Genomic DNA, 53187 nt, shown 5'->3' with positions numbered 1-53187 from the left:
CGGAGCCGGCGGCTGACCCACACCCGCACCGTTCGACCCACCCGGAACACCAGGCGGACCAGGAGGCGCCGGAGGCCCACCCGCGACCACGGCCGGGCCGGCCAGCATGGTCGCGGCATGGTCGAGCCCACGGCCGAGCGAAGCCGGAGCACCGGGCGGACCGGGCGGAGCCGGCGGCTGACCCACACCCGCACCGTTCGACCCACCCGGAACACCAGGCGGACCAGGAGGCGCCGGAGGCCCACCCGCGACCACGGCCGGACCCGCCAGCATCGTCGCGGCATGGTCGAGCCCACCGCCGAGCGAAGCCGGAGCACCCGGCGGACCGGGCGGGACCGGCGGCTGACCCGGCGCGGGAACGGCCGGAGCGGCCGGAGGCGCGGGAGGCGCGGACGGCGTGAGGGGGGCCCGGTCGGTGGGCTCCTGGGCCAGCGCCTCGGCGGAGGCGGGCAGGGGCCCGGGCGCGGGGGCCGGCGCGGGCGCACCGGGAGGTGCGGGCGGCAGCGGCGGCATCGCCGACGGCGTGGCGGGGGCCCGGCCGGTGGGCTCCTGGGCCAGCGCCTCGGGGGTCCCGGGGCCGGGCAGCGGCGGTGCGCCCGCCCCGAGGTCGATCGCGGGCGCGATCGCCGTCCTCGGGAGCTGGCTGCCGCCGGCCATCAGCGTGGTCTTGGCCTCCGCGGAGACACCGGCGGGCGGCGCGAGCTCCTCCAGGTCCGATCCGGACAGCGGCGGGGCGAACACGGTCGCCGGAAGCGGCACCGAGCCCTCGTCCGCCCCGGGGTTCACGTCCGTCCCGGCCCACGGGGTCGCTCCGGCGGGCACGCCGTCGTTGGCCGTCGGCTCGTACGGCACCTCGCGCCGCAGCGGCACCGGCTCCGGCCCGGCCGGAGTCGCGGATTCCGCGGCCGCGCCCGCGGCCGACCCCACGCCCGAGCCCGAGCCCGAAGAAGCCGGTCCGCCCGGGATCCCCGCCCGGTCCGCGGCCTCCTGCAGCCACTCCGGCGGGCTCAGCATGAACGACGTCTGCTCCGAGTCGATCCGCGGCGACGGCACGGAGGCCTCCGCCGCCGGAGCGGCCGCAGCCCCGTACTCCTCCTCGTACCGGCGGATGACCTCGCCCACCGGCAGCCCCGGCCACAGCGTCACCTCACCGCTGTCCCGGGCGATGACCAGCCGCTGCCGGCCGCCCGCGGACACGGGTCCGCCGGGACGGTCCTCCGCCCACACCACGAAGCCGAGCCCGAACTCCCGCACCCGCACCTCGCGGTGCTGGTAGGGGGGCACGTCCCCGTTGATCCACTCCTCGGCACGCTCCTGCGCCTGCGCAAACGTCACCATCGCGCTGTCATCCCTCCACCGGTGCCGCACCCGGCACCGGAACCGGCCCCTCCACGGGAACCGAGCGTGCGAATCCGCCGTCCACCATCAGACCGGCGACGGTCTCCAACTCCGGTGGATTTCCGGCCAGTCGTTCGAGAAAGGCATCGAAATCTGCACCGCACGGCAGCAACAGCCGCTCCACGCGCTCCTGGACGGGCCAGCCGTCCCGGTCGCGCCCGTCGTCGTACGGGGAGAACCACACCGAACCGAGGCCCTCGCCCTTCACCTTCAGCGCGAGCAGGCCGCCCTGCGCGAACGCGACGCACAGGTAGTCCTTCGTCAGGTGGTCGCGAAGACACTTGTTGACGTACACCAGGTCGTTGATCGCCGCCTCCTCACGCACGGTGAAGAACGGCTGGTCCACCAGCACGCCCAGCTCCACGTCCAGGCCGACGCCGACCGGCGCGCAGCCGCCCGCCGCCTTCAGGAACGAGCGGTACGCCTCCGGCAGCCGGTAGCCCAGGTCCTCCTCGATCCCCTGGACCTGCTGCTCCGACACCGAGACCACCGACTTCGGCAGCCCCATGTGCACCGGGCGCAGCTCCTGCAGCGGCCGCGTCCCCCGCTTCTCGTGGTCGACGGGCGCCGTCGCCAGCCCGGCGTGGTGCCGCAGCAGCGCCTTCACCTCGACGGGGACCAGCTCCATCCGCCGCGTCCCGGCCACGTGGTGCCAGGTCCAGCCGTGCGGGGTCGCCACCGGCCCGATGGTGTCCCACAGCGGGTGGCCCGCCGCGCGCATCGCCGCGTTCGCGGACACGTAGTCCGTCAGCCTCAGCTCGTCCACGCCGAAACCCTCGGGCGGCTCGGCGATCTCCACCGCCGCGCGCGCGTACGCGGAGAAGTCGGGATGTCCCTGCGCGCCCATCCGCACGCCGTGGGGATGCCGAGCGGCCCGGACCGGGTCCGGGAAATGCACGACCTGCCCCGAGTACGCGGCGTTGGGTGGCGCGGCGTGCTGGCCGAGCCGACCTGTCGTCATGGCAGTAGCCCCCTGCTGGATCTGGCTGGTTCACCACAGCCTATGTGCTCCGGCAAGGGGGGCAGCCGCCCCCGAGCCACGCACCCACCCGACGGCCGGGAACATCCGAATTGATACGAATATTCGACCCCCGTTCCACACCACGGAGGACATTTGGCAGGCTGTCCCCACGGCACGGGGGCGTGCGCGACAGCGGCCATCACCGCAGCCACGGGAGGGAAGACGCGACATGCAGAACACGGCAACACGCACAACGGCAGCCGATACCGGCCCGGAAGCCGCCGGACCCGCCTCAGACCCGCGCCTGCGCTGGAGCGCCGCCGGCGGCCGTTCCGCCGTGCCCGTACCCCGCTTCCGCCGCGACGGCATCCTGCCCACCGTCGCCGCCGCCCTCTCCGTACGCGGCGAGACCCTCACCGGCACCGCGGGCAAGGGCGACCAGCCGCCCGCGCTGCACCCGCTCGTCCAGGACTTCCTCGACACCCTCACCAGCAGCCAGCGCGAACGCTTCACCGGCCGCTGTCCCGAGGCGATACTCCTCTCCCGGCACCTGACCGCCACCGAGCAGGCCCGCAGCAAGCGGGCCTCCCGCAAGCCGCTCACCGCCGGCGAGGCCCGCCGCTCGCTGAAGAACGCCAAGATCACCGCCCGCCGGATCCGCGAGGACGGCGACCCGCTGCACGGCAGCTACGCGCCTCCCTGCCGCTCCTGCGAGGCACTCCTCGCCCACTTCGGCGTACGACCCGTCGACCTCACACCCGCCTCCGAGAGGGCCTGACCCCCGCCACCATGACCACCTCCTCCGCCTCCTACGACCGTTCCTCGGCCACCCGCTTCCCGGCCGTCGTGGACACCGCCCTGCGCACCGCCGGCTGGGAGCCGGGCCGCTGGGACATCAAGCAGGCCGAGTACTGGGCCGACGCGCTCCGGGACCACACCACGCCCGCCGGGCACCGGCACACCGTCTTCCCCGCCGCGGTCGAGGCCTGGGCCGAGTTCGGCGGCCTCTCGGTCACCGCGCCCGGGCCCGGCCGCCAGATAGCCCCGGTCCCGGTGCGCCTGGACCCGCTCACCGGGCTGCACCTCGCCCGCACCTTCGCCGACCTCGGCCGCGCCCTGTCCACCCAGCTCTGCCCGCTGGGCGTCGACTCCGACGGCGCCTCCCACCTGGCCATCGACCGGGAGGGCCGGGTCTACGCCGTCGACCACACCGGCGACTGGTACCTCGGCTCCGGCATGGACGAGGCCCTCACCCTCCTGCTGACCGGCCTCCAGCCGGCCCGCCTCACCGCCGCCTCCTGACCCGCCCGCCCCCGGCGCACCGCACCCCGCCCGCCCCCGGCGCACCGCACCCCGTGCGCCGGGACCGGGCCCGATGCGGGCGCGGCCCGGCGGGCGGCCCCGATGCGGGCCCCGTGCGGTCGTCCCTGCGCGGTCACCCCTGCGCGGTCACCCCTGCGCGGCGGCGCCCGGCAGCACCGCCGACACCCGGAAACCGCCGGCATCCGTCGGGCCGGACACGAACACCCCGCCCAGCCCGAGCACCCGCTCCCGCATCCCGACCAGCCCGTTGCCGCCGCTGGGCAGCTCGGGCCGGGCGACGTCCGCCGCACCGGGCCCGTTCTCCACCTGCATCGCCACCTCGCCGTCCCGGTGGGCGAGGCGCACCACGACCTTCGCGCCCGGCGCGTGCTTGTGACAGTTGGTGAGCGCCTCCTGCACCACCCGGTACGCCGTCTGCTCCACCTCGGCCGGATACGCACCCCCCGCGCCGCGGACGTCGAGGTCCACGGCCATTCCGGCCGCCCGGGACTGCCCGACCAGTGCCTCCAGCTCCGCGAGCGTCGGCCCGTCCTCCGGGCCCTGCGCCGCCCCGGCCGCCACCGTCACCGCCACCGCCGGGGCGGCCGGGGCCGCATCGGCGGCCGCCCCGGCCGTCCCGGCCGCGGGCGGCTGCGCCGCCGGCACCGGTGCGCGCAGCACCCCGAGCATCTCCCGCAGTTCGGTGAGCGCCTGCCGGCCCATGTCCCCCACCAGCGCCGCGTTCCGCGCCGCCTTCACCGGGTCCTTGGCCGCCACGGCCTGGAGCGCCGCCGCGTGCACCACCATCAGCGACACCCGGTGCGCGACCACGTCGTGCATCTCGCGGGCGATGCGGGTGCGCTCCTCGCGGCGGGCCCACTCGGCGCGCTCCTCCGCCCGCTCCGCCAGCAGCAGCAGTTCCCGTTCGAGCGAGTCGGCCCGCTCGTGCAGGGATTCCATCAGCCGGCGCCTGGCCCCCATGTAGAGGCCGAGCAGGACCGGCACCACGTTGAGCGCCACTGCCAGGACCCCGGAGAGCACGAGCACGACCCCGTGCGTGGCCCCGACGTCCCCGCTGGTGCGCACGTACAGGACGACGAAGGTCGCCACCAGCGCCAGCACGGTCAGCGTCGCGGTGATGCGGCGCGGCACCTCGCTGACGGCGAGCGTGTACAGCCCGACGACGCCGAGCACCATGCCCATCGCCGCCGGTGCCACGGCGATCCCCACCAGCACCACGGCGACCGGCCAGCGCCGCCGCAGCAGCACCACCGACCCGGCCAGGACGCCGAACAGCGCCCCCGCGGCCGCCGGGATCCCGATTTCGTGTGCGAAGGCCACTCCCTGGGCCGCGCATTCCGCGGCCGACACCGCCGCGATCCCCCCGTCGAGCACCGCGGACCGCGGCCGCTCCCACCACAGGGGCCCGGCACGCCCGGCCCCGCCCTGCAATTCCCCCGTACTGGTCATGCCGCCCAGCGTACGCAGCGGCCCCGATGCGCCCTTGACCGGAATTCGCCCACCGGTTTCGACCGGGGAATTGCTTGATCGTCCGCTTGTGCGCCGGCTGCCACTAGTACCGTCGCGTCGAAGGCACTTGGTGCGGCATAGTGGGGTCCGTCGGTTCAACCGAAGGGCCAAATGTCCAATTTGGTCAGTTTCGCTATCCCCTGTGGTGTAATGGCAGCACTGAGGTTTTTGGTACCTTATGTCCGGGTTCGAATCCTGGCAGGGGAGCGCGTACGGGTTCGGGCCCTGACCGGAAGGTCAGGGCCCGCCCTCGTTCACGGCCCCTGACCCCCCGGTATCCTTCGGGAGTCCACCACCCGAAGCCGAAGGGCACACCCGTGAGCGCCAACCGCCCGGCAGCCGTCGTCGTCCTCGCAGCGGGTGAGGGCACCCGCATGAAGTCGGCCACTCCCAAGGTCCTGCACGAGATCTGCGGGCGGTCGCTCGTGGGGCACGTCGTCGCCGCCTCGCGCGAGCTCGACCCCGAGCACCTCGTGGTCGTCGTCGGCCACGCCCGTGAGCAGGTCACCGCGCACCTCTCCGACATCGACGCCGGCGTCCGCACGGCCGTCCAGTACGAGCAGAACGGCACCGGGCACGCCGTCCGCATGGCGCTCCAGGAGCTCGGCGGTCCGATCGACGGCACCGTGGTCGTCGTCTGCGGCGACACCCCCCTGCTGACCGGCGAGACCCTGTCGGCCCTGGTCGCGACCCACGGTGCCGACGGCAACGCCGTCACCGTCCTGACCGCCGAGGTCCCGGACTCCACCGGCTACGGCCGCATCGTCCGCGACGCGGAGACCGGCGCGGTCACCGCGATCGTCGAGCACAAGGACGCCACCGAGGAGCAGCGCGCGATCCGGGAGATCAACTCCGGTGTGTTCGCGTTCGACGGCGCCCTGCTGGCCGACGCCCTGGGCAAGGTGCGGACGGACAACAGCCAGGGCGAGGAGTACCTCACCGACGTGCTCGGCATCCTGCGGGAGGCCGGCCACCGCGTGGGCGCGTCCGTGGGCGGCGACCACCGCCAGATCCTCGGGATCAACAACCGGGTGCAGCTGGCCGAGGCGCGGGCGCTGCTGAACGCGCGACTGCTGGAGCGGGCGATGCTCGCTGGCGTGACGGTCGTGGACCCGGCGAGCACGTTCGTGGACGTCACGGTGACCTTCGGGCAGGACGCGCTCGTGCACCCGGGCACGCAGCTGCTCGGCTCGACGCACATCGCCGAGGGCGCCGAGGTCGGCCCGAACACCCGCCTGAAGGACACGCAGGTGGGCCCGAAGGCGCGGGTGGACAACACGGTGGCGGACTCCGCGGTGATCGGCGAGTCCGCGTCGGTGGGTCCGTACGCGTACCTGCGCCCGGGCACGAACCTCGGTCTGAAGGCGAAGGCCGGTACGTACGTCGAGATGAAGAACGCGACGATCGGCGAGGGCACGAAGGTCCCGCACCTGTCGTACGTGGGTGACGCGACGATCGGCGAGTACACGAACATCGGCGCGGCGAGCGTGTTCGTGAACTACGACGGCGAGCACAAGCACCACACCACGGTCGGCTCGCATTGCAAGACGGGCTCGGACAACATGTTTGTGGCGCCCGTCACGATCGGGGACGGCGCCTACACGGCGGCCGGATCCGTGATCACCAAGGATGTGCCGGCCGGCGCACTGGCCGTTGCCCGTGGCCAGCAGCGGAATATCGAGGGCTGGGTGGCCCGCAAGCGTCCGGGCAGTGCTGCTGCGTCGGCGGCGCAGTCGTCGGCCCAGGAGGGGTCCGCGGAGGGCTGAGAAAGCCCTTCCGGGTGAACTGTCCGGAAACAAGTACGCCCGAGACGGCGTACCGTGATAGGTGCACGCAATTCGGCTGGCTCACCGTGTGCGGGACGGACGCACGCGGGGGCGAGCAGCTTTCAACACGTCTGAGGAGACTGTGCTGTGACCGGGATCAAGACGACCGGCGAGAAGAAGCTGATGCTCTTCTCCGGCCGCGCCCACCCCGAGCTGGCCGAGGAGGTTGCGCACCAGCTGGGCGTCCAGCTCGTGCCGACCAAGGCTTTCGACTTCGCCAACGGTGAGATCTACGTCCGCTTCCAGGAGTCGGCGCGCGGTGCGGACTGCTTCCTGATCCAGAGCCACACGGCTCCGATCAACAAGTGGATCATGGAGCAGCTGATCATGCTGGACGCGCTGAAGCGCGCGTCGGCCCGCTCCATCACGGTGATCATCCCGTCGTACGGGTACGCCCGCCAGGACAAGAAGCACAAGGGCCGCGAGCCGATCTCGGCCCGCCTGGTCGCCGACCTGCTGAAGACCGCGGGCGCGGACCGCATCCTGACGGTCGACCTGCACACGGACCAGATCCAGGGCTTCTTCGACGGCCCGGTGGACCACCTGTCGGCCCTGCCGGTCCTCGCGGACTACGTGGGTGCCAAGGTGGACCGCACCAAGCTGACGATCGTCTCCCCGGACGCCGGCCGCGTGCGGGTCGCCGACCGCTGGTGCGACCGCCTGGACGCGCCGCTGGCGATCGTGCACAAGCGCCGTGACAAGGACGTCGCCAACCAGGTGACCGTCCACGAGGTGGTCGGCGAGGTCCGCGGCCGCGTCTGCGTCCTCGTCGACGACATGATCGACACCGGTGGCACCATCTGCGCCGCCGCCGAGGCGCTCTTCGCGCACGGCGCGGAGGACGTCATCGTGACGGCCACGCACGGCATCCTGTCCGGCCCGGCGGCTGACCGCCTGAAGAACTCCAAGGTGAGCGAGTTCGTGTTCACGAACACGCTGCCGGACCCGTCCGACCTGGAGCTCGACAAGATCACGGTGCTGTCGATCGCCCCGACGATCGCGCGCGCCGTGCGCGAGGTGTTCGAGGACGGCTCGGTGACGAGCCTCTTCGAGGAGCAGCAGTAAGGACCGGACGGCGGGCCCCGCTCCGGGGCCCGCGGTAGATCCTTTTGGGCGCGGCCTCCCCGCCGGGTAGACTCGATGAGTTGCTCGGCGAGGGAGGCCGCGCCTTTTTCGTGAAGGTGCCGGTGCTCCGTTATCGACGCGCTCTTCGTAGCAGGCCGTTTCGTGGCCGGGTGACCGTTGTCCGTTTTCCGTCACCCACGAGGAGTGAACATGTCCGAGGTCAAGCTCTCCGCTGAGATCCGCACCGAGTTCGGCAAGGGTGCCGCCCGTGCGACCCGCCGCAACAAGCAGATCCCCGCGGTCATCTACGGCCACGGCGAGGCCCCGAAGCACGTCGCCGTCGAGGGTCACGCCCTCACCATGGCGCTGAAGACCCCGAACGTCCTGATCTCCCTGGACATCGCGGGCGACGGCACCGAGCTGGTCATCCCCAAGGCCGTCCAGAAGGACCCGCTCAAGCGCACCATCGACCACGTCGACTTCCTCGCCGTCAAGAAGGGCGAGAAGGTCACCGTCGAGGTTCCGGTCCAGGCCGAGGGTGAGCTGGCCGCCGGCGGCAACCTGCTGGAGCACGTCCTCGCCACCGTTTCGGTCGAGGCCGAGGCCACCCACCTGCCCGAGGCCCTGACGGTCTCCGTCGAGGGCCTGGAGGCCGGTGCCTCCGTCCACGCCAAGGACATCGCGCTGCCGTCGGGCGTCGCCCTGGTGACCGAGGCCGACGCCGTCGTCCTGCAGGTCGTCGCGGCCCAGGTCGAGGAGCCCGCCGCGGCCGAGGCCGAGGGCGCCGAGGCCTGAGCCTCGCCCTTCCCTTTCAGCTGATGCTGAACGACCGCCGTTCTGTTCCACTGGAGCAGGGCGGCGGTCGTCCACGTTAAGGAGCTTTGTGATGTCGGACGACGCGGCGCCCTGGCTGATCGTCGGCCTGGGGAACCCCGGGGCGGAGTACGCGGGCAACCGCCACAACATCGGGTTCATGGTGGTCGACCTGCTGGCCGACCGGATCCGGGGGAAGTTCAAGGCGCACAAGGCGCGGGCGCAGGTGGTCGAGGGCCGGATCGGGCCGCCGGGACCGGCGAACCGCCGCGTGGTGCTGGCGAAGCCGATGTCCTTCATGAACCTGTCGGGCGGTCCGGTGACGGCACTGCGGGACTTCTACAAGGTGCCGCTGGACCGGATCGTGGCCGTCCACGACGAGTTGGACATCGACTACGCGACGCTGCGCCTGAAGCTGGGCGGCGGGGACAACGGGCACAACGGCCTGAAGTCGATGACGAAGTCGATGGGCGCGGACTACCACCGGGTGCGGTGCGGCATCGGTCGCCCGCCGGGCCGGATGCAGGTGGCCGACTTCGTGCTGAAGGACTTCTCCTCCACGGAGCGCAAGGAGCTCGACTGGTTCGTGGACCGGTCGGCGGACGCCGTGGAGTGCCTGATCACGGAGGGTCTGGAGCGGGCGCAGTCCGCGTACAACTCCTGACGGCTACAGGTCGTCGAGCCCTTCGAAGTCGATTTCGGCGGCGAAGGGCCGATCGACGCGGAACGGCTTGGTGTGGATCCCCTGGCACACGTAGGCGCGGGTGTGGGGGTCCAACTCGTAGACGTATACGACTGGTTCGACGGTCTGGTCGCCCTCGATCTTGACGATCCAGTAGTTCGGGATGCCGGCGGCAGCGTACTTGTTCAGCTTGGTCTGCGTGTCCCGGGCTTCTGACTCGGGCGAGACCACCTCGACGGCAAGCAGGACGTCGGCCGCATAGAAGTGGGTCTGCATGGGGCTCGTGCAGGCTTCTCGCCGCACAACCGAGATGTCGGGCTCGGGCCCGTTGCGTTTGTCGATAACCACGGTCATCTCACGCGCAACCGTCGTGTGCCGCGGGGTGGCCGTGCGCAGTCGGGTGACGAGGAAGTCGATCAGCCGGGAGTGGATGAACCGCTGCGGACTCACGAAGACCAGGCTCCCGTCGATCAGCTCAGTGTGGCGCGGGAGGTCCGGCAACGTCAGCAGATCGTCCACGGTGTACCCGTCCAGCGGGGGCCGCGACCAGTCGTGGACGGACTCAGCGGTCATGGTTGCTCCCATGGACGGAAGTGTGGCCCTGGACCACAACCGTAGCGGCCGGTATCCGCGTGCGTCATCACATCGTGTGACGGCGGCGGATACCGGCCGTTCGTTCGACCGTACGGGTCAGCCGGTGTTGCGGAGCCCCGCCGCCACGCCGTTGACGCTGAGGAGCAGCGCGCGGGAGAGGACCGGGTCGGCTTCCTCGCCGCGGGCGGCCGCGGCGCGCTGGCGGGCCAGCAGGGAGACCTGGAGGTAGGAGATCGGGTCCAGGTAGGCGTCGCGGACGGCGAAGGTCTGCTGGAGTACGGGCTGCGAGTCGAGGAGGCGTTCGCCCCCGGTGATGCGCAGGACCTCACGGACCGTGAGCTCGTGCTCGGCGCGGATGCGGTCGAAGACGTGCTTCAGCTCGTCGGGGACGAGGGTGTCGACGTAGTGGCGGGCGATCCGCAGGTCCGTCTTGGCGAGGGTCATCTCGACGTTGGACAGGAAGTTGCGGAAGAAGTGCCAGCGTTCGCCCATCTCGGTGAGGACGCCTTCCTGGCCGGCCTCGCGGATCGCCTTGAGGCCGGAGCCGACGCCGTACCAGCCGGGGACGATCTGGCGGGACTGGGTCCAGCCGAACACCCACGGGATGGCGCGCAGGCCGTCGAGGCCGGCGCCGGAGTCCGGGCGGCGGGAGGGCCGGGAGCCGAGGTGGAGGTCGGCGAGCTGGTCGACCGGGGTGGACGCGAAGAAGTAGGCGGGCAGGTCCGGGTCCTCGACGAGCGCCCGGTACGCGGAGTGGGCCGCGTCGGAGGCGATGTCCATGGCCGCGTCCCAGCGGGCGAGGTCGTCGTCGGACTGGCGGGGCGCCGTGTGCAGGGCGGAGGCCTGCAGGGTGGCGGCGACGGTCAGTTCGAGGTTCTCGCGGGCGAGGGACGGCACGAGGTACTTGTCGGAGATGACCTCGCCCTGCTCGGTCACCTTGATCTCGCCCTCCAGGGTGCCCCACGGCTGGGCGAGGATCGCGTCGTGCGAGGGGCCGCCGCCGCGGCCGACGGTGCCGCCGCGGCCGTGGAAGAGGCGCAGCCGCACGCCGTAGCGGTGGGCGACGTCGCGGAGCCGGCGCTGGGCGCGGTGGATCTCCCACTGGCTGGTGGTGATGCCGCCGAACTTGGAGGAGTCGGAGTAGCCGAGCATGACCTCCTGGACGTCGCCGCGGAGGGAGACCAGGCGCCGGTAGGAGGGGTCGGCGAGCATCTCGTCGAGGATGACGTCGGCGGCGCGCAGCTCGTCGGTGGTCTCCAGCAGCGGCACGATGCCGATCTTGGCCCAGCCGGCGTGCAGGTCGACGAGCCCGGCCTCGCGGGCGAGGACGGCGGCGGCGAACACGTCGTCGGCGCCCTGGCACATGGAGATGATGTACGACTCGATGACCTCGGGGCCGAACTTCTCGAACGCCTCCTTGATCGCGAGGAAGACGCCGAGGGTCTTGTGGCCGGCCGCGTCGAGCGGGGCCGGGCTCGGGGCGAGGGGGCGGCGGGAGCGGAGCTCCTTGGCGAGGAGCCGCTGCCGGTACTCGCGGGGCATGTCGGCGTAGCGCCAGGACTCCTCGCCGAGGCGGTCGAAGAGCTGGCCGAGGGCGTGGTGGTGGGCGTCGGCGTGCTCGCGGACGTCCATGGTGGCGAGCTGGAGGCCGAACGCGGCGAGCGTGCGGATGGTGCGGTCCATCCGGCCGTCGGCGAAGAGGCCGCCGCGGTGCTCGCGCAGGGAGGTCTGGATGAGGGTGAGGTCGGTGAGCAGGTCGGCGGTGCCGAGGTAGTCGCGGCCCTCCTCGTGCGGGGTGCCCTTGGCGAGGCGCTCGCGGGTGCCCAGCAGCTTCTGCCGGATGCAGGTGACCTTGAGGCGGTACGGCTCCTCGGCGTTCAGCCGCTTGTAGCGCGGGCTGATCTCGGGGAGGCGTTCGAGGTCGGCCTGGAGGGAGGAGAGGAGCTCCTCGGTCGCTCCGGTGTAGCGGATGGAGTTGGACAGCAGGCTGCGCAGGAAGTCGACGAGTTCGAGGGCGTCGGTGATGCCGTGCTCGTGCTGGAGGATCAGCACCTCGCGGGTGACGTCCGGGGTGACGTTGGGGTTGCCGTCGCGGTCGCCGCCGATCCAGGTGCCGAAGGTGAGGGGGCGGGTGCCCGGCGGGAGTTCGATGCCGACGCGCTGGAGTTCGGCGGCGAGGTCCTCCAGGACGTCGCCGACGGCTCCGGCGTGCAGCTCGTCGAGGTAGTAGATGGCGTTGCGGGCCTCGTCGGCGGGCTCGGGGCGGACGACGCGCAGTTCGTCGGTCTGCCAGACGAGGTCGATGTTCTCGGCGAGGCGGAGGTCCTGGCGGCGGCGGTCGCCCGAGCCCGCGGCGGTCTCCTCCAGGAGGGCGGCGATGCGGCGCAGCTTGTTCAGGACGCTGCGGCGGGCGGCCTCGGTGGGGTGTGCGGTGAAGACCGGGCGCACGTTGAGGTTCCGTACGGTCTCGCGCAGGTGCTCGGGGTCGGCGTCCTTGAGCATGTCCGCGGTGCGGGCCAGCAGGCCGCCCTCGGCGGCGCGGTGGGCGCGCAGCTCGCGGCCGCGGTGCACCTGCTCGGTGACGTTGGCGAGGTGGAAGTAGGTGGAGAAGGCGCGCACCAGCTTGGCGGCGGTCTCCAGGTCGGTGTCGCCGAGGAGGGCGGCGGCCGCCTCGCCGTCGGTGCGGGTGAGGGCGCGCACGCGCTCGACGAGGTCGAGGAGGTCCCGGCCCTCCTGGCGGACGATGGTCTCGCCGAGGAGGTCGCCGAGGCGGCGGATGTCCGCGCGCAGCTCTGCGTCGACGGCGGCGACGGCGGACGGGGCCCGGCCCGGGGTGTGGGCGGTGGAGGCCTGGTCGGCACTGCTCACAGGTGCGGCTCCTTGCAGTGGTCGAGCGCTACGGGGAGGTGGGCTCCGGCGTGCGCGCGTGGTGGTACCGCCGCCCGGACGGGTAGGGGTCCCGTTGCGGGGGTGCCTTCTGCGGCGCAGCTCGGCTGCCCGTGCGGACCGCGCTGTCCGACGACACCAGGATAGGTGTCCGGGCCTCGTGCCTCGGTAAACGTCTCGACAGGCGGGCGCTCGGCACCGTGCGGCGGGGCGCGCGGGGGGTGAGTGCGCCTGTGGGCGCGCCGTGCCGAGGTGTCGCGCTCCTCTTGTCGGGGGGCCGCGCTTTGCCATACTTACGTTGCCGTAGGTTACGCATCCGTAGCCGGGGTGCCTGCCTCCTCCCTCTTCCTTCAGGGGACGCCCATGACCACCGGTCCCGACCTGATCGAGGGCGTCTCCGTGCCCTCGGACCCGCCCTCCGAACCGTCCTCCACCGCCTCTCCCGCTTCCGCTGCCCCGCTGCCGTCCGCGACCCGCGGCGGTGAGCACAAGCGGTCGGTGGAGCAGATCGCGCTGCTGCTGTTCATCACCGTGCCGTTCCTCGCGCTGCTCGCGGCGGTGCCGCTGGCCTGGGGGTGGGGGGTGAGTTGGCTGGACCTCGGCCTGATGGCGGCCATGTACTTCCTGACCTGCCACGGGATCACGGTCGGCTTCCACCGCCACTTCACGCACGGCTCGTTCAAGGCGAAGCGGCCGCTGCGGCTCGTGCTGGCGGTCATGGGGTCGATGGCGGTGGAGGGGCCGCTGGTGCGCTGGGTGGCCGATCACCGCAAGCACCACCGGTACTCCGACCAGGAGGGCGACCCGCATTCGCCGTGGCGGTTCGGGGAGAGCCTGCCGGCGCTGCTGAAGGGCCTGTGGTGGGCGCACGTCGGCTGGCTGTTCGACACCGAGCAGACCGACCAGCACAAGTACGCCCCCGATCTGATCAAGGACCCGGCGCTGCGGCGGATCTCGCGGGACTTCGTGTTCTGGACGGTGGTGTCGCTGGCGGTCCCGCCGCTGGTGGGCGGGCTGGTGACGCTGTCGTGGAGGGGCGCGTTCACGGCGTTCTTCTGGGGTTCCCTGGTCCGGGTGGCGCTGCTGCACCACGTGACGTGGTCGATCAACTCGATCTGCCACGCGGTGGGCAGGCGTCCGTTCCGGTCCCGGGACCGGTCGGGGAACGTGTGGTGGCTGGCGGTGCTGTCCTGCGGCGAGTCCTGGCACAACCTGCACCACGCGGACCCGACGTCGGCCCGGCACGGAGTGCTGCGCGGCCAGGTGGATTCCAGTGCGCGGCTGATCCGCTGGTTCGAGCGGGCGGGCTGGGCGTCGGACGTGCGCTGGCCGTCCGGGGCCCGGATCGACGCCCGACGCAGGGAAAACGCGTCGCACGCGGCATGATGGGGGGCGTGGCGATCGACGGCAGCACTTCCAGCAGCGACAAGCCCAGGCGTGGCCGCCGGGTTCGGATGACGGGCGCGGAGCGGCGCCAGCAACTGCTGGACATCGGCCGGGCCCTGTTCGCCGAGAAGGGTTTCGAGGGCACTTCGGTGGAGGAGATCGCGGCGAAGGCCGGGGTGTCCAAGCCCGTGGTGTACGAGCACTTCGGCGGCAAGGAGGGCCTGTACGCGGTCGTGGTGGACCGGGAGATGCGCCAGCTGCTGGACATGGTGACGGGCGCGCTGACGGCCGGGCATCCGCGGGAGCTGCTGGAGCAGGCGGCGTTCGCCCTGCTGGACTACATCGAGTCGTACACGGACGGGTTCCGGATCCTGGTGCGGGACTCGCCGGTGGCCCAGTCGACGGGTACGTTCGCATCGCTGATCAGCGACATCGCCACGCAGGTCGAGGACATCCTGGGCCTGGAGTTCAAGGCGCGCGGGTTCGATCCGAAGCTGGCCCCGCTGTACGCGCAGGCGCTGGTCGGGATGGTGGCGCTGACCGGACAGTGGTGGCTGGACGTGCGGCGGCCGAAGAAGGCGGAGGTCGCGGCGCACCTGGTGAACCTGGCCTGGCACGGGCTGGACGGGCTGGAGGCGAAGCCCCGGCTGGTCGGCCACCGCAAGAGCTGAGTACGGACGCGCGGGCTCCGGCGGGAGCCGCGCGGGACGGCCACGACGGCGCCCCGTCACCGCGGCTGCGGTGGCGGGGCGCCGTCCCGTTTTCCGGGGCGTCTCACCCTGCCGGGTGGGACGGTTCGAGGACGCCGGTGAGCACGGTCAGCACTCCTTGACGGCGACGGCGAAGATGCGGCGGAAGGGGAAGACGGTGCCGCGCGGGCCGGGCGGGTAGGCGGTGCGCAGCAGGTCGCGGTATTCGGCGAGGAAGGCGTCGACGGCCCGGGGGTCGTCTTCGAGGGCGGTCAGGACCGGGCGCAGGGCGGTGCCCTTGACCCAGTCGAGGACGGGGTCGGTGCCGGGCAGCAGCTGGAAGTAGGTGGTCTCCCAGGTGTCGGCGGAGCAGCCGAGCTCGGTGAGCCGGTCGAGGTATTCGGCGGCGTCGAGGACGTGGGTGTAGCGGGAGCCGTGGCCGGCGAGCCGGTCGCGCCAGCGCGGGCTGTCGCAGAGCCCGGCGAGGAGGGCGTGGCTGGGGGCGGCGTGGTTGCCGGGGACCTGGAAGGCGAAGGTGCCGCCGGGGCGCAGGCCGTTGATCCAGGCGGCGAAGGAGCCGGGGTGGTTGGGCACCCACTGGAGGGCGGCGTTGGAGACGATCAGGTCGTAGGTCTCGTCGGGGAGCCAGTCGGCGAGGTCGGCGTGGCGGAAGTCGAGGGTGCCGCCGCCGGGGGTGGGTCCGGCGTGTTCGTCGTCGGCGCGCCGGAGCATCTCCGCGGAGAGGTCGAAGCCGGTGGTGTGGGCCCGGGGCCAGCGGTCGACGAGAAGGGCCGTGACGTTGCCGGGGCCGCAGCCGAGGTCGGCGATGCGGGCGGGGTCGGCGGGGAGTTCCGGTACGCGGTGCAGGAGGTCGAGGAAGGGGCGCGCGCGGTGTCCTGCGTGCCGGAGGTACTGCTGCGGGTCCCAGGTGGGTACGGCGCGGGTGGCGGCGGTGGGAACGCGTGCCGTGCCGCGGACGTCGGAATGCATGTTCGAGCCTCCCTGCTGGCGGGGCGGTCGGAAACGGAAGCCGTTACGGCCCTCTCCATGCCCGCGGCCACCCCAAATATATCTTGACGTCAAGATTCACGCTTTCAAGATATACCCCTCCGAGACTCTTGCATTCAAGAGACTTCACATCGACAGACCCCTTACACTGATCGGCATGGAGGACGAGGTCGACCGGTTGGTCGCGGCATGGCGGCGGGAACGCCCTGACCTCGACGTGGAACCGCTGGAAGTGCTGAGCCGCGTGAGCAGGCTCGCCCGCCATCTCGACCGCGCCCGCAGGCTGGCCTTCTCCGAGCACGGCCTGGAGCCGTGGGAGTTCGACGTCCTGACCTCGCTGCGCCGCGCCGGCGCGCCCTACCAGCTGTCCCCCGGCCAGCTGCTGACGCAGACTCTGGTCACCTCCGGCACGATGACCAACCGCATCGACCGGCTCGCCAAGAAGGGGCTCGTCGAGCGGCTGCCCGACCCCAACGACCGGCGCGGGGTCCTGGTCCGGCTGACCGCCGAGGGCCGCGACCGGGCCGACGAGGCCCTGGCCGGGCTGCTGGCCCAGGAGCGGGCGATCCTCGCCCAGCTCTCCCAGGCCCAGCGTGCCGACCTCGCCGCCCTGCTACGCCAGTTGACCGCTCCGTTCGACAACATCCCCGGGTAGGTCCGCCGGTCGTACGCCGGCCCGCCGGGCCAGCGCCACGGCCGCGAGCGTGGAGTGCACCCCGAGCTTGCCCAGCACGTTCTGCATGTGCGTGCGGACGGTGTGCGGGGACAGGAAGAGTCGGGCCGCCACGTCCTTGCGGCCCAGCCCCGCCACCATGCAGCGCAGCACCTCGTGCTCGCGCGGCGTCAGGGACTCCACGAGCCGCTCGCTGTCGCTGCGGTGCTTGCGCGCGGCGGTCAACTCCCGCAGCACGCCGGTGAGCAGAGCGGGCGGCAGGTGCGTCTCCTCGCGCAGCACCCCCCGGATGACGGCCAGCAGCCGCGAGAGCGAGCAGTCCTTCGCGACCCAGCCCGACGCGCCCGCCTGGAGGGCGTACGCGGCCCGGCGCGGGTCGTCGCGCTCGGCGAGGACGACGGTGCGGACCGCGGGATGGACCGCCCGTACGCCGGCGACGAGCGCGATGCCGTCCGAGCCGGGCGGAGGGGCCCCGGACGCGTCCCGCTGGGCGGGCACCGCCCCGGCGGCGGCGCCGAGGTCGGCGTCCACCAGCAGCACGTCGAAGCGGCGCCCCTCCGCCACCGCGCGTTCCAGGCAGCGCAGGGCGGCAGGGCCGCTGCCGGCCGCGGACACGTCGACGTCGGGCTCGGCCGCCAGAGCAGCGGCCAGCGACTCGGCGAAGATGCGGTGGTCATCGACCACGAGAACACGGATGCGAACCACAAAACCCCCAAGGGTCGGGGACGGACGACTGCGGGTACGGCGCCCGGACCGGGTGATGGAAGCTGCCGCGGCCGCCGCCGAGACATCTCTGCATTACCCCGGACCGGACGCCGTACCCGGCGTGTCTCGACCCCTGAATCAACACCGGCCCCCACCGGCGTCACGCATCAGCGTAGAGCGGGGTGCGGCTCGCGGTTGGCCGAATAGCAGAACTTTTCCGAGCGGTTTTCTGGTGGGGACCCTCCCGAAGGGCCTTCGGCATGGCCTGAATTGAGCGGTTCGAAGGACCTGTAAGACCCTTTCCGGCCCGGTAGGTGCTCCGGGCAGATGCACGGGGGGCATTTCACCCGGCGTGTGCACGCCGAGCGCCCGCGCGCTGCGCCCGCCCGCGGCGCTCTCGGGCACGGCGCGCTCCCCCGGTGGCCGCCCGCCAACGCACCGCGCCCCCCGCACGGCGGCGTGCGGGGGGCGGTGGGACCGGTGCGGCCGGTGCGGCCGGTGCGGGCCGCTGCAGGCCGCTGCGGGTGGGGGATCAGCCGCGCAGGTCGCGGGTGAAGTTCCACGCGTCGGCGATGATGCCTTCGAGGTCGGGGCGGGACGGGGTCCAGCCGAGCTTCTCGTGGGCGGCCTTCGCGGAGGCGACGAGCACGGCCGGGTCGCCGGCCCGGCGCGGGGCGACGACCTCGGGGATGTCCTTGCCGGTGACCTTGCGGACGGCCTCGACGACCTCGCGGACCGAGAAGCCGTTGCCGTTGCCCAGGTTGCAGATCAGGTGCTCGCCCTCGGTGGCGGCGTCCAGGGCGGCCAGGTGGGCCTCGGCCAGGTCGGCGACGTGGATGTAGTCGCGCACGCAGGTGCCGTCCGGGGTCGGGTAGTCCTCGCCGAACACCGAGATCGACTCCCGCTCGCCGAGGGCGACCTGGAGGACCAGCGGGATCAGGTGGGTCTCGGGGTCGTGGCGCTCGCCGTACTGCCCGTAGGCGCCGGCCACGTTGAAGTAGCGCAGCGACACCGCCGCGACGCCGTGGGCCGCGCACTCGCCCGTGATCATGTGGTCGACGGCCAGCTTGGACGCGCCGTACGGGTTGGTGGGCCGGGTGGCGGACGCCTCCGTCAGCAGGCTCTCGGTGGGCTCGCCGTAGGTGGCGGCCGTGGAGGAGAACACCAGCTTGCGCACACCGGCCGAGCGCATGGCGCCCAGCAGGGCGAGGGTGCCGCCGACGTTGTTGTCCCAGTACTTGGCCGGGTTCACGACGGACTCGCCGACCTGCGAGAACGCCGCGAAGTGCAGGACCGCGTCGTAGGAGGGGTCGAGGTACCGCTCGGCGTCCTGGATGCGGCCCTCGATGAACTCGGCCCCGGCCGGGACGCCCTCGCGGAAGCCCGTGGAGAGGTCGTCGAGGACGGTGACCTCGTGTCCGGCCTCCAGCAGGTGCGCCGCGACGACGCTGCCCACGTATCCGGCGCCGCCGGTGACCATGTACTTAGAAGACGGCGTCTTGCTCACTGGTCTGCTACCTCTCGCAGGGGAACGCACGCGCGACGGTGCGCATGCCGGTCACTGGCTTACCGGATTACGGGCCTCCGGGGAAATCGGCGTCCGTCCGCGGGAGTGCCGCCCGGTCCAGCAGGCCGGTCCGGGCGGCCAGCGCGGCCGCCTCCAGCCGGGAGCCCACGCCCAGCTTCATCAGCACCCGCTGCACGTGCGTGCGCGCCGTGCTCGGCGCGATCTCCATGCCCGCGGCGATGAGCCGGGTGTCCTCGCCCTCGGCGACCCGGACCAGCACCTCCACCTCGCGCGGAGTGAGCAGCCGCAGCAGCCGGCTGCCCTCGTCGTCGGGCGCGGCCGCGGGGTTGAGGAGCTCCGCGAACGCCGCCTGGAGCAGTTGCGGGGAGACCGCGGCCTCCCCCGCCCGGGCCTTGGCCAGCGCCCGCTCGACGCCCTCGATCCGCTCGTCCTGGCGTACGTACCCGCAGGCGCCGGCGGCGAAGGCGGCGGCGATGCCGCGCGGACTCGGCACGGGGCCGAGGACCACGACCGCGGTCTGCGGCCGCTCCCGTCTGATGCGGACCACGGGCTCGAAGACCCCCGGCTCCGCGGGTGTGGCCGTGCCCAGCAGGCAGACCTCCGGAGCGCGGCTGATGACCAGGTCGGCGGCGCCGGCAGCCGGTGCGGCCGCGGCGAGCACCCGGTGTCCGCGCAGTTTCAGGGCCGAGGCGAGCGCCTCGGCCAGCAGCCTGTGTTCGTCGACCACCATGACCCGTACGCCCATTGGGCCCCCACCCTCTCCCCTTCTGCCCCGGCAAGCTACACGCTTGTTCGACGGCGCGCGGTGGATACGGCACGAAAGCCCCCGGAAGGCGGACCTTCCGGGGGCTTCGGCGGGCCGCGGACGCGGCCGGGGATCAGCTGGCGCTGAAGGAGACGAACAGGTACTCGGGATCCGACTTGTCGGAGAACGGCTTCTTCACGTTGGTGCGGGAGATGAAGAGCTTGCCGTTGTGGTAGCGGAACTCGGAGAACTCGGGCGAGAAGCCGGTCTCGGCGGTGCGGCTCGCCTTCTCCGCCGGGTTCTCCATCAGGAGGGTCTCCTTCATCGTCGTCCCGTTGATGGAGACGATCTGGCCGCCCTTGTCGTAGGGGGGCACCTTGTAGGCGATGATGTTCGACCCGTCCATGCGGAGCGGGAACATGGTGTACCGCTCGCCGGCGTCGGCGCGGTCACTGGTCTGCTTGCCGGTCTCCAGGTCGAAGGAGAGCAGCTCGTTGGTGCGGGCCAGGGAGGAGTCCTTGCCCTGGTGCTCGATGGAGGGCAGGTACACCTTGCCGTTGCCGACCACGATGTTGCTGCACTTCTCGATCTCGGTCGCCCGGCACTTGCCGCCGAAGTTGCCGGAGGCGAGCGAGATGCGCGCCTTCAGCTCGCCCTTGGGGTCGACGACGAACAGGTCGCTGATGCCCGTGGCGTTCTTGGCGGTGCCGCCGACGTCGGCGGCGACGACCAGCGGCTTGGTGGAGACGATCGACGCCCACTCGATGCCCTCGGAGAGCTTGTACGAGGCGGTGGGCGCACCGGTGGTCGGGTTCAGGCTCTGCGCGTACAGGGTCTGGCTGGGGTAGCGACCGCACTTGCGGATGACGGCGAGGCCCTCGCCGCCCGCGTAGCCGGCGTCGTAGCAGCCGTCGGGGTCGACCTTGGGCGTCCACAGCGACTTGCCGTCGGCGAGGTTCCAGGCGGCGCCGCCGCTGGTGCCGGCCGCGGCGACGGTCTGGCCGCTGATGGTGACCTCGTTCAGCGAGGCCGGCTGGTCACCGGTGGCGCTGCCCTTGGCGTTGCCGGACCACAGGAGCTTGCCGGTGTTCAGGTCGATGACGCCGACCTCGGTGCACGGCGGGTACTTGTTCTGCGGCGTGGCCGCGGCCGCCTTGTACAGCACGGCCGTCTTGTTGTCGCTGACGTGCTTGGTCGCGCCGCAGACCTCGCCCGGGAACGGCAGTTCCCACTTCTTGCCGCCGTCGACCACGTTGTACCCGACGACCTTGGACATGTCGGTCTTGACGTAGGTGGAGTCGGTGAGCCAGGAGCCGGGAACGGAGGTGATCTCCTCCGGCGCCGGGCTCGGCTGGTTGTACAGCGGCCGCGACTTGGTGCTGGCGGGCACCTTCTCCGAGCCGGGCGCGCCGGCCGGGGCGCTGCTCCCGCCGGACGTCGGGCTCGCCGCGGGTTCGTCGTCGTCGCCGCCGCTGCCGGAGGCGTACCAGAGGCCGCCGGCGACGATCAGGACGACGGCGAGCGCCGCCGCACCGATGATCGTCATCTGGGTGCGCTTCTCACCGCCGCCGCCCGCGCCGGAGGGGACCGGCTGCGGCGGGGCCGCCTGCATGGGCGCCGTGGGGGCGCTGTACGGGCTCGGGGCGGCCGGGCCCTGCTGCGGGTAGCCGTAGCCCTGCTGGGGGTAGCCGTACGCCGGCTGCCCGGGCGGCGCGGCCTGCGGCGGCACGGCCGGCCCGCCCGCGGGCATGGTCGGCGGCACGGCGGGCGGCGGGGCCTGCGGCGGCGCGCCGGCCGGCTGCCGCGGGTCCACCGGCGGCTGCGGCGGGGCGGCGGCCGGGGGCTGCTGCGGCGGGACGGGCGGCGCCGTGGGCGGCGGTGCGCCGAAGCCTCCGGGCGGGGGGTCCTGCGGCGCGCCGAAGCCGCCGGCGGGCGGCTGCTGAGGGGGCGGCGGGGTACTCATCGTGTGCTGTTGCCTCTCGTGGACTCGTTCACTTGCCGAAGACCATCAGGAGCTTCTCGTCCTTGTCCTGGGCGCGCAGGTGTACGACGGAGATGTAGAAGCGGCCACCCGCGTAGTCGATCTGCGGGGTGTAGAAGGAGCCCTCGATCGGAGCCGCGACGCCGGAGGGGTGGCGCAGCAGGGCGGTGGGCGCGCCCCCGGCGACCGGGATGGCCACGACCTCGCCGCCCTTGTCCTTCTCGGCGGACCGGTAGGCGATCAGCTGCCCGTTCTCGACCCTGATCGGGGTGAGGGTGCGGCCGTCGCCGGCCGGGGTGCGCCACTTCGCCTTGCCCGTGCCCAGGTCGAAGGCGACGATCTCGTTGCCCTTGCCGGACTCCGCGGCGGTCGGCAGGTAGAGGATCCCGCCGTCGACGGCGCTGGTGCGGCAGACCTCGAAGGACCCCAGCGGGGCGTGGTTGCACTCGTTGGCGAACTTGCCGTCGCCGGTCACGGTGGTGCGCTGTTTCCCGTCGGGGCCGAGGACCACGATGGCACGTTGGCCCTTCGCCTCGTTGGCGAGGTCGAGGACGACGGGGTCGAGGGAGTAGACGTTGGTGACCTTGTAGCCGTCGGGGAGCTGGTAGGTCCAGGTCTTCTTGCCGGTGACCGGGTCGGCGTCCGAGACCTCGGCCTTGCCGTCCTTCTCGTTGCAGCTGGCGATGGCGATCATCTTGTTGCCGTGGGCGGTGTACGCGCTGGGCTTGCAACCCTCTGCGGACCCGCTGCCGAACAGCTTGTCACCCGTACTGATCCTGAAGGCGCTGGCGGAGCCGCTGCGGCTGACGGCGACGGTGTCGCCGGCCATGCCCAGGGTGGGGCTGGTCATGATGTCGAAGAGACCCTCCGTGGGGATCTCCTTGGACCAGCCTTCCTTCCCCGTCTTCAGATCGACCATCCGCATCCGGTTGCACTGGGCGCTGTCGGACCCGCTCTCCTTGTACACGACGACGGTCTTGGCGTCGGCGGTGGTCTGGGGGGTGACGGAGCAGATCGGGGCGGGGAAGGGGAGCGTCCACTGCTCCTTGCCGTCGGCGGACGCGTAGGCGGTGAGGTTGTTCCACACCCGCTTGACGACGGTGTCGCCGACCACCCACTGGCCTTCGGTGTCGACGCCCATGCCGGGGCCGTCGATCTTGGGGGCCTTGAGCCAGAGGACCCTGTCCTCGCCCTGCTTGCGCCCGGCGTTGAGGTCCTCGGAGACCTGGGAGCCGTTGCCGTTGCCGTCGCCCTTGTCGGGGGTGGCGGAGGCCTGGGCGTCGGTGGGCGGGGAGCCCTGGGCGACGGGCGTGGCCGGATCCTTCTCCCCGCCGCCCGCGAGGAGGGCGTACCCGCCGACACCGAGGACGAGGACGCCGGCGACCGCGGCCGCGGCGATGGCGGTGGTCCGCCGGCGGCGGCCGGACGGGGTGCCGGGGGCCGGGGACGCGCCCGGCTGCGGGAAGGAGTACGCGGGCTGCCCCATCGGCGCGGTCGGGGGCTGCGGCTGGGCGTACGGGTTGGGGCCCTGCGGGGGCGTGCCGTACGAGGGCTGCGGGGGGCCGGGGAGGTGCCCGTAACCGTCCGGCGCCGGCGGCTGGTTCGGCGGCTGGGGCTGCTCGGTCATCAGCGCGTACCTTCGGCGTCGGGTGTGGGGGTGGGGGAGATGACCTTTCTACCACTGCCGCCGGGACGGCACGGGGCCGGTCGCACCCCTGTTCCCAAGGGCGGACCGGCCTGTGACAGGGTCGTTATCAGGCCAGTTCGGCCACCGCACCCACGGACCGTCAGGCCTCCTCGGCCAGCTCCAGCCAGCGCATCTCCAACTCGTCCCGCTCGGCCATGAGTTCGCGCAGCTCGGCGTCGAGCTTGGCCACCTTCGCGAAGTCCGTAGCGTTCTCGGCGATCTGGGCGTGCAGGTTGGTCTCGCGGTCCGCCATCTTGTTGAGCTGCCGCTCGATGCGCTGCAGTTCCTTCTTCGCAGCGCGGGAGTCGCCGGCGGACGTCGACTTCGGCGCGGCCGGGGCGGGCGCGGGGGCGGCCGCCTCGATCATCTTCTGGCGGCGCTCCAGGTACTCGTCGAGGCCGCGCGGCAGCATCCGCAGGGTCGCATCGCCCAGCAGCGCCATCACCGTGTCGGTGGTGCGCTCGATGAAGAACCGGTCGTGCGAGATCACGATCATCGAGCCGGGCCAGCCGTCGAGGAGGTCCTCCAGCTGCGTGAGGGTCTCGATGTCGAGGTCGTTGGTGGGCTCGTCGAGGAAGAGCACGTTCGGCTCGTCCATCAGCAGCCGCAGGATCTGCAGGCGACGGCGCTCACCGCCGGAGAGGTCGCCGACCGGCGTCCACTGCTTCTCCTTGGTGAAGCCGAACTGCTCGCACAGCTGACCGGCCGTCATCTCGCGGCCCTTGCCGAGGTCGACGCGGTCTCGGACGCGCTGGACGGCCTCCAGGACCCGCAGGGACGGGTCGAGTTCGCCGACCTCCTGGGAGAGGTACGCCAGCCTGACGGTCTTGCCGACGGTGACGCTGCCGGCCGCCGGCTGCACGTCGCCCTGGGTACGGGCCGCCTCGGCCAGGGCACGCAGCAGCGAGGTCTTGCCGGCGCCGTTCACGCCGACCAGGCCGATGCGGTCGCCGGGGCCGAGGTGCCAGGTGAGGTGCTTGAGCAGGGTCTTCGGCCCGGCCTGGACGGTGACGTCCTCCAGGTCGAACACGGTCTTGCCGAGACGGGCGTTGGCGAAGCGCATCAGCTCGGAGCTGTCGCGCGGCGGCGGCACGTCCGCGATGAGGGCGTTTGCGGCCTCGATGCGGAACCGCGGCTTGGAGGTGCGGGCGGGGGCGCCGCGGCGCAGCCAGGCCAGCTCCTTGCGCATCAGGTTCTGCCGCTTGACCTCCTCGGTCGCGGCGATCCGCTCCCGCTCGGCGCGGGCGAAGACGTAGTCGCTGTAGCCGCCCTCGTACTCGTAGACGCTGCCGCGCTGGACGTCCCACATGCGGGTGCAGACCTGGTCGAGGAACCAGCGGTCGTGGGTGACGCAGACGAGGGAGGAGCGGCGCGTCTGGAGGTGCTGGGCCAGCCAGGAGATGCCCTCGACGTCGAGGTGGTTCGTGGGCTCGTCGAGGACGATGAGGTCCTGGTCCTCGATGAGCAGCTTGGCGAGGGCGATGCGGCGGCGCTCGCCACCGGAGAGCGGGGCGATGACGGTGTCCAGGCCCTGGGCGAACCCGGGCAGGTCCAGGCCGCCGAACAGGCCGGTCAGCACGTCGCGGATCTTCGCGTTGCCGGCCCACTCGTGGTCGGCCATGTCCCCGATGATCTCGTGCCGGATCGTCGCCGCGGGGTCGAGCGAGTCGTGCTGGGTGAGGACGCCCATGCGCAGGCCGCCGCTCTGGGTGACCCGGCCGGTGTCGGGCTCCTCCAGCCTGGCCAGGATCCGGATCAGGGTGGTCTTGCCGTCGCCGTTGCGGCCCACGACACCGATCCGGTCCCCCTCGGACACGCCGAGGGAGATGCCGTCGAGCAGGGCACGGGTGCCGTACACCTTGCTCACTGCCTCGACATTGACCAGATTGACGGCCATCAGACGCGCTCCAGGTGGGGTACCCCCGGACGGGTCCGGGGGAGGGTGTGGATCAGCCCCTCAGCCTAACGCTCCGGGACGGGGCGGAGCGTTCCACCAGGTACCAGCCGCCGAGCGCCATGGCGATGGCGGCGGGAGCGGTGACGGGCAGGGCGACGAGGGTCGCGGTGTGGCCCTCGAACAGCCCGCCCAGGCCGGTCATGGACAGGCCGAGGATGCCGAGCAGGCACAGAGTGGTGCCGGCGGCGGCGCGCGGCGACGAGCCGGCCGCGGCGGGGGCGGACACCGGGGCGGGTGCGGGTGCGGGGGCGGGGGCTTCGAAGCGGCGGAAGGCGGCGACGAGCAGCCCGGTCAGCGCGGCGGCGAGCAGCAGCCGTACGGGCACCTGGGCCCACCAGGCGGCCGAGGCGGGCTCGGGCAGCCGCAGCCCGAGGGCGAGCTGGGCGGCGTACACGGCGAGCATGGCGGTGAGGTGCCACAGGAAGGCGGTCATGGCGATCCCGTTGGCGGCGACCACGCCCCGCCACACCCGGGGCCGGGCCAGCAGCCGCGCGGCGGGCGCCCCGAGCAGTTCGACGGCCCCGACGAGCCACAGCCCGTGGCAGAGCAGGGCGAGGGTGGGCGGCGCCATGTTGGACACCTTCTCGCCGGGCATCCCGACCATGGACAGCGGGTACGGCCCGTACGCGACGAGCAGCGCGGCCCCGGCGAGTCCGGCGGCGGCGAGGGCGGCGGGACGCAGGAGCCGGGCCCGGGACCGGTGGTGCGGCGCCCGGCCGGCGGGGGTGAGGCGGCCGTCGGCGCGCAGGAAGCCGAGCTGGTGCACGGCGAGCCAGACGAAGGCGAAGTTCAGGAACTCGACGTAGGGCACCCCGGCTCCGAACCGCAGCAGGTCGACCGCGGCCGCGGCCCCGGCGAGCGCGGCGAAGGCGCCCCAGCCCCACCGCCGGTGCAGCCGCAGCAGGGGCGGGGTGAGGGCGACCATGGCGAGGTAGATGCCGATGAACCACAGCGGCTGGGTGACCATCCGCAGGGCGGCCCCGGAGAGCCGCCCGTCCCCGCGGCCCGCGGCCTGGACGGCGAGCGCGGCGGCCGTCCAGACGAGGACGAAGACGAGGGTGGGCCGCAGCAGCCGCCGCAGCCTGGCCCGCAGGAACGCGGCGTAGACCCCGCCCCGCCCGCCGGACTTCCGTTCCAGCGAGCGGTACGCCAGGGCGTGCGAGAAGCCGCCGACGAAGAAGAACACGGGCATGACCTGCAGCACCCAGGTCAGGGCCTGGAGTCCGGGGACGAGGGCGAGCAGGTTCCCTATTCCGTCCCCGGTCACCGCGGCCATCAGCCAGTGCCCGAGCACGACGGTGGCGAGCGAGGCGACGCGCAGCAGATCGACGTACCGGTCCCGCGTCGCGGGGGTCGCCTCGGCCAGGTCCCGTGCACTGATGTCCATGCCGGTACGCTCCCGCGCGCCCGGGGCCCCGGACCAGAGCGCTGCTACTCATTTCCGCTCTGGGTACCGCAGCTCCCGGGCCGTGGACCCGGGCGGCCGGGTCAGGAGTTCTGGGTCAGGAGTTCTGGGTCAGGAGTTGAGGACGGCCGCGACGACGGGTCCGGCCGCGTCGCCGCCGTGGCCGCCGCCCTCGACCATGGCTGCCGCGGCGACGTCGCCGCTGAAGCCGGTGAACCAGCTGTCGGGGCTGCCCGCGCCGTCGACCTCGGCGGAGCCGGTCTTCGCGCCCTTGTCGGAGCCGCGTACGGTGCCCATCACCTCGGCGGCGGTGCCGCTGGAGGCGGTCAGCTTCATCATGCGCACCAGCTGCTGGGCCACGGCGGGCTTCATGCTGCGCTCGGCGCGGGCGATCGGGCGGCCGTCGACGTCGGGCGCGACGATCACCGGCTGGTGGAACCGGCCGCTGCGGGCGGTGGCCGTGAGCGAGGCGACGTTGAGGGGGTTCATGGTGATCTGGCCCTGCCCGATGTAGGCCGCGGCGGCGGACGCGCCGGTGGCTTCGGGGACCTTGCCGTCGGCCGAGCGGACGCCGGTCTTCCAGTCGAGTCCGATGCCGAAGACCTCCCTGGCCTCCTTCGACAGGGCCGCGTCGTCGCGGACGTCGTCGATCCGCTTGATGAAGGTGGTGTTGCAGGAGCGGGCGAAGCCGGTGGCGAAGGTGGCGTCGGCGGGCAGGTCGAAGTTCTTCAGGTTGTGGAAGGAGCGGCCGCCCCAGGAGGCCTCCTTGGTGCACTCCGCCGGCTGGTCCGCCCCCGCCTTGCCGCGGTCGATCAGCATCGCCGCCGTGACGATCTTCATGGTGGAGCCGGGGGCGCGGGCGCCTTCCATGGCCGCGTTGAAGCCGTCCCTGCGGTGGTTGGCGACGGCCAGGATGTCACCGTTGCTCGGCTTGACGGCGGCCACCGAGGCCTCGGGGTACCGGGCGACGGCCTTCTCGGCCGCGTCCTGCACCGTGGCGTCGAGGGTGGTCCGCAGCGTGCCCGGTTCGCCCTCGGCCAGGGTCAGCAGGGTGCGCTTCGGCGCGCCCTGCGCGGCCGGCTCGATCCACAGCTCGGCCCCGGCACGGCCGCCGGCCTTGCCGCCGTAGGTCTGCCGCAGCTGGTCGAGGACCGGGCGCAGCGAGGGGTACTTCTCGGCGGTGAGCTCCTCGCCGTTGCGGTCGACGGCCTTGACGGGCGGGGTGGCGGGGGCCCCGGCGCGCAGCTTCTCGTCCTTGCCGAGCTGCGGGTGGATGACCGTGGGCTGCCAGTCGACGAGGGGTTTGCCGCTGGTGACGCCGCGGACGACGGTCAGCGTGGACGCGTAGGCGAGCGGCTTGGTCGCGCCCTCGTAGGTGACCTCCGCGGCGACGGTGAAGGGGACGCTGGCGCCGGTCGCGGCGCCAGGCGTGATGACGGCCTTGGACACGTGGGCCCGGTCCCGGTAGTCGGCGACCGCGGTCTGGGCGGCCTGCTGGTTGTTGGTCAACCGGGCCGCGGCGGCCGCGTCCCCGGCGGCCCAGGCGTCGAGGAAGGCCTTGGCGGTGCCCGCGGCCTCCCGTTCGGTGATCGGGCCGCTGCCCTTCGCGGCCCGGGTCTCGGCGCCCTTGCCGTCTCCGCCGTGGCTGCCGGCGCCGTCCACCAGCGCGTAGACCCCGTATCCGGCTCCGCCCATCATCGCGAGGAACACCCCGCCGATGACGGCCCCCTTCGCCGCCCCGTTCACGTCGCGTCCTCCCCTTCGGTCCCCCGGGACCCTGAACGCGTTCAAAGCCCCCTTGGCACGGACCTTACGCGGCGTACGCGTGTCGTGCACATCTTGTTACGGGAGGGAGATATTCCGGCGGGCCGGCACCGACCCGGCACCGGCCCTCCGCGATCCCGCCCCGCCGGCCGGCCGGCTAGACCCAGGTGTCCAGCCACATGCGGCTGCGCCAGGAGTCCATCGGGATCGTCTCGCCCGTGTAGATCGGCCAGAAGTAGATGAAGTTCCAGATGATCAGCAGCACCAGCACGCCCGCCGCGATCGCGCCCAGCGCCCGCCTGCGTTCCGACGAGCCCGCCGGGCCCAGCAGTGCCCCGATCGTCATCGCCACCGCCAGGCACAGGTAGGGGACGAAGACCACCGCGTAGAAGAAGAAGATGGTCCGCTCCTGGTAGTTGAACCAGGGCAGCAGGCCCGCACCCAGCGCGCAGGCGATCGCGCCCGCCCGCCAGTCGCGGCGGAAGAACCACCGCCACAGCACGTACAGCAGCGCGAAGCAGCCCGCCCACCACAGCAGCGGCGTGCCCAGGGCCAGCACCTCGCGGGCGCACTTGCCCGCCTCGGTCGCCGGGCAGCCGTCCGTACCGGGGTCGGGGGACTCGTAGAAGTAGGAGACCGGGCGGCCCAGGACCAGCCAGCTCCACGGGTTCGACTCGTAGGTGTGCCCCGAGGTCAGGCCGACGTGGAACTGGTAGACCTCCGTCTCGTAGTGCCACAGGCTGCGCAGCCACTCCGGGAGGAACGACAGGGCGCTGCCCTGGTCCTGCTTGGCGGCCCAGTCGCGGAAGTAGCCGCCCTTGCCGTCGTCCGGGCTGAGGATCCAGCCCGTCCAGGAGGCCAGGTACACCGCGATCGCGACCGGGACCGTGGAGACGAACGCCGGCAGCGCGTCCCGGCGCAGCATCGCCGCGTACGGGGCCCCGGCCCCGGCGGTGCGGCGCGCGGCCGCGTCCCACAGCACCGTGAGCACGCCGAAGAAGGCGAGCACGATCAGGCCGTTCCACTTGGTGCCGAAGGCCAGGCCCAGGCAGACGCCCGCCAGGATCCGGTACGGGCGCCAGCCCAGCCGCAGCGTCTCGGCGACGGCCGCGTCCGGTCTGGTCCGGCCCTCGTCGTCCACCGGCAGCGCGGCCGCCAGCGCGGCCCGCGCCCGGTCCCGGTCGATGAGCAGCGCCCCGAAGGCGGCCAGCACGAAGAACATCAGCACCAGGTCGAGCAGGGCGGCGCGGCTCATCACCAGGTGCAGGCCGTCCACGGCGAGCAGCGTGCCCGCCAGGCAGCCGAGGAAGGTGGAGCGGAACAGCCGGCGCCCGATCCGGCACAGCATCAGCACCGACAGGGTGCCGAGCAGGGCGGTCATGAACCGCCAGCCGAAGGGGTCGAAGCCGAACATCCACTCGCCGAGCCCGATGACCCACTTGCCGACCGGCGGGTGCACCACGTAGCCGGGGTCCGCGGGCAGGGCGACCCCGTCGGGGTTGGCGAGGATCGACTTGTCGATGTCCTTGGGCCAGCTCGCCTCGTAGCCCTGCCGGATGGTGGCCCAGGCGTCCTTGGCGTAGTACGTCTCGTCGAATATCACCGCCTTCGGGCTGCCCAGGTTCACGAACCGCAGCACCCCGGCGACCAGCGCCACCAGCACCGGCCCGAGCCACGCCATGACGCGCTGCCAGGTCCCCGCCGCCGCGGCGGGGATCCCGAGCGCCGCCCACAACTGCGCGGAGGGCCGGGCGTACGGCGGCACCAAGCGGGCGCGGACGTCCGGCCGCGGCGCGCCGGCGGGCGGCGCGTAGCCGAAGCCGCGCAGGCGGCGCAGCCAGGTGGACGGCTCTTCTTCGCGCCCCGCGACCGGGGCGGGCGGGGCCCCCGCGGGGCTGGGCGGCGGCGTCGCGGTACTGGTCACCGGGTCATCGTAGGGAACGCGGCTGTGCGAACCCCAGTGCCGCAGACCGCCGGTGCCCGCGCCGGGCGGTGGGGGCGGGGGCGGCCGGCCCGGCTGAGAGGATGGACGGGTGACGACTGACCAGCCCCTCGGCTCCGAAACCCCCGCTCACCCCGCCGCCTCCCGGGCCTCGGGCGTTGCCTCCGATTCCGGTGCGGGCGTGCTCGTCCTCGCCGGCACCCCGATCGGCGACCTGGCCGACGCCCCGCCCCGGCTGGCGGCCGAGCTGGAGCGGGCCGACGTCGTCGCCGCCGAGGACACCCGGCGGCTGCGCCGGCTGACCCAGGGCCTCGGCGTGCACACCACGGGGCGCGTCGTGTCGTACTTCGAGGGCAACGAGTCGGCGCGCACCCCCGAGCTGGTGGAGGCGCTGCGGGACGGCAAGCGGGTGCTGCTGGTCACCGACGCGGGCATGCCCTCCGTCTCCGACCCCGGGTACCGGCTGGTCGCCGCCGCCGTGGAGCAGGACGTCCGGGTCACCGCCGTGCCGGGGCCGTCAGCCGTGCTCACCGCGCTCGCCCTGTCCGGGCTGCCCGTCGACCGGTTCTGCTTCGAGGGCTTCCTGCCCCGCAAGGCCGGCGAGCGCCTCGGCCGGCTGCGCGAGGTGGAGGGCGAGCGGCGCACCCTCGTCTACTTCGAGGCCCCGCACCGGCTCGACGACACCCTCGCCGCCATGGCCGAGGTGTTCGGCCCCGACCGGCGGGCCGCGGTCTGCCGCGAGCTGACCAAGACGTACGAGGAGGTGAAGCGGGGCGGTCTCGGCGAGCTCGCCGCCTGGGCCGCCGAGGGCGTGCGCGGGGAGATCACCGTCGTGGTGGAGGGCGCCCCCGCGGCCGGACCCGGCGACGTGGACGCCGAGGAGCTGGTGCGCCGGGTGCGGGTGCGCGAGGAGGCGGGGGAGCGGCGGAAAGAAGCCATCGCGGCGGTCGCGGCCGAGGCCGGAGTACCCAAGCGGGAGGTCTTCGACGCAGTGGTCGCGGCAAAGAATGCGGCCGGAAACAGGCCGCAGGATGGTAAAGAGCTAATCTGAAAAGCAAAGCTCAGGCCCCGTGCCGGGCGCTTTGGGCATGAGTCGCCCAAGGGCCGTCCAACACTGGACATGGCCTGATGCGCTCCTGCCCGAAGAGGCGTCCACTGGCAATGGCACAGTGGAAGCAAGAGGAGCTGGCATGAGTGAGATCGCAGACACCTCGATACCCGCCCCCGCACCGACCCCGGCACGCCCGCCCCTGGCCGCCGATGTGCGGATCGTGCACGAGGCCTACTCCTTCGCGTGCATGAGGTGCGGTTTCGGCTGGGAACAGGGCTACGAGATCGAGCACCACACCGACGGCCAGGGTCAGCCCTTCATCCTGTACACGGTGCAGGGCGAGCGGGTGCCCTCCCCGCTGTCGAACCCGACCTGCCAGAACTGCGGCGGCCACGTCGTCCGGATCATGCGCGCGGGGCAGGTCTCGACCGTCCTGGGGACGATCGACAAGCTGTGGCACCACCGCATCGCCCCCGGGATCGCCGGCCCGGTGCCGGCCGGGGCGGACGAGCCGCGACGCCCGAAGCAGCGCCGCAAGCCGGCGCACGACAGCCCCGGCCCCGTGCCCGTGGACGCGGAGCTGAACGGCGAGCAGAAGCGCCGCGGACCGCTCGCCCGCCTGCTGCGGAAGCTGCGCCGGTCATAAGATCGGCCGTATGAGCCCTGCCAGCCCCTCCGCCTCCGCCAAGGGCACCCGGAACGACCGGGACGCCCGTGACACCCCGCCGCCGCTGCCGGAACCGCTCCGCGTGGCGGTGGCGGATTCGCACACCCACCTGGACATGCAGTCCGGCACCGTCGAGGAGGGCCTCGCCAGGGCCGCCTCGGTCGGGGTGACCACCGTCGTGCAGGTGGGCTGCGACGTGAAGGGGTCCCGCTGGGCCGCCGAGACCGCCGCCGCGTACGAGAACGTCCACGCGGCGGTGGCCCTGCACCCGAACGAAGCCCCGCGCATCGTCCTCGGGGACCCTGGGGGCTGGTCGCGGCAGGGCGCCCGGGCGGGCGGCGGCGAGGCCGCGCTCGACGAGGCGCTGGCCGAGATCGAGGCGCTCGCGAAGCTCGACCACGTGAAGGCCGTCGGCGAGACCGGGCTGGACTACTTCCGCACCGGCCCGGAGGGCATGGCGGCGCAGGAGCGTTCGTTCCGCGCCCACATCGAGATCGCCAAGCGGCAGGGCAAGGCCCTGGTCATCCACGACCGCGACGCCCACGCGGACGTCCTGCGCGTACTGCGCGAGGAGGGCGCGCCGGGGCGGACGGTGTTCCACTGCTACTCGGGCGACGCCGACATGGCCCGGGAGTGCGCGGCCGCCGGCTACTACATGTCCTTCGCCGGGACCGTCACGTTCAAGAACGCCCAGCCGCTGCGGGACGCCCTCGCCGTGGCCCCGCTGGAACTGGTCCTGGTCGAGACGGACGCCCCGTACCTCACTCCGGCGCCGTACCGCGGACGGCCGAACGCGCCGTACCTCATTCCGCTGACGGTCCGGGCGATGGCCGCCGTCCGCGGGATCGACGAGGACGCGATGGCCACCGCCCTGGCGGCGAACACGGCCCGCGCCTTCGCCTACTGAACCCCCGACACGCTGTGTAGCTGCACGACTTGGGAGAGTCACGACGGCTCCGCTAGGGTGCCGTGCCCCGAAACCGAAGGCGGGCCGGACCAGTGGAGCGAGCGTCGTGAGCGAGAGTCCTTACACCGGGGCCTACGGGCCCGCCGCCGACCCCCGCCTCCCCTGGCCGCCCTACGCGGGCCTGCCCGCGGACCCGGCGCCGGCCCCCGGCCCGGGCACCACCGCCCTCCAGCAGGCCGGGCCCATCCTGGACGAGGGCCCGTCCTGGCTCGCCGACCCCTGGCCCCGCCGCCGCGGCCCGGCCAAGCCCGCGCCCGCGGGCCCCGTACGACCCCCGGCGACCGCACCGGATCCGGCCCGGGACAAGGGAACGGCCCCGGCCACGCCCACGGCCCCCGGATGGCATCCCGCCGCCGGAACCGCAGCGGGACCCGGCCCGGGCCACCCCCCGGCCACCGGGCCCGAATGGGGTCCCGCCGCCGGAACCGCAGCGGGACCCGGCCCGGGGCACCGCCCGGCCACCCACGGGCCCGAGTGGGGTCCCGCGACCGGAACCGGAACCGGAGCCGGTGCGGGACCTGGCGGCGGTACGGGGGTGCCGGCCGGGCCTCCCGGCGAGGCCCGGGCCCTGGCCGTGGCCCTGGACCTGGCCCTGGATCCCGGGCCCGGGGCCGGGGCCGGGGCCGACCCGGGCGGCGGGCCCGGGTGGGGTCCCGGATGGGGTCCCGGGCCGGCACCGGAACCGGATCCGGGCAGCGGTAACGGTTCGGCGGGGGCGGCATCGGCCGAGGGCGGTCTCCCCGGGCCGCGGCGGGCCGCCCGCCGGCGCAAGCCGCCGGAGCCGGCCCCGCCGGGGCGGCGGGCCCGCGGGCGGACCGGGCCGGTGGAGGCCGTCGCCCCGGTGGCCCTGGCCGTGACCGCACCCGGCACGGGCCGCCGCCGCGCGGGGGCACCGCCCGAGACCCCGCACGGGCCCGGCGCCCCCGGCACCCCAGCCCCCGGCACCGGCCGCCGGCGGCGCGCCCCCGCACCGGACGAGCGGGGCGAGCCCGCCACCGCGGGCCCCGGCACCGGGCCCGGCTCCGGTCCCCCGCCCGGCCCCGCACCCTCACCCGCACCCACCCACGGCCAGGCACCCACCCTCGGTCCCGCACCCACCCACGGCCAGGCACCCACCCTCGGCCCCGCACCCGCCCACCGCGCCGTCCCCGGCCCGGTCCCCGGCTCCGTCGCGGTCCCCGCCGCCTGGCGGCGGATCGTTCCGCAGGCGCTCGTCGTCGCCTTCCTCGCCGGCGGCACCACCGCCTTCGTCGCCGCCGACAAGTCCGTCCGCCTCACCGTCGACGGCCAGTCCCGCACCCTCCACACCTTCGCCGACGACGTCGGCGAACTCCTCGCCTCCGAGGGCCTCGGCGTCGGCGCCCACGACCTCGTCGCCCCGGCCCGCGGGGCCGCCCTCGACGACGGCGACGAGGTCGTCGTCCGCTACGGCCGCCCCCTCCAGCTCACCCTCGACGGGCAGAGCCGCCAGGTCTGGACCACCGCCGACACCGTCGAGGGGGCCCTGCGCCAGTTCGGGATCCGCGTCGAGGGCGCCTACCTCTCCGCCCCGCGCACCGCGCCCGTCCCCCGCACCGGCCTGACCCTCGCCGTCCGTACCGAGCGCAGCGTCACGTTCATGGCCGACGGCGACGAGACCACCGTCCGCACCAATGCCGCGACCGTCCAGGAGGCCCTCAGCCAGGCCGGGATCACCCTGAACGGCCAGGACACCACCTCCGTGCCGCCCGACTCCTTCCCCCGCGACGGCCAGACCGTCACCGTGCTGCGCATCACCGGCACCCGCGAGGTCCGCGAGGAGCGCATCCCGTTCGAGACCGAACGCGTCGAGGACGACACCCTGTTCGCCGGCACCGAGGTCGTCGAGCAGCCCGGCCGCACCGGCACCCGGCGCGTCACGTACGTCCTGCGCACCGTCAACGGCGTCCGCCAGACCCCCCGCGAGGTCGCGGAGGAGACCGTGCGCGAGCCCGTCACCCAGCTCGTCAAGGTCGGTACGAAGCCGCTGCCGGCGTCCGTCGCCGGCGCGGACCACCTCGACTGGGGCGCACTGGCCCAGTGCGAGTCGGGCGGCCGGCCCGACGCGACCGACCCGTCGGGCACGTACGGCGGCCTGTACCAGTTCGACGTCCGCACCTGGCAGGCCCTCGGCGGCAGCGGCCGCCCGCAGGACGCCCCGGGCGCGGAACAGACGTACCGGGCGAAGAAGCTGTACGTGCAGCGGGGGGCGACTCCGTGGCCGCACTGCGGCCGTAGGCTTTACCGGTGAGCACCGCAGAGCAGCAGCCCGACAGAACCCCTGACGCCCCTGACGCCCTCCTCGGCGCGGCCGACATCCGCGAGCTGGCCGACGCCCTCGGCGTGCGTCCGACCAAGCAGAAGGGCCAGAACTTCGTCATCGACGCCAACACGGTGCGGCGCATCGTGCGCACCGCCGACGTCCGGCCCGACGACGTGGTCGTCGAGGTCGGGCCGGGCCTGGGCTCGCTGACGCTCGCGCTGCTGGAGGCCGCCGACCGGGTCACCGCCGTCGAGATCGACGACGTCCTCGCCGCCGCGCTGCCGGCGACGATCGCGGCGCGCGTGCCGCAGCGCAAGGACCGCTTCGCGCTGGTCCACTCCGACGCGCTCCTCGTCGAGGAGCTGCCGGGCCCGCCGCCCACCGCGCTGGTCGCGAACCTGCCGTACAACGTGGCCGTGCCGGTGCTGCTGACGATGCTGGACCGGTTCCCGAGCATCGAGCGGACCCTGGTCATGGTGCAGTCCGAGGTCGCCGACCGGCTGGCCGCCCGGCCGGGCAACAAGGTGTACGGGGTGCCGTCGGTCAAGGCGAACTGGTACGCGGACGTGAAGCGGGCCGGGGCGATCGGCCGCAACGTGTTCTGGCCCGCGCCGAACGTGGACTCGGGCCTGGTGTCGCTCGTCCGCCGCACCGAGCCGATCGAGACGACCGCCTCGAAGGCGGAGGTGTTCGCGGTCGTGGACGCGGCGTTCGCGCAGCGCCGCAAGACGCTGCGGGCCGCGCTGTCCGGCTGGGCCGGGTCCGCCGCCGGAGCCGAGGCCGCCCTGGTCGCCGCCGGGATCTCCCCGCAGGCCCGCGGGGAGTCGCTGACGGTGGAGGAGTTCGCCGCCATCGCCGAGCACAAGCCGGCCCACGCGGAACGGCCGGCCCTGTGAGCGCCGCGGCCGGTACGGCGGCGGGCGTGACGGTACGGGTCCCCGCGAAGGTGAACGTCCAGCTGGCGGTGGGCGCGGCCCGGCCGGACGGGTTCCACGACCTGGCGAACGTCTTCCTCGCGGTGTCGCTGTTCGACGAGGTGACGGTCACCCCGGCCGACGAGCTGACGGTGACCTGCTCGGGCCCGGACGCGGACCAGGTCCCCCTGGACCGGACGAACCTGGCGGCGCGGGCCGCACAGCTCCTCGCGGCCCGCGCCGGCCGCCCCGACGACGCCGTCCACATCCACATCGCGAAGAACATCCCGGTGGCGGGCGGCATGGCCGGCGGCAGCGCGGACGGCGCCGGCGCGCTCCTGGCCTGCGACATCCTCTGGGGGCTGAACACGCCGACCGAGGAACTCCTCGACATCTGCGCGGAGCTGGGCAGCGACGTGCCGTTCAGCCTGATCGGCGGGGCGGCGCTCGGCACCGGGCGCGGTGAAGTACTGACCCCGCTCCAGGCGGGCTCCTTCCACTGGGTCTTCGCGGTCGCCGAGGGCGGGCTGTCCACCCCGGCGGTGTTCCGCGAGTTCGACCGGCTGGCCGAGGGGCGGGACGTCCCCGCGCCGCAGGCCTCCCCCGCCCTGCTGGCGGCCCTCGCCTCCGGTGACCCGGACGCCCTGGCCGCGACCCTGGCCAACGACCTCCAGCCGGCGGCGCTGTCGCTCCGCCCGGACCTGGAGCGCACGTTGTCGACGGGCCTGGAAGCGGGCGCCCTGGCGAGCCTGGTCTCGGGCTCCGGCCCGACGACGGCGTTCCTGGTACGGGACGAGGAGGCGGCGGCCAAGGTGGCCGCGGCCCTGGAGGCCTCGGGCAGCTGCCGGGCCACCCGCACCACCACCAGCCCGGCCCCCGGCGCCACCCCCGCCTGACCGAATCCGCCCCCGGGCGGGGGAAGAGCCCGGCAGGGCCATCCACCGCCCGCACGAGAGCAGGCCGCCGCGGCACCGCTCCGGGGCTCCGCCCCGACCCCGCGCCTCAAACGCCGGCGAGGTTGAATCAGCCAGCCGCACCACCGGGCACAGCGCTGGCTCTGCCCGCGCCTCCGGGCGGAGCCCGGGGAACGGGGGAAGGGCGGGTAGGGGAACAGCCCCGCAGGGCCGCGTACCCCGGGCGGCGTGTCGGGCCCGCCCCGGCGTGTCGAGCGGGCTCCGCGCGGCCCCGGCCAGCGGGCGAAGCTGCCCCGGTGCACGGCCGGGCCGGGGCGGCCGGCGCTCGGCCGGGGCGTTGGTGCCCCGCGGCGGCGGGCTAGAGGCAGGTGCGGAGGGCGCGGAGCAGCGCCTGGGCCCGGGGGTCGGCGGTGACCGACTTGGCCAGGGCGTTGGTGACGTAGCCGAAGCCGATGCCGGCTTCGGGGTCGGCGAAGCCCAGGGAGCCGCCGCGGCCCGGGTGGCCGAAGGAGGCCGGGGACAGCATCGGCGAGGCGGGGCTGTGCAGCATGTGGCCCGGCCCGAAGCGGGTGTTCACCACCAGGACGCGGTCCGGGCCGGACGAGAGTTCCCGCCCGGCCAGGGCCACCGTCTGCGGGGTGAAGAGGCGCGGGCCGTCCTCCGTGTCGCCCAGCAGCGCCGCGTACAGCCCGGCCAGGGCACGGGCGGTGCCGATGCCCGCGGAGGCGGGGAGTTCGGCGGCCCGGTACTCGGGGGCGTTCTCGTCGGCGAGCGGCGTGATCGCGGCGAAGGCGCGCCGGGTCAGCGATTCGGGGTCGGCGTACGCCTCGGAAACGTTTCGCCGCGGCCGCGTGCGCAGCGCCCCGGCCGATTCCGGCGCCGCGACGGCCCCGACCCGGCCGACCCGCCCGGACGCCGCCTCCGCTTCGGGCAGCCCGATCCAGAAGTCGAGGCCGAGCGGCCCGGTGACCTCCTGGGCGAGCCATTTGCCGAGCGAGGCGCCGGTGACCCGCAGCACCAGTTCGGAGAGCAGCCAGCTGTAGGTCTGCGCGTGGTAGCCGTGGTCCGCGCCCGGCTCCCAGAACGCCCGCTGTTCGGCGACGGCCCGCGACCCGGTCAGCCCGTCCGCGGCCTGCTGCGGTGTCAGCGGCACGTCGAGCGCGGGGACGCCCGCCCGGTGCGCGAGGAGGTCCCGGACGAGGGCCCGCTCCTTGCCGCCGGCCTTGAACTCCGGCCAGTACGCGCCCACGGGCGCATCGAGGTCCAGCAGGCCGCGCTGGTGCAGCAGCAGCGGTACGACGGCGGCCACGCCCTTGGTGGCCGAGCGGACGATCTGGGCCGTGCCCCCGCTCCACGGCACGGCCCCGGCACCCGCGACGCCCGCAGCAGCACCGGTGCCGTCCTCCGCATCCGCGTCCACGTCCCGGACGCCCGCCCACAGGTCGACGACCCGTCGGCCGTCCCGGTAGACGGTGACGGCCGCGCCCCGGTCGCCGAGCACCTCGAAATTGCGTATGAAGGCGTCCCGGACGGCCTCGAAGCCCTCCGCCACCTGACCTTGGATGTCCACGAGCGGTCCAACCACCACGGGCCTGCGGTTATGCCGCGGGCACCGAGCGCGGGTCGAAGCCGAAGGGCAGCTCCAGGCGGTGCTTGCGCATGAGCTCCTCGTCGCACAGCAGGTCCTGGGTGCGTCCGTCGGCGGCGATGACGCCCTCGCTGAGGACGACGGAGCGGGGGCACAGTTCCAGCGCGTACGGGAGGTCGTGGGTGACCATCAGCACGGTCACGTCGAGCGAGCGCAGGATGTCGGCGAGCTCGCGCCGCGACGCCGGGTCGAGGTTGGAGGAGGGTTCGTCGAGGACGAGGATCTCGGGCCGCATGGCGAGGACGGTCGCCACGGCGACGCGCCGCCGCTGTCCGAAGGACAGGTGGTGCGGGGGCCGGTCGGCGAAGCCGGCCATGCCGACCTGTTCCAGGGCCTCCAGGACCCGCTGCTCCAGCTCCGGTCCGCGCATGCCGGCGGCGGCCGGGCCGAAGGCCACGTCCTCCCGGACGGTCGGCATGAACAGCTGGTCGTCGGGGTCCTGGAAGACGATGCCGACCCGGCGCCGGATCTCGGCGAGGTTCCGCTTCTCGACGGGCAGGCCGGCGACGGCCACGCTGCCGACGCCGCCGTCGAGGATGCCGTTGAGGTGGAGGACGAGGGTGGTCTTGCCCGCGCCGTTGGGCCCGAGCAGGGCGACCCGCTCGCCGCGGCCGACGGTCAGGTCCACGCCGAAGAGGGCCTGGTGGCCGTCCGGGTAGGCGTAGGCGAGGCCGGAGACCTGGAGGGAGGGGGCGGCTGCCGTCGGGGCGGAGGGGGCGGGAGAGGCGGGGGGAGGCGTCACAGGGTCCATCCGATCACACAGACGGCGAGGGCCGCCGCGGGGAGTACGGCCGCCCGCGCCCACTGGGTGCGGGTGGCGACGACTTCGTCGATCACCGGCATGGACCCGGTGTAGCCGCGGCTGACCATCGCCAGGTGGACCCGTTCGCCGCGTTCGTAGGAGCGGATGAACAGGGCACCGGCCGTCTTGGCGAGCACTCCCCAGTGCCGGACACCGCTGGCTTCGAAGCCGCGGGAGCGCCGGGCGACGGACATCCGCCGCAGCTCGTCGGTGACGACGTCGCCGTAACGGATCATGAAGGAGGCGATCTGGACGAGGAGGGTCGGCAGCTTCAGCCGCTGGAGGCCGAGCAGCAGCTGCCTCAGTTCGGTGGTCGAGGCGAGGATGACGGACGCGGCGACGCCGAGGGTGCCCTTGGCCAGGACGTTCCAGGCGCCCCACAGGCCGGAGACGCTCAGCGACAGCCCGAGCACCTCGATCCGCTCGCCCTGCGCCACGAAGGGCATGAGGACGGCGAAGAGGACGAACGGGACCTCGATCAGCATCCGGCGCAGCAGGAGCCCGGCCGGGATGCGGGCGGTGGCGGCGACGGCCGCGACGAGGACCGCGTACAGGCCGAAGGCCCACACCGCCTCGCGCGGTGTGGACACAACGACCAGGACGAACGCGAAGACCGCGACGATCTTGCAGTGCGGCGGCAGCGCGTGGACGGGCGAGTCCGCGTGCCGGTAGAGCCGGTGGGCGTGGCCCGCTCCCATGTCAGCCAGCCGCGGAGGTGGGGGCGGCGGTCTGTGCGGGGGCGTCGGTGCGGCGACGGCGCACGGCCCAGAAGACGCCGGTGCCGAGGGCGACGGTGGCGCCGACGCCGATCACGCCGGCGAGGCCGCCGGAGAGGCGGGCATTCTCTACGTCCTTGACGCCGTAGTCGGCGAGGGGGGAGCCGGCGGCGGCGTGCTCCCGGACGTTCTGGTCGATGCCCTGGTCGGCGGCGACCTTCTCCAGGCCGTCGGGGCTGGCGGAGGCGTAGAAGGAGACGGCGCCGGCGAGGACGAGGGCGGTGGCGAGGCCCGCAGCCCACACCTTCCTCGTCGAGCGGGCGGCGGCGGGCGCCGCGGCCGGGGCGGCGGTCTGCGGCGGGGCGTCGACGAGCTCGCCGCCGACGCGCAGCTTCAGCGGCGCGGTCAGCCCGCGCGCCCCGTGGACCAGGTCGGGCCGGACTGCGAGGACGGCGCCCACGGTCGCGGCGGTGATGGCGGCCTCGCCGATGCCGATGAGGACGTGCACGCCGACCATGGCGGTGAGCACCTTGCCGAGGGGCACGTCGGTGGTGCCGCCGAGGGCGTACATGAGGGTGAAGACGGCCGCGGCGGCGGGCACCGAGACGAGCGCCCCCGCGAAGGCGGCGACGGTGACGGAGCGCCGGGTGCGGGGCAGGAGCCGGGCCAGGCCGCGGAAGACGGCGTAGGCGACGACGACGGTCACGACGGCCATGTTGACGACGTTGACGCCGAGGGCGGTGAGCCCGCCGTCGGCGAACAGGACGCTCTGCATGAGCAGGACGACGGACACGCAGAGCACGCCGGTCCAGGGCCCGACGAGTATCGCGGCGAGCGCCCCGCCGAGGAGGTGTCCGCTGGTGCCGGCGGCGACGGGGAAGTTCAACATCTGGACGGCGAAGATGAAGGCGGCGACGAGGCCGGCGAGCGGGGCGGTCCGCTCGTCGAGCTCCCTGCGGGCGCCACGGAGGCTGACGGCGACCGCGCCGGCGGCGGCGACGCCGGCGGCGAGGGAGACGGGGGCGTCGATGAATCCGTCGGGCACGTGCATGAGGCTGGCTCCGCTTCCTGCGGTCCTTGAACTGACAAAATCTTTATCCGCTCAAGAATAATCCCTACTTGCAAACCGCTGGCAAGAGCGGCGACACCACAAATGCCTGTTCGCAGCTTCCTGGGAATGTGCGAGGCTGAAGGGAATACGGACTGTTTTGTTCCGATGCGAGGAGTCTTGTCGATGTCTGCCACCGCCGAGAATCCCCCCGGGCCCGCCACCGCCACGGCCGCCACCGCCACCGCGACCGCCGCCGTCGCGACCGCCGTCGAGGAGCGCGTCACCGCCCGCGTGATCACCGACGACCCGCTCTACCGGAAGATCCCGGTCGCCCTGCGCTTCGCCCCCGCCGAGCCGCTCGCCGTGCGGATCGTCTTCCCCGCGGGCCTCTCGCCCGAGGGCACCGACAACGAGTGGGTCTTCCCCCGGGCCCTGCTGGAGGCCGGCCTCCAGGCCCCGTCCGGAACCGGCGACGTACGCATCTGGCCCTGCGGCCGCGTCCAGGCGGTCGTGGAGTTCCACTCACCGGAGGGGGTGGCGGTCATCCAGTTCGACAGTGCCGCGCTGCGCCGCTTCCTGCGCCGTACGTACGCCCCCACCACCCGGTCGGCGTAACGGGCCTCCCCGGACCGGAACACGCCGAAGGGCCCGGCCCCGCACCCGGCGATCCCCTCGGATCGTCCGGGTACGGAGCCGGGCCCCGTGCGGTACGCACACCAGCACCGGCACCGATCAGGCGTTGACCAGCTCGCGGTCCCCGTCCCGTCCCTCGGCGTCCCGACCGTCGGCGGAGCCGGTGGACTCCAGGTGCTTGCGCAGGCTCTCGCCCTCGACGTCCACGTTCGGCAGCAGCCGGTCCAGCCAGCGCGGCAGCCACCAGGCCTTGTGGCCGAGCAGGGCGAGCACCGCCGGGACGATGGCCATGCGGACGATGAAGGCGTCGAAGAAGACGGCGACGGCCAGACCGAAGCCGATCATCTTCACCATCTGCTCACTGGCGCCGATGAACCCGGCGAACACCGCGATCATGATCACTGCGGCGGCCACGACCACCCGGGCGCTGTACTGGAAGCCGGTCACGACTGCCTGGCCCGGGCGCTCGCCGTGGACGTACGCCTCGCGCATCCGGGTGACGAGGAAGACCTCGTAGTCCATGGCCAGGCCGAAGACGACGCCCACCATGAAGATCGGCATCATGCTCATGATCGGGCCGGTCTGCTCCACCCCGAAGACCGAGCCGAGCCAGCCCCACTGGAAGACCGCGACGACCGCGCCGAGGGCGGCGACGACGGACAGCAGGAAGCCGAGGGCCGCCTTGAGCGGGACCAGGATCGACCGGAAGACGACCATCAGCAGCAGGAAGGCGAGGCCGACGACGAGCGCCAGGTAGGGCAGCAGCGCGTCGTCCATCTTCTGCGAGAAGTCGATGTTCATCGCGGTGGCGCCGGTGACGAGGACGTCGTCCCCGCTGCCCTCGCGGATCTCGTGGACGAGTGCCTCGGTCTGCGCGGAGGACGGGCGGTCCTTGGGGATGACGGTGATCACGGCGGCGTCGCCGGCCTGGTTGGGCGTCGGCGGCACGACCACGGCCACGCCGTCCAGGCCCTTGATGCGCGCCTCGGTCTCGTCGGCGAGCTTCCTGTCGCCGTCGACGACGACCAGCAGCGGGCCGTTGAAGCCCGGGCCGAAGCCCTCCGAGAGCAGGTCGTACGCCCGGCGCTGGGTGGTGGAGACCGGCTGGGCGCCGTCGTCGGGCAGGCCCATCTCCAGCTTGCCCGCCGGGACGGCGATCGCGCCGAGGCCGATCACGCCGACGAGCAGGACGATCACCGGGCGGCGCAGCACGAGGCGGGCCCACCGGGTGCCGGCGTTGGCCTTGGGCTCGGCGCCGGCCGGGCGGCCCTTGCCGAACAGCTTGCTCTTCGTGCCGGCCGGCAGCACCTTCTTGCCGGCGAAGCCCAGGATGGCCGGGACCAGGGTGAGGGCGACGAGGACGGCGATGACCACGGTGCCCGCCGCGGCGAGGCCCATCTTGGTCAGCATCGGGATGTTGGCGACGGCCAGGCCCACCAGGGCGATGACGACGGTCAGGCCGGCGAAGACGACGGCGGAGCCGGCGGTGCCGACGGCCCGGCCGGCGGCCTCGTCCCGCTCGCGGCCCTCGGCGAGCTCCACGCGGTAGCGGGAGACGATGAAGAGGGCGTAGTCGATGCCGACCGCGAGGCCGATCATCATCGCGAGGGTGGAGGTGGTGGTGCCGAGGTCGAGGACGTTGGCCAGGGCGGTGATGGTGGAGACGCCGATGCCGACGCCGATCAGCGCGGTCAGCAGCGGCAGCCCGGCCGCGACCAGCGAGCCGAAGGTGATGACCAGCACGATCGCGGCGATGGCGATGCCGATGACCTCGCCGGAGCCCGTCTCGGGGGCCGTCATCAGGGCGTCGCCGCCGATCTCGACGGTCAGTCCGGCGGCCTTGGCGGCGTCACCGGACCCGGTGAGCGCGTCGCGCGTGTCGTCCTTCAGCTCCATGCCGCTGACGGTGTACTTCACGCTGATGTAGGCGGTGGAGCCGTCCTGGCTGACGGCCTGCACCTGGAAGGGGTCGGCGACCGTGGCGACCTGGGCCTTGCCCGGACCCTGCTGGAGTCCGGAGACGATCTTCTCGACCTGGGCCTTGTTCGCCGCGTCGGTGATCTTGGCGCCCCGCGGCGCCTTGATGACGATGCGGGCGGAGGCGCCGTCGGCGGACATGCCCGGGAACTTCTCGTCGAGCACGTCGAAGGCCTTCTGGGCCTCCGTGCCGGGCATCGAGAACGAGCCGGAGGTGGGCGCGCCGGCCGACGCCGCGCCGAAGCCGGCGGCGAACAGCAGCGCCACCCATATGAGGGCGACGAGGCCGCGGCGCCGGAAGGCGCCCCGGCCGAGACGGTAGAGGAAGGTGGCCACGGAGGCGGTCTCCCGTTCTGGTCGTGGGATGTATCCGGGTACGGATCAGGGCGTGGGGAGCCGGCCCGACGACGAGAGCGGCGTGTCAGGAGCAGCGGGAACGGTGTTGCGGGTGGCTCAGACGCCGAGGGCGGGGAAGACCACGGCGTCGAGGAACTCGGCGAGGAAGACCCGGTCGACGGACCGGTCCTCGATGAGCGGGAGCGCGATGAAGGACCCGATGAGCAGGTGCGGTACGAAATCGAGGGCCGGACAGTCCGGGGCGATCTCACCCCGGTCGACGGCCCGTCGGAGCATGACCTGGAGTCCGGTGATCTCCGGGTCGATCAGCAGCTCCCGCAGGGCCTGGTGGAGTTCCGGGCTCGTGTGGACGGCATGGGCCAGGCCCCGGATCAGGGCGGTGTCCTTGGCCATCTGCGCGTCGTCGGAGTGCTGGACCATGAGGCCGAAGTCCCCGCGCAGGCTGCCGGTGTCGATCTCCCCGAGGGAGACCGGCTGCGTGCAGCGCAGGGCCCGCGCGACCAGCTCCGGCTTGCTCCCCCACTGGCGGTAGAGGGTGGCCTTGCTGGACTTGGTGCGGGCGGCGACGGCGTCCATGGTCAGTGCGTCGTAGCCGACCTCGCGCAGCAGGTCGAGGACCGCTCCGTGGAGTTCGGCCTCCCGTTCGGGGGTGATGCGGCTGCGCCGCGACGAGACCTCGTCGGACACCACGGCAGCTCCCTTCGAACGAGACCGTTTCGTACTTCACCTCGTACAGGTACGACGATACCTCCGCAACGAGCGAAACGAAACCGTTCCGTTTCGCTTTCCGGGGTGGCATGGATCACCTGTACGAGTTGCCAGGGCCCTCTCGCGCGGAAAGCATTGGTGGGGTGAGTCATGACCTCGCATACCTCCGCTTCCCGCACCTCCACGACGACCTGCTGTGCTTCGCCGCCGAGGACGACCTGTGGATCGCACCGCTCGTCCCCGAGGGCGAGAGCCCCGGCCGGGCCTGGCGGATCACGGTCGACCGCACCCGCATCGGCCACCCGCGCTTCTCCCCCGACGGCCGCCACATCGCGTACACGACCTGGCGCAGCCTCGATCCGGAGATCCACCTCGCGCCCGTCGAGGGCGGCCCGGCCCGCCGGCTCACCTACTGGGGTGCCACCGACACCCGGGTCTGCGGCTGGACCCCTCCCGACAGCGACGGCCGCAGCGACATCCTGGCCGTGTCCTCGCACGGGCAGCCGTTCTCCTACTTCGCCTGGGCCTACCGCGTGCCCACCGACGGCTCCCCCGGCGGCAAGCTCCCCTGGGGCCCGGTCTCGGACATCGCGGTGCACGAGGAGGAGCACAACGGCGAGGGCCCCGGCGGGCGGCGCACCCTGCTGCTGACCGGCAAGCCCCCGCACGAGCCCGCCTCCTGGAAGCGCTACCGGGGCGGCGCCACCGGACGGCTCTGGCTGCACGGCAAGCGGCTGCTGGAGGACCTCGGCGGCCACCTCGACGCGCCCATGTTCGTCGCCGGCCGGATCGCCTTCCTCTCGGACCACGAGGGCATCGGCAACCTGTACTCCTGCCTGCCCGACGGCACCGACCTGCGCCGGCACACCGACCACGAGGAGTTCTACGCCCGCCACGCCTCCAGCGACGGCTCCCGCGTCGTCTACCAGTGCGCCGGCGAGCTCTGGCTCGTCGACTCGCTCGCCCCCGGCTCCTCCCCGCGCCGGCTCGACGTCCGCCTCGGCGGCCCGCGGGCGGGCCGGCGCACCTACCAGGTGCCGGCCGGCAGCCACGTCGACTCGCTGTCCGTCGACACCACCGGCCGGGCCAGCGCCGTCGTCATCCGCGGCAGCCTGTACTGGCTCACCCACCGCGACGGCCCCGCCCGGACGCTCGCCGACACCCCGGGCGTACGGGTGCGGATGCCCGAGATGCTCGGCGCGGGCGGGCAGGTCGCGTACGTCACGGACGCCGAGGGCGAGGACGCCGTCGAGATCGCCTACCTGCCGCGGGCGTCCGGCGACCGGGAGCCGCGCCGGCTGGCCTCCGGGCAGTTGGGCCGCGTGCTGGAGATGGTGGCCGACCCGGCCGGGGAGCGGCTCGCGATCGCCTCCCAGGACGGGCGGCTGCTGCTCATCGACGCGACGGAGGAGTCGACCGGCGAGGTCACCGAGCTCGTCCGGTCCGTCAACGGGCCCGTCACCGACCTGGCGTTCTCCCCCGACGGCTCGTTCCTGACCTGGTCGCACCCGGGCGTCGGGCACGCGCTGCGGCAGATCAAGATGGCCCGGATCTTCGGCCCCGGCGCGCGGAACATCGTGGACGTCACCAGCGGCCGCTTCGTGGACGAGAACCCGGTCTTCACCCGCGACGGCCGCTACCTGGCCTTCCTGTCGTGGCGCGGCTTCGACCCGGTCTACGACGTGCACACCGGCGACCTGTCGTTCCCGCTGGGCTGCCGCCCGTACCTGGTGCCGCTGTCCTCGGCGACGCCCTCGCCCTTCGCGTTCACCCCCGACGGCCGCCCCGCGGCGGGCGGACTCGACCCGGCGGAGGGGGTGTCCGGCGAGGAGGGCGACGGCTCGGTGACCGTGGAGGTGGAGGGCCTGGAGAGCCGTGTCACCCCGTTCCCGGTGACGGCGTCCAAGTACTCGGCCCTCTACCCGGTGCACGGAGGCGGGCTGGTGTGGCTGCGCTGGCCGATCTCCGGCGCGCTCGGCGAGACCTTCGCCAACCCCGCCGACACCAGCGGCAAGCCCACCCTGGAGCACTTCGACATCACCAAGGCCCGCAAGACCGAACTGGCCTCCGGGCTGGACTGGTTCGCGGTCAGCGGCGACGGCACCCGGCTCGTCCTCAACGACGACGGCGACCTGCGGGCCGTCCCCGCCACCGAGGCCGGCGACGGCGACTCCACCGTCTACCTGGACCTGCGGCGCATCCACCACGAGGCGGACCCGGCGGCCGAATGGCGGCAGGCCTACGAGGAGGCGGGCCGGCTGATCCGCGCCTACTTCTGGGAACCGGACATGTGCGGCATCGACTGGGACGGCGTGCTGCGCCAGTACCGGCCGCTCGTCGAACGGGTCGCCTCCCCCGACGAGTTCGCCGACCTGCTGCGCGAGGTCCTCGGCGAGCTCGGCACCTCGCACGCGTACGTCTCGCCCGCCCGCCGCAACGAGGGCCCGCCGCACTACCAGCGGCCGATCGGACTGCTCGGCGCCGACCTCGTGCCCCGCGACGGGGGCTGGGTCGTCCGGCGGATCCTGCCCGGCGAGGCCTCCGACTCCAAGGCCCGCTCCCCGCTGGCCGGCACCGGCATCCGGGAGGGCGCCGTGCTCACCCACGTCGACGGGCGGCCCGTCGACCCGGTCACCGGTCCCTACCCGCTGCTGGCGGCGGCCGGCGGCACCACCGTCGAGCTGACCTTCACCCCGGCGGAGGGCGAGGGCGCGGCCCGCCGCGTGGCGGTGGTCCCGCTGATCGACGACCGGCCGCTGCGCTACCAGCACTGGGTGTCCAAGCGCCGCGCCGTGGTCCGCGAGGTCAGCGACGGCAAGTGCGGCTACCTGCACATCCCCGACATGGGCGGCTCGGGCTGGGCGCAGTTCAACCGGGACCTCAGGATGGAGATGTCACGGCCCGCGCTGATCGTGGACGTGCGCGGCAACGCGGGCGGGCACATCAGCGAGCTGGTGGTGGAGAAGCTCACCCGCTCGATCCTGGGCTGGGACCTCACCCGCAACGCCCAGCCGGTGAGCTACGCCTCCAACGCGCCCCGCGGCCCGATCGTGGCGCTGGCCGACGAGGCCACCTCCTCCGACGGCGACATGATCACCGCGGCCTTCAAACTGCTGGGCCTGGGCCCGGTCGTCGGCCAGCGCACCTGGGGCGGCGTCGTCGGCATGACCGGCCGCCACACGCTGGGCGACGGCACGATCATCACGGTGCCCATGAACGCCGCCTGGTTCCCGGAGTACGGCTGGTCGGTGGAGAACCACGGCGTGGAGCCGGACTTCGCGATCCTGCGGACCCCGCTGGACTGGGCGGAGGGACGCCACGCGCAGCTCGACGACGCCGTGCACCTGGCCCTGGAGCTCCTGGAACAGGAGCCGGCCGCGGTCCCGCCGGGCTACGAGGACGTCCCCGACCTGCGGCGGCCGAAGCTACCGCCGCGCTAGTGCGGTGAGCGGGGCGGGGCGGGGCAGTACGCCGGCCTCAGGCCGGCGTACTGCCGCTGCGCTCCCGCTCGTCGGCGGCTCCGCCGGCCCCGACGAGCCCCTTGGAGATGCCGGCCAGCCTCGGCTCGAACCGCTCCACGTCCCGCCGGCCGCCGACCGCGACGAGCCCCGGCAGCCAGCCCCGTACGCCCTGCATCGCGCGCAGCCACCCCTGGGCGTACACGTGCGCCGAACGCCGCTCGATGCCGGCGACGATGCGGTCGACGGCCGGGCCCAGCGGGTAGGTGCGGTTCGCCGGCCACGGCAGTCGCTGCCGCAGCTCCCGCATCACGTCGTTCTCGTCGGCGCCGCGCACCATGTCGGTGTCGGTCCAGGACAGGTAGCCGACGCCCACCTTGACGCCCTTGTGGGCGACCTCGGCCCGCAGGCAGTGGGCGAAGGCCTCGACCCCGGACTTGGAGGCGCAGTACGCGGTCATCATCGGCGCCGGGGTGATCGCGGCGAGCGAGGCGATCTGCAGGAAGTAGCCGCGGCTCTCGGTGAGCACGGGGAGGAAGGCCCGGCCCGTGACGGCACTGCCGATCAGGTTGACCTCGATCACCCGGCGCCAGGCGTCGGGGTCGGAGTCGGCGAACGGCCCGCCTGCGGCCACCCCGGCGTTGGCGACGACGATGTCGACCTTGCCGAAGCGCTGCTTGACCTCCTGCGCGACCCGGGCCATGGCCTCGTGGTCGGTGACGTCGGCGTGCCAGTGGTCGCTGTCGGTGTGCAGGCGCTCGGAGACCTCCTTGAGGGCCTCCGGCTCCAGCCCGACCAACGCGATCCGCGCGCCGCGCGCGGACAGCTTGCGGGCGAGCAGCTCGCCGACGCCGCGGGCGGCGCCGGTGACGACGGCGACCTGGCCTTCCAGACTCCTGTGCGGGCTCACGTCGTCTTCTCCTTCGCGGGTGTGCCGGTGTCGGTGCTGGTGCCGGTGCTGCTGCTGGTGTCGGTGCCGGTCTCGGTCCGGGTCCGGGTGGCGGGGCCGAGGTACGCGGCGGTCAGCTCGCGCACCGCGTTGACGACGGCCTCGGGGGCCTCGATCGGGGTCATGTGCCCCATCCCGGTCAGCTCGGTCAACCCGACGCAGTGCGGGAGCGCGGCCGCGATCCGCCGGGCGTGCACGATCGGGGACAGCCGGTCGGCCGTGCCGCCGAGGACCGCGGTGGGGGCGGTGAGGGCGGGCAGGTTCGCGTCCACGTCCAGCTCGGCCAGGACCTGCGACCAGGCGTGCCGGACCGGGGTCGGGCAGGCGTGCACGATCCGGGCGCAGGCCTCGACCCGGTCGGGCGCCGAACCGGGGCCCATGGTGGCGTACTTCAGCACGTGTTTGGCGGGCGGGGTGACCGGGCCGAGCGGTGCGCGGGAGCCGAGGAGCGCGCGGGTCAGTCGGGTCCGCAGGGGCCCGGGGCGCAGCGGCACCACGAGGGCCTCGGCGGTCAGCCGGGAGCTGCCGGTGCTGCACAGCAGGACGGCGGCGGCGTGCTCGGTGAGTTCGGGGCGCCCGGCGGCGGCCATGATCGTCATGCCGCCCATGGAGTGCCCGGCCAGCACGGCCCGCTCGCCGGGGGCGAGGGCGGCCCGCAGCACCGCGGCCAGGTCGTCGGCGAGGGCGGTGGTGGAGTACCCGGAGGCGGCGGGGCTGCGGCCGTGGCCGCGCTGGTCGTAGGCGATGACCCGGTGGTCGGCCGCGAGGTCGCGGATCTGGGCGGCCCAGAAGGCGGTGGAGCAGGTCCAGCCGTGGGCGAGCACGACGGGCGGCGCGTCCGGCTCTCCGTGCTCCTCCACGTGCAGCCGCGCCCCGTCGGCGGACACGGCGACCAGCTCGCGGCGGGCGGCGGGCGGCGCGTACCGCCCGCTGGTGACGTGCGTCAGACGGCTCACGCGGAACCCTCCTCGGCGGAGGCGGAGGCGGAGGCGGAGGCGGAGGAGCCGGCCGTTCCCGGGGCGCCGGCCCGGGCGGGGACCCGCTCGCCCGCGGGCTCCCGGAGGCGGACGACCTCGTACTCGCTCATGTCCACGGTCCGCGTCAGCCTGCGGAACTCCCCCGTGGTGCCCGGCCAGACGGTGGTGTTGCGGCCCTGTGCGTCCAGGTACCAGCTGGTGCAGCCGCCGGTGTTCCACACCGTGCGCTCCATCCGGGCCTGGACCTGCCGGTTCCACCGGTGCACGGCCGAGGGGCGGGCCGCGAGGGCGACCCGTCCGCCGAGGACGTCCAGCTGGCGCAGGTAGTCGGCCATGTAGTTCAGCTGGGACTCGATCATCAGGATCATCGAGCTGTTCCCGAGCCCGGTGTTCGGCCCGATGACCGTCATCCAGTTCGGGAAGCCTGCGGCAGTCGCCCCGCGCAGGGCCTGCATGCCGTCCTTCCAGTGGTCCGCGAGGGTGCGGCCCTCCGCGCCCACGACCCGGTCGGCGATCGGCATGTCCGTGACGTGGAAGCCGGTGCCGAAGACGATCGCGTCGGCCTCGGTCTCGGTGCCGTCGGCGGCGACGAGGACGTTGCCCCGGATCTCCTTCAGCCCGGAGGCGACCAGGTCCACGTCGGGGCGGGCGAGCGCCGGGTAGTAGTCGCTGGAGAGCAGGATCCGCTTGCAGCCGATCCGGTACGAGGGCGTCAGCTTGGCCCGCAGCGCCGGGTCCTTGATCGAGCGCGCCATGTTGGCCTTGGCCAGGGACTCGATCAGCCCGAGCTGGTTCGGCCGCTTGGTGAAGGCGCTGATCTGGAGTTCCCGGATCCCCCACAGCAGGCCGCGGCGGGCGGCCCGGGTGAACGGCAGCTGCCGGTGCAGCCAGCGCTCGACGGTGCTGATGGCCCGGTCGGTGCGGGGCATCACCCACGGCGCGGTGCGCTGGAAGAGGGTGAGCCGCTCCACCTCGGGGGCGATGGCCGGGACGATCTGGATGGCGGAGGCGCCGGTGCCGACCACGGCGACCCGCTTGCCGCGCAGGTCGTAGCCGTGGTCCCAGCGCGCGGAGTGGAAGACGGTCCCGGGGAACTCGGCGAGGCCGGGGATCTCGGGCAGCTTCGGGTCGGACAGCGGACCGGTCGCGGAGACGACGACGTCGGCGGTGAGCGCGCCGGCGGAGGTTTCGAGCTCCCAGCGCAGCTCGGCGGCGTCCCAGCGGGCGGTCAGCAGCTCGGAGTCCAGCCGGATGTGCGGGCGGAGCCCGAAGGTGTCGGCGACGTGCTCCAGGTACGCCCGGATGTGCGGCTGGCCGGAGAAGGTCCGCGGCCAGTCGGGGTTGGGTGCGAAGGAGAACGAGTACAGGTGGGACGGGACGTCGCAGGCGCAGCCCGGGTAGCTGTTGTCCCGCCAGGTCCCGCCGACGGAGTCGGCCCGTTCGAGGACGACGAAGTCCGTGATCCCCTCCCGGCGCAGCCGGACGGCCGCACCGAGCCCGCCGAAGCCGGACCCGATCACCGCCACCCGCACGTGCTCGCGTCCGCGCTCGCGCACGTCGCCGCTTCCGCGCCCGCCCTCGCGCCTGCCTGTGCCGCCCATGCCGCCTCCCAGCCCACACAACACACCATCGCGCCACGCTGCCAGCAATCACTGGCACAATCGGGAGGGTAGAGCAGCTCCGTACCGCTGGGTAGGGGTCGCACCCGGAAAGTTACTGCCGGTACGCCATAGGCTTCGGCCGTGGCAGACACGGAAGCGGGGACGACAGTGCGCGAATACCGTACGGAGGAGCTGGCCGAGGCCGCCGGCATCTCCGTCCGCACCCTGCGCTTCTACCGCGAGCGCCGGCTCCTGCCGCCGCCGCGCCGCGAGGGCCGGATCGCCTGGTACGACGACCACCACCTGGCCCGGCTGCGCACCATCACCGCCCTCCTCGAACGCGGCCACACCCTCGGCGGCATCGCCGAGCTGACGGCCGCCTTCGAGAACGGCCGCGACGTGAGCCAGCTCGGCGAACTGCTGGGCATCGGCTGGTCCGAGGAGACCCCCGTGCGCCTGACCCCGGAGGCCCTGGCCGACTACTTCGAGGGCGAGGTCACCCCCGAGAACCTGGCGGCCTCCCTCGACCTCGGCTACCTGGCCACCGACGGCGACGAGATCGTCCACGTCAGCCGCCGCCTCCTGGACGTCTCCTCGGCGCTGGTGCGCGAGGGGGTCCCGCTCGCCGCCGTCCTGGAGACCGGGCGCCGGGTCCGCGAGCACGCGGACGCGCTCGCCGCCCTCTTCGCCGGGCTCGTCGCGGAGCACCTGGACGAGGACGCGGTCGGCCGTCTGCGCCCGCTGGCCAAGAGCGTGGTCGAGGCCGAACTGTCCATGGCCATGGACCGCCTACTGGCCGCGGCGTCCGCCCCGACGCAGCCCGGGACGTCCGAGCCTCCCGGGACGACCGCGCCGTCCGAGACGCCCGAAACGCCCGAGACCCCGGAGGGCCCCCGCCTCCCTCAGACCCCGGCCCCGTAGACGACGGTCACCGGCGCGTGGTCCGACCACCGCTCCGGGTGCGTCTCGGCCCGCTCCACGAAGGCCTT

The 53187-nt window shown here is 73.5% G+C and carries 42 protein-coding genes, 1 tRNA gene and 1 pseudogene (1 of these 44 cut by a window edge); 19 read left to right on the top strand and 25 right to left on the bottom strand.

What is annotated here, in order from left to right; genetic code table 11:
- Positions 1–1338: pseudogene (locus ACZ4VL_RS11030) on the bottom strand (SUKH-4 family immunity protein); the annotation flags it as partial.
- Positions 1339–1345: 7 nt separating this feature from the next.
- The gene (locus tag ACZ4VL_RS11025) at positions 1346–2359 is read right to left on the bottom strand and encodes an SMI1/KNR4 family protein (protein ID WP_468198353.1); all 1014 of its coding nucleotides are present in this window, start codon (positions 2357–2359) and stop codon (positions 1346–1348) included.
- Between the two features lie 229 nt (positions 2360–2588).
- Here ACZ4VL_RS11025 and ACZ4VL_RS11020 point away from each other — a divergent pair, with 229 nt between their 5' ends.
- Positions 2589–3137: a YwqJ-related putative deaminase gene (locus ACZ4VL_RS11020; protein ID WP_468198351.1), complete on the top strand. Its 549-nt coding sequence runs from the start codon at positions 2589–2591 to the stop codon at positions 3135–3137.
- A gap of 11 nt (positions 3138–3148) precedes the next feature.
- The gene (locus ACZ4VL_RS11015; protein ID WP_361098929.1) at positions 3149–3661 is read left to right on the top strand and encodes an SUKH-3 domain-containing protein; all 513 of its coding nucleotides are present in this window, start codon (positions 3149–3151) and stop codon (positions 3659–3661) included.
- A gap of 147 nt (positions 3662–3808) precedes the next feature.
- Here ACZ4VL_RS11015 and ACZ4VL_RS11010 read toward each other — a convergent pair whose 3' ends face one another.
- Positions 3809–5131 (bottom strand): sensor histidine kinase, encoded by a 1323-nt coding sequence (locus ACZ4VL_RS11010; RefSeq protein WP_468198347.1) that lies wholly within the window; start codon positions 5129–5131, stop codon positions 3809–3811.
- Positions 5132–5327: 196 nt separating this feature from the next.
- Here ACZ4VL_RS11010 and ACZ4VL_RS11005 point away from each other — a divergent pair.
- The 5 genes from ACZ4VL_RS11005 to pth all read left to right on the top strand — a co-directional run bounded on the left by ACZ4VL_RS11005 (position 5328) and on the right by pth (position 9559).
- Positions 5328–5398, top strand: a tRNA-Gln gene (locus ACZ4VL_RS11005).
- 110 nt (positions 5399–5508) lie between these two features.
- Entirely contained in the window at positions 5509–6957 is a 1449-nt protein-coding gene (gene glmU, locus ACZ4VL_RS11000) for a bifunctional UDP-N-acetylglucosamine diphosphorylase/glucosamine-1-phosphate N-acetyltransferase GlmU (protein ID WP_468198345.1), read from the top strand.
- 147 nt (positions 6958–7104) lie between these two features.
- Positions 7105–8082 carry a ribose-phosphate diphosphokinase gene (locus ACZ4VL_RS10995; protein ID WP_179175499.1) on the top strand — a complete coding sequence of 326 codons (978 nt, stop codon included), beginning with the start codon at positions 7105–7107 and terminating at the stop codon, positions 8080–8082.
- A gap of 210 nt (positions 8083–8292) precedes the next feature.
- The gene (locus tag ACZ4VL_RS10990) at positions 8293–8877 is read left to right on the top strand and encodes a 50S ribosomal protein L25/general stress protein Ctc (protein WP_468198343.1); all 585 of its coding nucleotides are present in this window, start codon (positions 8293–8295) and stop codon (positions 8875–8877) included.
- A 91-nt stretch (positions 8878–8968) separates the two neighbouring features.
- Positions 8969–9559 (top strand): aminoacyl-tRNA hydrolase, encoded by a 591-nt coding sequence (pth, locus tag ACZ4VL_RS10985; RefSeq protein WP_468198340.1) that lies wholly within the window; start codon positions 8969–8971, stop codon positions 9557–9559.
- Positions 9560–9562: 3 nt separating this feature from the next.
- On the opposite strand, the gene ACZ4VL_RS10980 is transcribed toward pth, so the two are convergent.
- Both ACZ4VL_RS10980 and ppc read right to left on the bottom strand, forming a co-directional pair.
- Positions 9563–10150 (bottom strand): Uma2 family endonuclease, encoded by a 588-nt coding sequence (locus ACZ4VL_RS10980; RefSeq protein ID WP_468198338.1) that lies wholly within the window; start codon positions 10148–10150, stop codon positions 9563–9565.
- A gap of 117 nt (positions 10151–10267) precedes the next feature.
- On the bottom strand, positions 10268–13039 hold the full coding sequence (gene ppc / locus ACZ4VL_RS10975) for a phosphoenolpyruvate carboxylase (RefSeq protein WP_468198336.1): 2772 nt from the start codon (positions 13037–13039) through the stop codon (positions 10268–10270).
- A gap of 381 nt (positions 13040–13420) precedes the next feature.
- Between ppc and ACZ4VL_RS10970 the strand changes: the two genes are divergently transcribed.
- Positions 13421–14443 (top strand): acyl-CoA desaturase, encoded by a 1023-nt coding sequence (locus tag ACZ4VL_RS10970; RefSeq protein ID WP_468198334.1) that lies wholly within the window; start codon positions 13421–13423, stop codon positions 14441–14443.
- Positions 14440–15114, top strand: a complete 675-nt coding sequence (locus ACZ4VL_RS10965) for a TetR family transcriptional regulator (protein ID WP_468198332.1) — start codon at positions 14440–14442, stop codon at positions 15112–15114. The genes ACZ4VL_RS10970 and ACZ4VL_RS10965 overlap by 4 nt, the downstream gene beginning before the upstream one ends.
- A 147-nt stretch (positions 15115–15261) precedes the next feature.
- Here ACZ4VL_RS10965 and ACZ4VL_RS10960 read toward each other — a convergent pair whose 3' ends face one another.
- A complete protein-coding gene (locus ACZ4VL_RS10960) occupies positions 15262–16122 on the bottom strand; it encodes a trans-aconitate 2-methyltransferase (protein ID WP_468198330.1) in 861 nt (286 codons plus the stop codon).
- A gap of 175 nt (positions 16123–16297) precedes the next feature.
- Between ACZ4VL_RS10960 and ACZ4VL_RS10955 the strand changes: the two genes are divergently transcribed.
- Positions 16298–16795: a MarR family winged helix-turn-helix transcriptional regulator gene (locus tag ACZ4VL_RS10955; RefSeq protein WP_468198328.1), complete on the top strand. Its 498-nt coding sequence runs from the start codon at positions 16298–16300 to the stop codon at positions 16793–16795.
- Here ACZ4VL_RS10955 and ACZ4VL_RS10950 read toward each other — a convergent pair.
- From ACZ4VL_RS10950 to ACZ4VL_RS10910, 9 genes are all read right to left on the bottom strand, one after another.
- Positions 16754–17518, bottom strand: coding sequence for a LuxR C-terminal-related transcriptional regulator (locus ACZ4VL_RS10950; protein WP_468198326.1), 765 nt, complete (start codon positions 17516–17518; stop codon positions 16754–16756). The two genes, ACZ4VL_RS10955 and ACZ4VL_RS10950, sit on opposite strands and share 42 nt — an antisense overlap.
- Positions 17519–18050: 532 nt before the next feature.
- Positions 18051–18998, bottom strand: coding sequence for a UDP-glucose 4-epimerase GalE (gene galE, locus ACZ4VL_RS10945; protein WP_468198388.1), 948 nt, complete (start codon positions 18996–18998; stop codon positions 18051–18053).
- A 94-nt stretch (positions 18999–19092) separates the two neighbouring features.
- Positions 19093–19791: a response regulator transcription factor gene (locus ACZ4VL_RS10940; RefSeq protein ID WP_361098895.1), complete on the bottom strand. Its 699-nt coding sequence runs from the start codon at positions 19789–19791 to the stop codon at positions 19093–19095.
- Positions 19792–19924: 133 nt separating this feature from the next.
- Positions 19925–21754 (bottom strand): outer membrane protein assembly factor BamB family protein, encoded by a 1830-nt coding sequence (locus tag ACZ4VL_RS10935; protein WP_468198324.1) that lies wholly within the window; start codon positions 21752–21754, stop codon positions 19925–19927.
- Positions 21755–21782: 28 nt separating this feature from the next.
- On the bottom strand, positions 21783–23399 hold the full coding sequence (locus tag ACZ4VL_RS10930; protein ID WP_468198322.1) for an outer membrane protein assembly factor BamB family protein: 1617 nt from the start codon (positions 23397–23399) through the stop codon (positions 21783–21785).
- A 160-nt stretch (positions 23400–23559) separates the two neighbouring features.
- Positions 23560–25356, bottom strand: a complete 1797-nt coding sequence (locus ACZ4VL_RS10925) for an ABC-F family ATP-binding cassette domain-containing protein (protein WP_468198320.1) — start codon at positions 25354–25356, stop codon at positions 23560–23562.
- Positions 25357–25408: 52 nt separating this feature from the next.
- On the bottom strand, positions 25409–26803 hold the full coding sequence (locus ACZ4VL_RS10920; RefSeq protein ID WP_468198317.1) for an acyltransferase family protein: 1395 nt from the start codon (positions 26801–26803) through the stop codon (positions 25409–25411).
- 129 nt (positions 26804–26932) lie between these two features.
- Positions 26933–28567 (bottom strand): penicillin-binding transpeptidase domain-containing protein, encoded by a 1635-nt coding sequence (locus tag ACZ4VL_RS10915; RefSeq protein WP_468198315.1) that lies wholly within the window; start codon positions 28565–28567, stop codon positions 26933–26935.
- A gap of 175 nt (positions 28568–28742) precedes the next feature.
- Positions 28743–30509 (bottom strand): dolichyl-phosphate-mannose--protein mannosyltransferase, encoded by a 1767-nt coding sequence (locus tag ACZ4VL_RS10910; RefSeq protein ID WP_468198313.1) that lies wholly within the window; start codon positions 30507–30509, stop codon positions 28743–28745.
- 199 nt (positions 30510–30708) lie between these two features.
- On the opposite strand from ACZ4VL_RS10910, the gene rsmI reads away from it, so the two are divergent.
- From rsmI to ACZ4VL_RS10880, 6 genes are all read left to right on the top strand, one after another.
- Positions 30709–31578: a 16S rRNA (cytidine(1402)-2'-O)-methyltransferase gene (gene rsmI / locus ACZ4VL_RS10905; RefSeq protein ID WP_468198386.1), complete on the top strand. Its 870-nt coding sequence runs from the start codon at positions 30709–30711 to the stop codon at positions 31576–31578.
- A gap of 139 nt (positions 31579–31717) precedes the next feature.
- Positions 31718–32224, top strand: coding sequence for a hypothetical protein (locus ACZ4VL_RS10900; protein ID WP_468198311.1), 507 nt, complete (start codon positions 31718–31720; stop codon positions 32222–32224).
- Positions 32225–32234: 10 nt separating this feature from the next.
- Positions 32235–33152 (top strand): TatD family hydrolase, encoded by a 918-nt coding sequence (locus ACZ4VL_RS10895; RefSeq protein WP_468198309.1) that lies wholly within the window; start codon positions 32235–32237, stop codon positions 33150–33152.
- Between the two features lie 901 nt (positions 33153–34053).
- Positions 34054–35481, top strand: a complete 1428-nt coding sequence (locus tag ACZ4VL_RS10890) for a ubiquitin-like domain-containing protein (protein WP_468198384.1) — start codon at positions 34054–34056, stop codon at positions 35479–35481.
- On the top strand, positions 35478–36389 hold the full coding sequence (rsmA, locus tag ACZ4VL_RS10885) for a 16S rRNA (adenine(1518)-N(6)/adenine(1519)-N(6))-dimethyltransferase RsmA (protein ID WP_468198307.1): 912 nt from the start codon (positions 35478–35480) through the stop codon (positions 36387–36389). Before ACZ4VL_RS10890 ends, rsmA begins: the two co-directional genes overlap by 4 nt.
- On the top strand, positions 36386–37303 hold the full coding sequence (locus ACZ4VL_RS10880; RefSeq protein ID WP_468198304.1) for a 4-(cytidine 5'-diphospho)-2-C-methyl-D-erythritol kinase: 918 nt from the start codon (positions 36386–36388) through the stop codon (positions 37301–37303). The genes rsmA and ACZ4VL_RS10880 overlap by 4 nt, the downstream gene beginning before the upstream one ends.
- 376 nt (positions 37304–37679) lie before the next feature.
- On the opposite strand, the gene ACZ4VL_RS10875 is transcribed toward ACZ4VL_RS10880, so the two are convergent.
- From ACZ4VL_RS10875 to ACZ4VL_RS10860, 4 genes are read right to left on the bottom strand one after another with little or no spacing between them, the layout of a single operon-like run.
- Complete coding sequence (locus ACZ4VL_RS10875; RefSeq protein ID WP_468198302.1) at positions 37680–38891, bottom strand: serine hydrolase domain-containing protein; 1212 nt, start codon at positions 38889–38891, stop codon at positions 37680–37682.
- 28 nt (positions 38892–38919) lie between these two features.
- Positions 38920–39720 (bottom strand): energy-coupling factor ABC transporter ATP-binding protein, encoded by an 801-nt coding sequence (locus ACZ4VL_RS10870; RefSeq protein ID WP_468198300.1) that lies wholly within the window; start codon positions 39718–39720, stop codon positions 38920–38922.
- The gene (gene cbiQ, locus ACZ4VL_RS10865) at positions 39708–40469 is read right to left on the bottom strand and encodes a cobalt ECF transporter T component CbiQ (protein WP_468198298.1); all 762 of its coding nucleotides are present in this window, start codon (positions 40467–40469) and stop codon (positions 39708–39710) included. The genes ACZ4VL_RS10870 and cbiQ overlap by 13 nt, the downstream gene beginning before the upstream one ends.
- Position 40470: 1 nt before the next feature.
- On the bottom strand, positions 40471–41538 hold the full coding sequence (locus ACZ4VL_RS10860; RefSeq protein WP_468198296.1) for an energy-coupling factor ABC transporter permease: 1068 nt from the start codon (positions 41536–41538) through the stop codon (positions 40471–40473).
- A gap of 183 nt (positions 41539–41721) precedes the next feature.
- Here ACZ4VL_RS10860 and ACZ4VL_RS10855 point away from each other — a divergent pair, with 183 nt between their 5' ends.
- Positions 41722–42153 (top strand): SsgA family sporulation/cell division regulator, encoded by a 432-nt coding sequence (locus tag ACZ4VL_RS10855; RefSeq protein WP_468198294.1) that lies wholly within the window; start codon positions 41722–41724, stop codon positions 42151–42153.
- 117 nt (positions 42154–42270) lie between these two features.
- Here the strand turns inward: ACZ4VL_RS10855 and ACZ4VL_RS10850 are convergent, their stop codons facing one another.
- Together ACZ4VL_RS10850 and ACZ4VL_RS10845 are read right to left on the bottom strand one after the other, a co-directional pair.
- Positions 42271–44484, bottom strand: a complete 2214-nt coding sequence (locus ACZ4VL_RS10850) for an MMPL family transporter (RefSeq protein WP_468198291.1) — start codon at positions 44482–44484, stop codon at positions 42271–42273.
- Between the two features lie 117 nt (positions 44485–44601).
- Entirely contained in the window at positions 44602–45192 is a 591-nt protein-coding gene (locus ACZ4VL_RS10845; protein ID WP_361099826.1) for a TetR/AcrR family transcriptional regulator, read from the bottom strand.
- Between the two features lie 164 nt (positions 45193–45356).
- Here ACZ4VL_RS10845 and ACZ4VL_RS10840 point away from each other — a divergent pair, with 164 nt between their 5' ends.
- Complete coding sequence (locus ACZ4VL_RS10840; RefSeq protein WP_468198289.1) at positions 45357–48653, top strand: S41 family peptidase; 3297 nt, start codon at positions 45357–45359, stop codon at positions 48651–48653.
- Between the two features lie 37 nt (positions 48654–48690).
- On the opposite strand, the gene ACZ4VL_RS10835 is transcribed toward ACZ4VL_RS10840, so the two are convergent.
- From ACZ4VL_RS10835 to ACZ4VL_RS10825, 3 genes are read right to left on the bottom strand one after another with little or no spacing between them, the layout of a single operon-like run.
- Positions 48691–49581 (bottom strand): SDR family oxidoreductase, encoded by an 891-nt coding sequence (locus ACZ4VL_RS10835; RefSeq protein WP_468198286.1) that lies wholly within the window; start codon positions 49579–49581, stop codon positions 48691–48693.
- Positions 49578–50576: an alpha/beta fold hydrolase gene (locus ACZ4VL_RS10830; protein ID WP_468198284.1), complete on the bottom strand. Its 999-nt coding sequence runs from the start codon at positions 50574–50576 to the stop codon at positions 49578–49580. Before ACZ4VL_RS10830 ends, ACZ4VL_RS10835 begins: the two co-directional genes overlap by 4 nt.
- Complete coding sequence (locus tag ACZ4VL_RS10825; protein ID WP_468198282.1) at positions 50573–52198, bottom strand: flavin-containing monooxygenase; 1626 nt, start codon at positions 52196–52198, stop codon at positions 50573–50575. The genes ACZ4VL_RS10830 and ACZ4VL_RS10825 overlap by 4 nt, the downstream gene beginning before the upstream one ends.
- Positions 52199–52339: 141 nt before the next feature.
- Here ACZ4VL_RS10825 and ACZ4VL_RS10820 point away from each other — a divergent pair, with 141 nt between their 5' ends.
- Positions 52340–53119, top strand: coding sequence for a MerR family transcriptional regulator (locus ACZ4VL_RS10820; RefSeq protein WP_468198280.1), 780 nt, complete (start codon positions 52340–52342; stop codon positions 53117–53119).
- Here the strand turns inward: ACZ4VL_RS10820 and ACZ4VL_RS10815 are convergent.
- Positions 53101–53187: the 3' portion of an exodeoxyribonuclease III gene (locus ACZ4VL_RS10815; protein WP_468198278.1), read on the bottom strand. The gene runs 717 nt beyond the window's last position; the window shows 87 of its 804 coding nt (coding positions 718–804); its start codon lies beyond the right edge, outside the window; its stop codon occupies positions 53101–53103. The two genes, ACZ4VL_RS10820 and ACZ4VL_RS10815, sit on opposite strands and share 19 nt — an antisense overlap.

It is taken from the genome of Streptomyces sp. NPDC029014 (assembly GCF_055564695.1).
This window is presented reverse-complemented; position numbering and strand designations above follow the sequence as displayed.

Bases quoted from the DNA above. Each gene is read 5' to 3' on its own strand.
- ACZ4VL_RS10935 (WP_468198324.1), bottom strand. From the start codon at position 21,754: ATGAGTACCCCGCCGCCCCCTCAGCAGCCGCCCGCCGGCGGCTTCGGC.
- ACZ4VL_RS10825 (WP_468198282.1), bottom strand. From the start codon at position 52,198: ATGGGCGGCACAGGCAGGCGCGAGGGCGGGCGCGGAAGCGGCGACGTG.
- cbiQ (WP_468198298.1), bottom strand. From the start codon at position 40,469: ATGGGAGCGGGCCACGCCCACCGGCTCTACCGGCACGCGGACTCGCCC.
- pth (WP_468198340.1), top strand. From the start codon at position 8,969: ATGTCGGACGACGCGGCGCCCTGGCTGATCGTCGGCCTGGGGAACCCC.
- ACZ4VL_RS10970 (WP_468198334.1), top strand. From the start codon at position 13,421: ATGACCACCGGTCCCGACCTGATCGAGGGCGTCTCCGTGCCCTCGGAC.
- ACZ4VL_RS11015 (WP_361098929.1), top strand. From the start codon at position 3,149: ATGACCACCTCCTCCGCCTCCTACGACCGTTCCTCGGCCACCCGCTTC.
- ACZ4VL_RS11010 (WP_468198347.1), bottom strand. From the start codon at position 5,131: ATGACCAGTACGGGGGAATTGCAGGGCGGGGCCGGGCGTGCCGGGCCC.
- ACZ4VL_RS10925 (WP_468198320.1), bottom strand. From the start codon at position 25,356: ATGGCCGTCAATCTGGTCAATGTCGAGGCAGTGAGCAAGGTGTACGGC.
- ACZ4VL_RS10960 (WP_468198330.1), bottom strand. From the start codon at position 16,122: ATGCATTCCGACGTCCGCGGCACGGCACGCGTTCCCACCGCCGCCACC.
- ACZ4VL_RS10855 (WP_468198294.1), top strand. From the start codon at position 41,722: ATGTCTGCCACCGCCGAGAATCCCCCCGGGCCCGCCACCGCCACGGCC.
- galE (WP_468198388.1), bottom strand. From the start codon at position 18,998: ATGGTCACCGGCGGCGCCGGATACGTGGGCAGCGTCGTCGCGGCGCAC.
- ACZ4VL_RS11020 (WP_468198351.1), top strand. From the start codon at position 2,589: ATGCAGAACACGGCAACACGCACAACGGCAGCCGATACCGGCCCGGAA.
- ACZ4VL_RS10900 (WP_468198311.1), top strand. From the start codon at position 31,718: ATGAGTGAGATCGCAGACACCTCGATACCCGCCCCCGCACCGACCCCG.
- ACZ4VL_RS10930 (WP_468198322.1), bottom strand. From the start codon at position 23,399: ATGACCGAGCAGCCCCAGCCGCCGAACCAGCCGCCGGCGCCGGACGGT.
- ACZ4VL_RS10965 (WP_468198332.1), top strand. From the start codon at position 14,440: ATGATGGGGGGCGTGGCGATCGACGGCAGCACTTCCAGCAGCGACAAG.
- ACZ4VL_RS10955 (WP_468198328.1), top strand. From the start codon at position 16,298: ATGGAGGACGAGGTCGACCGGTTGGTCGCGGCATGGCGGCGGGAACGC.
- ACZ4VL_RS10895 (WP_468198309.1), top strand. From the start codon at position 32,235: ATGAGCCCTGCCAGCCCCTCCGCCTCCGCCAAGGGCACCCGGAACGAC.
- ACZ4VL_RS11025 (WP_468198353.1), bottom strand. From the start codon at position 2,359: ATGACGACAGGTCGGCTCGGCCAGCACGCCGCGCCACCCAACGCCGCG.
- ACZ4VL_RS10980 (WP_468198338.1), bottom strand. From the start codon at position 10,150: ATGACCGCTGAGTCCGTCCACGACTGGTCGCGGCCCCCGCTGGACGGG.
- ACZ4VL_RS10860 (WP_468198296.1), bottom strand. From the start codon at position 41,538: ATGCACGTGCCCGACGGATTCATCGACGCCCCCGTCTCCCTCGCCGCC.
- ACZ4VL_RS10870 (WP_468198300.1), bottom strand. From the start codon at position 39,720: ATGGACCCTGTGACGCCTCCCCCCGCCTCTCCCGCCCCCTCCGCCCCG.
- ACZ4VL_RS10920 (WP_468198317.1), bottom strand. From the start codon at position 26,803: ATGGACATCAGTGCACGGGACCTGGCCGAGGCGACCCCCGCGACGCGG.
- ACZ4VL_RS10990 (WP_468198343.1), top strand. From the start codon at position 8,293: ATGTCCGAGGTCAAGCTCTCCGCTGAGATCCGCACCGAGTTCGGCAAG.
- ACZ4VL_RS10940 (WP_361098895.1), bottom strand. From the start codon at position 19,791: ATGGGCGTACGGGTCATGGTGGTCGACGAACACAGGCTGCTGGCCGAG.